42 protein-coding genes and 1 tRNA gene are annotated in these 45,840 nt (G+C 50.4%); 21 read left to right on the top strand and 22 right to left on the bottom strand.

Annotation, left to right across the window (positions count from 1 at the left end):
• A partial coding sequence (gene hyaA, locus QZF50_RS06655) for a hydrogenase 1 small subunit (protein ID WP_290388836.1) occupies positions 1–752 on the bottom strand: 752 nt, incomplete at its 3' end.
• A 426-nt stretch (positions 753–1,178) separates the two neighbouring features.
• Here hyaA and QZF50_RS06650 point away from each other — a divergent pair.
• The 3 genes from QZF50_RS06650 (at position 1,179) to tusE (ending at position 2,552) form a co-directional block, all read left to right on the top strand.
• Positions 1,179–1,266: transfer RNA gene (locus QZF50_RS06650), tRNA-Ser, on the top strand.
• Between the two features lie 206 nt (positions 1,267–1,472).
• Positions 1,473–2,132 (top strand): FtsH protease modulator YccA, encoded by a 660-nt coding sequence (gene yccA / locus QZF50_RS06645; protein ID WP_000375136.1) that lies wholly within the window; start codon positions 1,473–1,475, stop codon positions 2,130–2,132.
• Positions 2,133–2,222: 90 nt separating this feature from the next.
• Positions 2,223–2,552 carry a sulfurtransferase TusE gene (tusE, locus tag QZF50_RS06640; RefSeq protein ID WP_000904442.1) on the top strand — a complete coding sequence of 110 codons (330 nt, stop codon included), beginning with the start codon at positions 2,223–2,225 and terminating at the stop codon, positions 2,550–2,552.
• Here the strand turns inward: tusE and yccX are convergent.
• Positions 2,549–2,827: an acylphosphatase gene (gene yccX / locus QZF50_RS06635; protein WP_000048249.1), complete on the bottom strand. Its 279-nt coding sequence runs from the start codon at positions 2,825–2,827 to the stop codon at positions 2,549–2,551. The genes tusE and yccX overlap by 4 nt on opposite strands.
• 94 nt (positions 2,828–2,921) lie before the next feature.
• Between yccX and rlmI the strand changes: the two genes are divergently transcribed.
• Positions 2,922–4,112, top strand: coding sequence for a 23S rRNA (cytosine(1962)-C(5))-methyltransferase RlmI (gene rlmI / locus QZF50_RS06630; RefSeq protein WP_000116297.1), 1,191 nt, complete (start codon positions 2,922–2,924; stop codon positions 4,110–4,112).
• A gap of 57 nt (positions 4,113–4,169) precedes the next feature.
• Positions 4,170–4,487, top strand: a complete 318-nt coding sequence (hspQ, locus tag QZF50_RS06625; protein ID WP_000561986.1) for a heat shock protein HspQ — start codon at positions 4,170–4,172, stop codon at positions 4,485–4,487.
• Positions 4,488–4,531: 44 nt separating this feature from the next.
• Here the strand turns inward: hspQ and QZF50_RS06620 are convergent, their stop codons facing one another.
• Positions 4,532–4,945: a CoA-binding protein gene (locus QZF50_RS06620; protein WP_061892239.1), complete on the bottom strand. Its 414-nt coding sequence runs from the start codon at positions 4,943–4,945 to the stop codon at positions 4,532–4,534.
• 172 nt (positions 4,946–5,117) lie between these two features.
• On the opposite strand from QZF50_RS06620, the gene QZF50_RS06615 reads away from it, so the two are divergent.
• Both QZF50_RS06615 and mgsA read left to right on the top strand, forming a co-directional pair.
• On the top strand, positions 5,118–5,780 hold the full coding sequence (locus QZF50_RS06615; RefSeq protein WP_000847791.1) for a DUF2057 family protein: 663 nt from the start codon (positions 5,118–5,120) through the stop codon (positions 5,778–5,780).
• Between the two features lie 95 nt (positions 5,781–5,875).
• Entirely contained in the window at positions 5,876–6,334 is a 459-nt protein-coding gene (gene mgsA / locus QZF50_RS06610) for a methylglyoxal synthase (RefSeq protein WP_000424181.1), read from the top strand.
• A gap of 31 nt (positions 6,335–6,365) precedes the next feature.
• Here the strand turns inward: mgsA and helD are convergent, their stop codons facing one another.
• Complete coding sequence (helD, locus tag QZF50_RS06605) at positions 6,366–8,420, bottom strand: DNA helicase IV (protein ID WP_000420533.1); 2,055 nt, start codon at positions 8,418–8,420, stop codon at positions 6,366–6,368.
• 122 nt (positions 8,421–8,542) lie between these two features.
• Between helD and QZF50_RS06600 the strand changes: the two genes are divergently transcribed.
• Both QZF50_RS06600 and yccS read left to right on the top strand, forming a co-directional pair.
• Positions 8,543–8,989: a YccF domain-containing protein gene (locus QZF50_RS06600; protein WP_001261231.1), complete on the top strand. Its 447-nt coding sequence runs from the start codon at positions 8,543–8,545 to the stop codon at positions 8,987–8,989.
• A gap of 9 nt (positions 8,990–8,998) precedes the next feature.
• Complete coding sequence (yccS, locus tag QZF50_RS06595; RefSeq protein WP_000875020.1) at positions 8,999–11,161, top strand: YccS family putative transporter; 2,163 nt, start codon at positions 8,999–9,001, stop codon at positions 11,159–11,161.
• On the opposite strand, the gene sxy is transcribed toward yccS, so the two are convergent.
• Positions 11,124–11,753, bottom strand: a complete 630-nt coding sequence (gene sxy, locus QZF50_RS06590) for a CRP-S regulon transcriptional coactivator Sxy (RefSeq protein ID WP_000839153.1) — start codon at positions 11,751–11,753, stop codon at positions 11,124–11,126. The genes yccS and sxy overlap by 38 nt on opposite strands.
• Positions 11,754–11,971: 218 nt before the next feature.
• On the opposite strand from sxy, the gene sulA reads away from it, so the two are divergent.
• Both sulA and ompA read left to right on the top strand, forming a co-directional pair.
• A complete protein-coding gene (gene sulA / locus QZF50_RS06585; protein ID WP_000288710.1) occupies positions 11,972–12,481 on the top strand; it encodes an SOS-induced cell division inhibitor SulA in 510 nt (169 codons plus the stop codon).
• A gap of 356 nt (positions 12,482–12,837) precedes the next feature.
• Positions 12,838–13,878 (top strand): porin OmpA, encoded by a 1,041-nt coding sequence (ompA, locus tag QZF50_RS06580; RefSeq protein WP_000750416.1) that lies wholly within the window; start codon positions 12,838–12,840, stop codon positions 13,876–13,878.
• 75 nt (positions 13,879–13,953) lie between these two features.
• Here ompA and matP read toward each other — a convergent pair whose 3' ends face one another.
• Positions 13,954–14,406, bottom strand: a complete 453-nt coding sequence (gene matP, locus QZF50_RS06575) for a macrodomain Ter protein MatP (protein ID WP_000877161.1) — start codon at positions 14,404–14,406, stop codon at positions 13,954–13,956.
• Between the two features lie 185 nt (positions 14,407–14,591).
• Between matP and QZF50_RS06570 the strand changes: the two genes are divergently transcribed.
• On the top strand, positions 14,592–16,352 hold the full coding sequence (locus QZF50_RS06570; RefSeq protein ID WP_000156526.1) for a Lon protease family protein: 1,761 nt from the start codon (positions 14,592–14,594) through the stop codon (positions 16,350–16,352).
• 68 nt (positions 16,353–16,420) lie between these two features.
• Complete coding sequence (gene fabA, locus QZF50_RS06565; protein WP_000227927.1) at positions 16,421–16,939, top strand: bifunctional 3-hydroxydecanoyl-ACP dehydratase/trans-2-decenoyl-ACP isomerase; 519 nt, start codon at positions 16,421–16,423, stop codon at positions 16,937–16,939.
• Positions 16,940–17,008: 69 nt separating this feature from the next.
• On the opposite strand, the gene rmf is transcribed toward fabA, so the two are convergent.
• The 6 genes from rmf to rlmKL all read right to left on the bottom strand — a co-directional run bounded on the left by rmf (position 17,009) and on the right by rlmKL (position 25,047).
• Positions 17,009–17,176 (bottom strand): ribosome modulation factor, encoded by a 168-nt coding sequence (gene rmf / locus QZF50_RS06560; RefSeq protein WP_000828648.1) that lies wholly within the window; start codon positions 17,174–17,176, stop codon positions 17,009–17,011.
• A gap of 255 nt (positions 17,177–17,431) precedes the next feature.
• The gene (gene pqiC, locus QZF50_RS06555) at positions 17,432–17,995 is read right to left on the bottom strand and encodes a membrane integrity-associated transporter subunit PqiC (RefSeq protein WP_000759120.1); all 564 of its coding nucleotides are present in this window, start codon (positions 17,993–17,995) and stop codon (positions 17,432–17,434) included.
• A complete protein-coding gene (pqiB, locus tag QZF50_RS06550) occupies positions 17,992–19,632 on the bottom strand; it encodes an intermembrane transport protein PqiB (protein ID WP_061892238.1) in 1,641 nt (546 codons plus the stop codon). The genes pqiC and pqiB overlap by 4 nt, the downstream gene beginning before the upstream one ends.
• A 4-nt stretch (positions 19,633–19,636) precedes the next feature.
• On the bottom strand, positions 19,637–20,890 hold the full coding sequence (pqiA, locus tag QZF50_RS06545) for a membrane integrity-associated transporter subunit PqiA (protein WP_000333176.1): 1,254 nt from the start codon (positions 20,888–20,890) through the stop codon (positions 19,637–19,639).
• Positions 20,891–21,019: 129 nt separating this feature from the next.
• Positions 21,020–22,927 carry an ABC transporter ATP-binding protein gene (locus QZF50_RS06540; RefSeq protein WP_000053099.1) on the bottom strand — a complete coding sequence of 636 codons (1,908 nt, stop codon included), beginning with the start codon at positions 22,925–22,927 and terminating at the stop codon, positions 21,020–21,022.
• An 11-nt stretch (positions 22,928–22,938) separates the two neighbouring features.
• Positions 22,939–25,047, bottom strand: coding sequence for a bifunctional 23S rRNA (guanine(2069)-N(7))-methyltransferase RlmK/23S rRNA (guanine(2445)-N(2))-methyltransferase RlmL (gene rlmKL / locus QZF50_RS06535; RefSeq protein ID WP_001086549.1), 2,109 nt, complete (start codon positions 25,045–25,047; stop codon positions 22,939–22,941).
• Between the two features lie 243 nt (positions 25,048–25,290).
• Here rlmKL and ycbX point away from each other — a divergent pair, with 243 nt between their 5' ends.
• Positions 25,291–26,400, top strand: coding sequence for a 6-N-hydroxylaminopurine resistance protein YcbX (gene ycbX / locus QZF50_RS06530; RefSeq protein ID WP_000224273.1), 1,110 nt, complete (start codon positions 25,291–25,293; stop codon positions 26,398–26,400).
• On the opposite strand, the gene zapC is transcribed toward ycbX, so the two are convergent.
• From zapC to QZF50_RS06485, 9 genes are all read right to left on the bottom strand, one after another.
• Positions 26,397–26,939, bottom strand: coding sequence for a cell division protein ZapC (gene zapC / locus QZF50_RS06525; RefSeq protein ID WP_001295353.1), 543 nt, complete (start codon positions 26,937–26,939; stop codon positions 26,397–26,399). The genes ycbX and zapC overlap by 4 nt on opposite strands.
• A 173-nt stretch (positions 26,940–27,112) precedes the next feature.
• The gene (gene pyrD / locus QZF50_RS06520) at positions 27,113–28,123 is read right to left on the bottom strand and encodes a quinone-dependent dihydroorotate dehydrogenase (RefSeq protein ID WP_001295352.1); all 1,011 of its coding nucleotides are present in this window, start codon (positions 28,121–28,123) and stop codon (positions 27,113–27,115) included.
• 110 nt (positions 28,124–28,233) lie between these two features.
• Positions 28,234–28,971 carry a fimbrial chaperone gene (locus tag QZF50_RS06515; RefSeq protein WP_001111470.1) on the bottom strand — a complete coding sequence of 246 codons (738 nt, stop codon included), beginning with the start codon at positions 28,969–28,971 and terminating at the stop codon, positions 28,234–28,236.
• A complete protein-coding gene (locus QZF50_RS06510) occupies positions 28,937–29,452 on the bottom strand; it encodes a fimbrial protein (RefSeq protein ID WP_000919489.1) in 516 nt (171 codons plus the stop codon). Before QZF50_RS06510 ends, QZF50_RS06515 begins: the two co-directional genes overlap by 35 nt.
• A gap of 7 nt (positions 29,453–29,459) precedes the next feature.
• Positions 29,460–30,002, bottom strand: a complete 543-nt coding sequence (locus QZF50_RS06505) for a fimbrial protein (RefSeq protein ID WP_000730612.1) — start codon at positions 30,000–30,002, stop codon at positions 29,460–29,462.
• A gap of 11 nt (positions 30,003–30,013) precedes the next feature.
• The gene (locus QZF50_RS06500; RefSeq protein ID WP_001165655.1) at positions 30,014–31,084 is read right to left on the bottom strand and encodes a fimbrial protein; all 1,071 of its coding nucleotides are present in this window, start codon (positions 31,082–31,084) and stop codon (positions 30,014–30,016) included.
• On the bottom strand, positions 31,075–33,672 hold the full coding sequence (locus QZF50_RS06495; protein WP_061892237.1) for a fimbrial biogenesis usher protein: 2,598 nt from the start codon (positions 33,670–33,672) through the stop codon (positions 31,075–31,077). Before QZF50_RS06495 ends, QZF50_RS06500 begins: the two co-directional genes overlap by 10 nt.
• A gap of 24 nt (positions 33,673–33,696) precedes the next feature.
• Positions 33,697–34,398, bottom strand: coding sequence for a molecular chaperone (locus QZF50_RS06490; RefSeq protein ID WP_000845152.1), 702 nt, complete (start codon positions 34,396–34,398; stop codon positions 33,697–33,699).
• An 82-nt stretch (positions 34,399–34,480) separates the two neighbouring features.
• Positions 34,481–35,023, bottom strand: coding sequence for a fimbrial protein (locus tag QZF50_RS06485; protein ID WP_000750284.1), 543 nt, complete (start codon positions 35,021–35,023; stop codon positions 34,481–34,483).
• A gap of 355 nt (positions 35,024–35,378) precedes the next feature.
• On the opposite strand from QZF50_RS06485, the gene ssuE reads away from it, so the two are divergent.
• From ssuE to ssuB, 5 genes are read left to right on the top strand one after another with little or no spacing between them, the layout of a single operon-like run.
• A complete protein-coding gene (gene ssuE, locus QZF50_RS06480; RefSeq protein ID WP_001263934.1) occupies positions 35,379–35,954 on the top strand; it encodes an NADPH-dependent FMN reductase in 576 nt (191 codons plus the stop codon).
• Positions 35,947–36,906: an aliphatic sulfonate ABC transporter substrate-binding protein SsuA gene (gene ssuA / locus QZF50_RS06475; RefSeq protein WP_001244318.1), complete on the top strand. Its 960-nt coding sequence runs from the start codon at positions 35,947–35,949 to the stop codon at positions 36,904–36,906. The genes ssuE and ssuA overlap by 8 nt, the downstream gene beginning before the upstream one ends.
• The gene (gene ssuD, locus QZF50_RS06470) at positions 36,903–38,048 is read left to right on the top strand and encodes an FMNH2-dependent alkanesulfonate monooxygenase (protein WP_000055996.1); all 1,146 of its coding nucleotides are present in this window, start codon (positions 36,903–36,905) and stop codon (positions 38,046–38,048) included. The genes ssuA and ssuD overlap by 4 nt, the downstream gene beginning before the upstream one ends.
• 10 nt (positions 38,049–38,058) lie before the next feature.
• Entirely contained in the window at positions 38,059–38,850 is a 792-nt protein-coding gene (ssuC, locus tag QZF50_RS06465; protein WP_000235203.1) for an aliphatic sulfonate ABC transporter permease SsuC, read from the top strand.
• Positions 38,847–39,614 carry an aliphatic sulfonates ABC transporter ATP-binding protein gene (gene ssuB / locus QZF50_RS06460; RefSeq protein WP_001090514.1) on the top strand — a complete coding sequence of 256 codons (768 nt, stop codon included), beginning with the start codon at positions 38,847–38,849 and terminating at the stop codon, positions 39,612–39,614. Before ssuC ends, ssuB begins: the two co-directional genes overlap by 4 nt.
• Positions 39,615–39,820: 206 nt before the next feature.
• Here ssuB and pepN read toward each other — a convergent pair whose 3' ends face one another.
• Complete coding sequence (pepN, locus tag QZF50_RS06455) at positions 39,821–42,433, bottom strand: aminopeptidase N (RefSeq protein WP_290388835.1); 2,613 nt, start codon at positions 42,431–42,433, stop codon at positions 39,821–39,823.
• 265 nt (positions 42,434–42,698) lie between these two features.
• Here pepN and pncB point away from each other — a divergent pair, with 265 nt between their 5' ends.
• Both pncB and asnS read left to right on the top strand, forming a co-directional pair.
• The gene (pncB, locus tag QZF50_RS06450; protein WP_001297200.1) at positions 42,699–43,901 is read left to right on the top strand and encodes a nicotinate phosphoribosyltransferase; all 1,203 of its coding nucleotides are present in this window, start codon (positions 42,699–42,701) and stop codon (positions 43,899–43,901) included.
• Positions 43,902–44,069: 168 nt separating this feature from the next.
• On the top strand, positions 44,070–45,470 hold the full coding sequence (asnS, locus tag QZF50_RS06445) for an asparagine--tRNA ligase (RefSeq protein ID WP_000117881.1): 1,401 nt from the start codon (positions 44,070–44,072) through the stop codon (positions 45,468–45,470).
• Positions 45,471–45,840 lie beyond the last annotated feature (370 nt).

The following is a 45,840-nucleotide window of genomic DNA, read 5'->3' as shown; positions in this document are numbered from 1 at the left end:
TCCCAACTCTGGACGAACTCTCCGGCGTCGAAGTGGGCGCGGCGATAGCATTTATCGTGGATTCGCTGACCATAGAACATCAATGGACGGCCCATTCTGTCGACATCTGGCAAGCGATCAAAGGTCACCATGTAAGTAATGATGGCGCTCATCACATCCGGGATCGGCGGGCAGCCAGGTACTTTGATAATGGGTTTGTCGGTGATGACTTTGTCGATAGGCGTTGCCTGCGTCGGATTGGGCCGCGCGGCCTGCACGCAGCCCCAGGACGCGCAGGTTCCCCAGGCGATAATCGCGCTGGCTCCGGCAGCGGCACGTTTGAGTTTCTCAATAAACGGTCGACCGCTGCTGATACAGAACATCCCCTGCTCGCCCAGCGGCGGATTACCTTCTACTGCGAGGATATATTTGCCATTGTATTGCGCGATGATGTCTTCAAAGACTTCTTCCGCCTGGGTTCCGGCGGCAGCCATCAAAGTATCGTCGTAATCGAGGGAAATCAGGGAAAGGATGACGTCCTTCGCCAGTGGGTGAGCGGAGCGGATAAAAGATTCGGTACAGCAGGTGCATTCCAGACCGTGGATCCATACCACCGGAATGCGGGGTTTGTTCTCCAGCGCCCAGGCAAACTTTGGTGCCATTCCCGCGCCTAATCCCAGCGACGTGGCAGCCAGACTACAATATTTGAGAAAGCTGCGCCGGGTAACGCCCTGACGCCGCATGGCCTGGTAAAATGTTTCCTCGTTATTCATATCGCACGTCTCTTCTCCTTGCGACACCGGCAGGACACCGGGCGCACATGGTCGGCAAGCGACGTCCCTGTAGCAAGGCAAACCATCGCTTCACGTGAGATGCTGAAAACGAAAGCTCATCCTTCTGCACTGGCACACGTCGCCAGAAAGTATTGTTAATAAAGCGTAGTGAAACTTTTGCACAAAACAATACAAACTGTGTGGATTTATCTTTTAGCGATAAAAATGGACCTATTTTTCTTTTGGCCGGGCGGTGGGGATGTTTAGCCGGTTGCTAAACGAGTAAAAGAGAAGGAATTCATGGTGATGAAATGATCAATCTGCTGTTATTTCACGCTATCAATGCACTTTTGGCTGTTTTTCAGGCAAACAAACAAATTAGGGGTTTACACGCCGCATCGGGATGTTTATAGTGCGCGTCATTCCGGAAGTGTGGCCGAGCGGTTGAAGGCACCGGTCTTGAAAACCGGCGACCCGAAAGGGTTCCAGAGTTCGAATCTCTGCGCTTCCGCCAAATAAGATAAGGGGTTAGCTAAATGCTAACCCCTTTTTCTTTTGCCTGTCGAAATTCTCAGGGCGTTATATTTGCTTAATGACCTGATAATCCGCTGTTAAACCTGTTCCAGATCAAATGCGTAAAGATGGGTAAAACTTCTGGGTGCCCTTACGCATTATCATTATGCTGCTTAATTAATTACATCTGTCATAGAGAGTGACTCAATGGATCGTATTGTTAGTTCTTCACATGACCGTACATCACTGCTTAGCACCCATAAGGTGCTGCGTAATACCTATTTTCTGCTGAGCCTGACGCTGGCCTTTTCGGCGATTACCGCAACTGCCAGTACGGTGCTGATGCTGCCATCTCCGGGTCTGATTCTGACGCTGGTGGGTATGTATGGTTTGATGTTCCTGACCTATAAAACGGCGAATAAGCCGACCGGGATTATCTCCGCATTCGCCTTTACCGGTTTTCTGGGTTATATCCTCGGACCAATTCTGAACACCTATCTGTCTGCCGGAATGGGTGACGTAATCGCTATGGCACTGGGCGGAACGGCGTTAGTGTTCTTCTGCTGCTCTGCATATGTGCTGACCACCCGCAAAGATATGTCGTTCCTCGGCGGTATGCTGATGGCGGGTATTGTGGTGGTGCTGATTGGTATGGTTGCTAATATCTTCCTGCAACTGCCTGCTCTGCATCTGGCGATCAGCGCGGTCTTCATTTTGATCTCCTCTGGCGCTATTTTGTTTGAAACCAGCAACATCATTCATGGCGGTGAAACGAACTATATTCGTGCCACGGTTAGCCTGTATGTTTCGCTGTACAACATCTTCGTCAGCCTGCTGAGCATTCTGGGCTTCGCCAGCCGCGATTAATCTCACCCGCTAACACTTTCATAGCCTCGCTTTATGCGGGGCTTTGTTTTTTGTTACACTGCCGCCAGTCTGATTAAGGTAGTAATAATTATGCTGATCTTCGAAGGTAAAGAGATAGAAACGGATACCGAAGGCTATCTCAAAGAAAGCAGCCAGTGGAGTGAGCCGCTGGCTGTGGTGATTGCAGAGAACGAAGGGATTTCGCTGTCGCCAGAACACTGGGAAGTGGTGCGTTTTGTGCGTGATTTCTATCTGGAATTCAATACTTCTCCGGCGATTCGTATGCTGGTAAAAGCGATGGCGAATAAATTTGGCGAAGAAAAAGGTAACAGCCGCTATTTATATCGACTGTTTCCGAAAGGTCCGGCTAAGCAAGCCACCAAAATTGCTGGCCTGCCAAAACCGGTAAAATGTATTTAATGGATACGAAAATCGGCTAATTCCCCCGAGGGATGATGCGGCTCGCTAAGCACCCGTTCCACACGCGCAGAACGCGGGCCGCCACTCTTTAACCACTGCATTAATTTTTCCACCTGCCCTTCTTCACCGCAAGCAACCACTTCCACGCTGCCATCGTCAAGATTTTTGGCGTACCCGGTTAAACCCAGTCTTTTCGCTTCGTACTGTGTGGTGTAGCGAAATCCTACGCCCTGAACTCGCCCGTAAACCCAGGCAATTATGCAGACTTTCGACATTGCTGCTCTCCTTATCCTTAATGGACGCGTTGCAAATCCATGGAAAACTCCGGACAATGACGCCCATTTCTTTGCATCGACAGAAAAGTAAATTATGAGTGTACGTTTAGTGTTAGCCAAAGGGCGCGAAAAATCATTACTTCGTCGCCATCCGTGGGTCTTTTCCGGGGCCGTTGCCCGCATGGAAGGTAAAGCCAGCCTCGGTGAAACCATCGATATTGTTGATCATCAGGGAAAATGGTTAGCACGCGGCGCTTATTCGCCAGCTTCGCAAATCCGGGCGCGCGTCTGGACGTTTGACCCGTCTGAGTCTATCGACATTGCTTTTTTTTCCCGCCGTTTGCAACAAGCACAAAAATGGCGTGACTGGCTGGCGCAAAAAGATGGCCTCGACAGCTATCGTTTAATCGCCGGAGAATCTGATGGCCTGCCGGGTATTACTATCGATCGTTTCGGTAATTTTCTGGTGCTGCAACTGCTGAGTGCTGGGGCAGAATATCAGCGCGCGGCATTAATTAGTGCCCTGCAAACGCTGTACCCGGAATGTTCGATTTACGATCGCAGCGATGTTGCGGTACGTAAAAAAGAAGGAATGGAGCTGACCCAGGGCCCCGTCACCGGCGAGTTGCCACCTGCCCTGCTGCCGATTGAAGAACACGGAATGAAACTGCTGGTGGATATTCAGCACGGACACAAAACGGGCTACTACCTGGACCAGCGTGATAGCCGCCTGGCTACCCGCCGCTACGTTGAAAATAAACGTGTGCTGAACTGTTTCTCCTATACCGGTGGTTTCGCCGTATCGGCACTGATGGGCGGTTGCAGCCAGGTTGTCAGCGTTGATACCTCCCAGGAAGCGCTGGATATTGCACGGCAGAACGTTGAGCTGAACAAACTGGATCTGAGCAAGGCTGAGTTTGTCCGTGATGATGTCTTTAAATTGCTGCGTACTTATCGCGATCGCGGTGAAAAATTTGACGTTATCGTGATGGACCCGCCGAAGTTTGTTGAGAATAAAAGCCAGTTGATGGGCGCGTGTCGTGGCTATAAAGATATCAACATGCTGGCGATTCAGTTGCTGAATGAAGGCGGTATTCTCCTGACTTTCTCCTGTTCCGGTCTGATGACCAGCGATTTATTTCAGAAAATCATCGCGGATGCCGCAATTGATGCCGGCCGTGATGTACAATTTATAGAGCAGTTCCGTCAGGCAGCCGATCATCCGGTGATCGCTACCTATCCGGAAGGGCTATATCTGAAAGGGTTTGCCTGTCGCGTCATGTAACTTGAAATGTGGAATTTTACCCTTATATCAAAGGTAAAGATTTCCCGGGAGGTGACTATGATTGCCAGCAAATTCGGTATCGGCCAGCAGGTCCGCCATTCCCTGTTAGGTTATCTCGGAGTGGTCGTGGATATCGACCCGGTTTATTCGCTCTCTGAACCGTCGCCTGATGAGCTGGCGGTAAATGACGAGCTTCGCGCCGCTCCGTGGTATCACGTAGTGATGGAGGACGATAACGGCCTACCGGTTCATACCTACCTGGCTGAAGCCCAGCTAAGTAGCGAATTGCAGAATGAACATCCTGAACAGCCATCCATGGATGAGCTGGCGCAGACCATCCGCAAACAACTCCAGGCCCCGCGTCTGCGTAACTGATCCCTGAACGAATCCCCGGAAGGTTTTTGCCTTCCGGGGATTTTTTATTTGGCCAGGCCCAGGCGAGGGATCTCAATAGCCGGGCAGCGATCCATCACCACATTCAACCCGGCATCCCGTGCCAGTACTGCCGCTTGCTCATTAATCACCCCCAGTTGCATCCAGAGGGTTTTCGCGCCAATGGCAATAGCTTCCTGTGCCACGCCCCACTCCGCTTCTGAATTACGGAAAACATCGACCATATCGACCTTTTCCGGAACGTCTGCCAGCGTGCCATACCCCTGCTGGCCCAGCAGCGTTTTGCCGGCAACTTTTGGCGAAACCGGAATGACGTGATACCCCTGGTCGAGTAGATATTTCATCACGCGATAGCTGGGACGATCGGGTTTGTCGCTTGCCCCCACCAGCGCAATGGTGTGAGTGGACGTTAAAATGCCTGCAATATCGGTTTCTTTCATTATTTCCTCCAGACTGTTTAACAAAGTGTACGACAAAGCCGACATGCCAACCATGCAGCTAATACGAATGAATGAGAGCAAAAGCGGGAAATATGTCTATATGTTAGTAAGTATGATTAAAGAAAAATTTTGACACATTATTATTCGGGCGGTCTTTTGACAGGAGCTACCTATGAAAACCGGCATCGTGACCACCTTGATTGCATTATGTTTGCCGGTATCCGTTTTTGCCACCACGCTGCGGCTTTCAACCGATGTCGATCTTCTGGTACTCGACGGCAAGAAGGTTTCCAGCTCTCTGCTGCGCGGTGCGGACAGCATTGAACTGGATAATGGACCGCATCAGTTAGTGTTTCGCGTTGAGAAGACGATTCATCTTTCCAATAGTGAAGAACGGCTGTATATCTCCCCACCGCTGGTGGTCAGTTTTAATACCCAGCTCATCAACCAGGTCAATTTTCGCCTGCCTCGCCTGGAGAATGAGCGGGAAGCTAACCATTTTGATGCCGCGCCGCGCCTTGAATTGTTGGATGGCGATGCGACGCCGATTCCGGTAAAGCTGGATATTCTCGCCATTACCTCAACGGCAAAAACGATTGATTATGAGGTCGAGGTTGAACGCTATAACAAATCCGCGAAACGCGCTTCACTACCGCAATTTGCCACGATGATGGCAGATGACAGTACGCTGCTTTCGGGTGTTTCCGAGCTGGATGCTATTCCACCGCAGTCTCAGGTGCTCACAGAACAACGGCTGAAGTATTGGTTTAAACTGGCTGACCCACAAACGCGAAATACTTTCCTACAGTGGGCGGAAAAACAACCATCTTCCTGAGATTTTTGTGCCTGTGCGCAGGCTTTTTCGGTCTTTATCTTGCAGCGATAAGTGCTTACAGTAATCTGTAGGAAAGTTAACTACGGATGTACATTATGGAACTGACGACTCGCACTTTACCTGCGCGGAAACATATTGCGCTGGTGGCACACGATCACTGCAAACAAATGCTGATGAGCTGGGTGGAACGGCATCAACCGTTACTGGAACAACACGTACTGTATGCAACAGGCACTACCGGTAACTTAATTTCCCGCGCGACCGGCATGAACGTCAACGCGATGTTGAGTGGCCCAATGGGGGGTGACCAGCAGGTTGGCGCATTGATCTCAGAAGGGAAAATTGATGTATTGATTTTCTTCTGGGACCCACTAAATGCCGTGCCGCACGATCCTGACGTGAAAGCCTTGTTGCGTCTGGCGACGGTATGGAACATTCCGGTCGCCACCAACGTGGCAACGGCAGACTTCATAATCCAGTCGCCGCATTTCAACGACGCGGTCGATATTCTGATCCCCGATTATCAGCGTTATCTCGCGGACCGTCTGAAGTAATATTGCACAGGTGGCAAACGCCACCTGTTTCTTACGGTTTTCTCGCTACCGGCACATCCAGATTTTTCAGTATTTCCACAAAGGGAGAGGGATTCTCTTTGTTAAACAGTGCCCATACCCGATGGCGTGCCCGGGTCAGCGCCACGTACATTAACCGCCGTTCTTCAGCGTCCGGGAAATCCTCAACCGGTGGCAGTAGCGCCTCTTCCATAATCGACTCCCGCGCCGCAGCCGGAAAACCATCACTTCCCTCCTGCAAGCCAACGATGATGACGTAATCCGCCTGTTGCCCTTTGCTGGCATGAATGGTCATAAAGTCGATTTGCAACTTCGGCCAGCGTGTTGCCGCTTTTTCCAGGCTGGCAGGCCTCATGTGATGGTAACGCGCCAGGATAAGAATGCGCTCTTCCGGTTTGGCATAACCAGAGAGCTTATCCAGCAAAGCGTCAAGTTGACTCTCATCCAATAACGTGACGGCTTTTTCGTCTCCATTGGTTAAGCTGTTTAGCGGCTTTTTCAACTGGCCTGGGTTCTGCTGAATAAACCGGTTTGCCACCTCACCGATACGACTGTTAAAACGGTAAGTCGTGTCTAAATCACAGCGATCGCCTTCACCAAAGTTTTCATGGAAAGCGGTGGTGAGCGACATTTGCGCACCGCTGAATCGGTAAATCGCCTGCCAGTCATCACCAACGGCGAACAACGTCGTCTGACTGTTTTGCTTGCGTAATGCCGCTAACAACGCTGCCCGCTGCGGCGAGATATCCTGAAATTCATCAACCAGAATATGCTTCCACGGGCTGATAAAGCGACCTTTCTCCAGAATCACAATCGCCTGATGAATAAGGCCCGAAAAATCGACAGCGTTTTCTGCCTTCAGCGCACCTTTCCAGGCTTTTAATAACGGGGCCATCAACTTGATACGTTTACTGAACAGATCGCGAATCTCTTCGGGTGCACTGGCAATCATTTCTGCCTGTGCACCACCGTGCATCCGCATCAGACTTACCCAACGATCGAGGCGTGAGGCAAGACGACGCTGTAATTTTTCATCATCCCAGAAGTTACCTTCTGGCACTGACCACTGCATTTCTTCCGTCAGCCATTGCCGCCAGCCCTTCGCCTGCGCTTTCTTTTCGCTGCATTGCTTGCGCCACTCAGCAATAAAGAGTTCATGACGGGCAGCGGTATCATTTTCCAGTTTGCTGACTATCGGAACTTTTTTGCTGCCCTGCTGAATAATATGCAGCGCCAGCGCATGAAACGTGCGTGCGGTAATGTCTTCGGTATGTAGCCGTTCGCGAATCCGCTCGTCCATCTCTTCAGCGGCTTTGCGACCAAACGCCAGCAATAAAATTTGCTCAGGGGACGCTTCACCACGCGCCAGCAACCAGCCTGCACGGGCCACCAGCACCGACGTTTTTCCGCTTCCTGCACCTGCCAGCACTAACAGAGAATGCTCGCCATTAACGACTGCCCGGGCCTGCGCCGGATTCAGCGGTGAAGACTCGACCTGGCGGAAAAAATCCGCATACTCGGTAAGCATGGCTTCGGTATACGCCTGGTTATGCTGCAACCGAGCGCTTTCAATATCTTTCAACCAGGCCTGACATTTACGCCACGCCTCACGGCAGTTATCGAATTCTTCCAGTCGGTTAACCGGCAACGGCAACGCCGACATAGCCTGGCGGATTTGTTGCTGAACGCCAGAGGTTTGCTCACGCGTCAGCCATTTATTTTCTCCAGTGCGCGTGGCAATCAAATCCAGTTGCTGGCGTAAAACACCAGACGCAATTTCGCTCATCTCGCCACTCCACCGCTGCCAGTGAGCATCAAGATGATGGTAAAAACGCTGCGTCTCGCCCCATTCGGTGCCGTGCAGACGCACCACTTTTTCGTCCGGCAGTACAAATTCCAGCTCGCCCCATACCAGACCGCGCTTACAGTGAATCGCCAGTAATTGATTGAAAGGAATAAGGTATTCGTGGCGATCGCCGGAGACTTTAATCCCGGCATTGAGGATCACCGCCCGATCGTAAGGGTGCTGTGCCAGACGTTTTCCAAGCGTTGTCGCTTTCAGTTCCATGACTCTGTAGATCCACACGAAATTATTTCTTATCAGTGTAACCGTCAGAGAAAACGTGCTCCAGCCCAAAAAAACGTTACAATTGCCGCCCATTACTGAAAACCACAGTAAAGCGAGGTTTTATGCGTACCGTTTTGAACATTCTGAACTTTGTGCTTGGCGGATTTGCCACCACTCTGGGCTGGCTGTTGGCGACTCTGGTCAGTATTATGCTGATTTTTACCTTACCGCTGACACGATCCTGCTGGGAGATCACTAAACTGTCTCTGGTGCCTTATGGCAATGAAGCTATTCATGTCGATGAACTGAACCCGGCTGGCAAAAATGTGCTGCTGAATACTGGCGGTACGGTATTGAATATTTTCTGGCTGATTTTCTTTGGCTGGTGGTTATGCCTGATGCACATTGCAACGGGCATCGCACAATGTATTTCAATCATTGGCATTCCTGTCGGCATTGCGAACTTTAAAATTGCCGCTATTGCACTATGGCCGGTTGGTCGTCGCGTGGTATCGGTAGAAACGGCGCAAGCTGCGCGTGAAGCCAATGCACGTCGTCGTTTTGAATAATCCACTAATATGGCCTTTATGCTAAGTCCTTTGCTCAAACGCTATACCTGGAACAGCGCCTGGCTGTATTACGCGCGTATTTTTATTGCGCTTTGTGGAACCACAGCGTTTCCGTGGTGGCTGGGTGATGTAAAACTGACGATTCCGCTAACGCTGGGGATGGTGGCAGCGGCGCTGACCGATCTCGATGACCGACTGGCGGGACGTTTGCGTAACCTCATCATTACGCTGTTCTGCTTTTTTATCGCCTCGGCCTCAGTAGAATTGCTGTTTCCCTGGCCCTGGCTATTTGCGATTGGCTTAACGCTCTCTACCAGCGGCTTCATTTTGCTCGGCGGTCTGGGTCAACGCTATGCAACAATTGCCTTCGGTGCATTGCTGATCGCCATTTACACTATGTTGGGAACATCACTGTATGAGCACTGGTATCAGCAGCCGATGTATCTGCTGGCCGGTGCCGTCTGGTACAACGTCCTGACACTTATTGGTCATCTGCTGTTCCCGGTCCGCCCGCTGCAGGACAACCTGGCGCGTTGCTATGAACAACTGGCGCGTTATCTTGAGCTCAAGTCGCGCATGTTTGATCCTGATATTGAAGATGAAAGCCAGGCACCGCTGTACGATTTGGCTCTCGCCAACGGTCTGCTGATGGCGACATTGAATCAGACGAAACTCTCGCTGCTGACCCGCTTACGTGGCGATCGTGGTCAACGGGGAACGCGTCGCACGCTGCATTATTACTTTGTCGCACAGGATATTCACGAGCGTGCCAGCTCTTCTCATATTCAGTATCAAACATTGCGTGAACATTTTCGCCACAGCGACGTGCTGTTCCGTTTTCAGCGGCTGATGTCGATGCAGGGCCAGGCGTGCCAGCAACTGTCACGCTGTATTTTGTTGCGTCAGCCTTATCAACATGATCCGCATTTTGAGCGCGCTTTTACGCATATTGATGCTGCGCTGGAGCGGATGCGCGATAACGGCGCACCCGCCGATTTACTCAAAACACTGGGATTTTTGCTGAACAATTTACGCGCCATTGATGCCCAACTGGCAACAATTGAATCAGAACAGGCCCAGGCACTACCCCATAATAATGACGAAAATGAGCTCGCTGATGACAGCCCGCACGGGTTGAGTGATATCTGGCTGCGTCTTAGCCGTCACTTCACGCCGGAATCCGCCCTCTTCCGTCATGCGATAAGAATGTCGCTGGTGTTGTGCTTCGGCTACGCCATCATTCAAATAACCGGAATGCATCACGGGTATTGGATCTTGCTGACAAGTTTGTTTGTCTGCCAGCCAAACTATAACGCCACGCGCCACCGCCTGAAGTTAAGGATTATTGGTACGCTGGTCGGTATCGCCATTGGCATTCCTGTGCTGTGGTTTGTACCGTCACTGGAAGGGCAGCTGGTGCTACTGGTTATTACCGGCGTGCTCTTTTTTGCCTTCCGTAACGTGCAATATGCCCATGCAACGATGTTCATCACACTTTTGGTGCTACTGTGTTTTAACTTGCTGGGTGAAGGTTTTGAAGTAGCGTTACCTCGCGTAATCGATACGCTGATTGGTTGTGCCATTGCGTGGGCGGCAGTGAGCTACATCTGGCCTGACTGGCAGTTTCGCAATCTGCCGCGAATGCTCGAACGCGCCACAGAGGCCAACTGCCGGTATCTCGATGCCATACTGGAGCAATACCATCAGGGGCGTGATAACCGTCTGGCGTATCGTATTGCCCGCCGCGATGCACACAACCGTGATGCTGAACTGGCGTCGGTGGTATCAAATATGTCCAGCGAACCGAACGTTACCCCGCAAATTCGCGAAGCCGCGTTTCGGTTGCTGTGCCTTAACCATACGTTTACCAGCTATATCTCAGCCCTCGGTGCTCACCGGGAGCAGTTAACTAATCCTGAAATTCTGGCGTTTCTTGATGAGGCAGTTTGCTATGTTGATGACGCGTTACATCATCAACCTGCTGATGAAGAACGCGTCAATGAGGCATTAGCTAGCCTGAAACAGCGGATGCAGCAACTTGAACCACGGGCAGACAGCAAAGAACCTCTGGTCGTACAACAAGTTGGATTATTGATTGCATTACTGCCTGAGATTGGTCGTCTGCAACGCCAGATTACTCAAGTTCCGCAGGAAACTCCTGTTTCGGCGTAAGAGAGTCAGCCCATTCTGCAAGCTCCTGGCGGCGTGCCACCGGGAGCGCAGCTTCATGAATGCCGATAATGGCACCTTCAAGCATAAACAGAATCTTTTCTGTCACCAGACTGTTTTGCTGCCGCAGTCGCAACCAACACATTTTTGCCCCAAGTATACGTAACGCCCGTACATCCTTAATCCCCACCTCCCCGAGAATCGCTTCCAGATGAAAAGACATATTGGGCAAATCTTTCAGTCTTTCCCGGGTATTGCGCGTGCTTTTCTCTTTCAGCGCTGCATCGAGAGAATATTTCGACAGACGCACCAGCTTCAGTTGATTTCGCCATAGACTTTCATCAACCCGATAGTAATTGAGGGTAACGGATCGGCCACACTTTTTATATGTCAGCCAGACAGGCGGATGTTTTACACAGTACTGTGCACTTTGCTCACAAGCCCGAAGATACAACTCACCATCAGAAACCATCGCAAACACCGTGTCGTCAACGGTCAGGCTGTAACTGCCAAACAATGATCGGTATTCAATTGTGCCCAACGTTGCCAGGTATTCTTGTGATTTATAGATCCGCTTATAGGAGAGGCTTTTCATAAAATTCCTTTTAAAATCATAACATAAAAGAATGATTCACATTAACGGATCCGTTAACTACGAAAATAGGCAACTTATTCTTAAGGGGCAAGATTAATTTATGTTTTCCCGTCACCAACGACAAAATTTGCGAGGCTCTTTCCGAAAATAGGGTTGATCTTTGTTGTCACTGGATGTACTGTACATCCATACAGTAACTCACAGGGGCTGGATTGATTATGTACACTTCAGGCTATGCACATCGTTCTTCGTCGTTCTCATCCGCAGCAAGTAAAATTGCGCGTGTCTCTACGGAAAACACTACAGCCGGGCTTATCAGTGAAGTTGTCTATCGCGAAGATCAGCCCATGATGACGCAACTTCTACTGTTGCCATTGTTACAGCAACTCGGTCAGCAATCGCGCTGGCAACTCTGGTTAACACCGCAACAAAAACTGAGTCGGGAATGGGTTCAGGCATCTGGGCTACCCTTAACGAAAGTAATGCAGATTAGCCAGCTCTCCCCTTGCCACACTGTGGAGTCAATGGTTCGCGCTTTACGCACGGGCAATTACAGTGTGGTGATCGGTTGGTTGGCAGATGATTTGACTGAAGAAGAGCATGCTGAACTTGTTGATGCGGCAAATGAAGGTAACGCTATGGGGTTTATTATGCGTCCGGTAAGCGCATCCTCTCACGCCACGAGACAACTTTCCGGGCTAAAAATTCACTCTAATTTGTATCATTAAGTAAATTTAGGATTAATCCTGGAACTTTTTTTGTCGCCCAGCCAATGCTTTCAGTCGTGACTAATTTTCCTTGCGGAGGCTTGTCTGAAGCGGTTTCCGCGATTTTCTTCTGTAAATTGTCGCTGACAAAAAAGATTAAACATACCTTATACAAGACTTTTTTTTCATATGCCTGACGGAGTTCACACTTGTAAGTTTTCAACTACGTTGTAGACTTTACATCGCCAGGGGTGCTCGGCATAAGCCGAAGATATCGGTAGAGTTAATATTGAGCAGATCCCCCGGTGAAGGATTTAACCGTGTTATCTCGTTGGAGATATTCATGGCGTATTTTGGATGATAACGAGGCGCAAAAAATGAAAAAGACAGCTATCGCGATTGCAGTGGCACTGGCTGGTTTCGCTACCGTAGCGCAGGCCGCTCCGAAAGATAACACCTGGTACACTGGTGCTAAACTGGGCTGGTCCCAGTACCATGACACTGGTTTCATCAACAACAATGGCCCGACCCATGAAAACCAACTGGGCGCTGGTGCTTTTGGTGGTTACCAGGTTAACCCGTATGTTGGCTTTGAAATGGGTTACGACTGGTTAGGTCGTATGCCGTACAAAGGCAGCGTTGAAAACGGTGCATACAAAGCTCAGGGCGTTCAACTGACCGCTAAACTGGGTTACCCAATCACTGACGACCTGGACATCTACACTCGTCTGGGTGGTATGGTATGGCGTGCAGACACTAAATCCAACGTTTATGGTAAAAACCACGACACCGGCGTTTCTCCGGTCTTCGCTGGCGGTGTTGAGTACGCGATCACTCCTGAAATCGCTACCCGTCTGGAATACCAGTGGACCAACAACATCGGTGACGCACACACCATCGGCACTCGTCCGGACAACGGCATGCTGAGCCTGGGTGTTTCCTACCGTTTCGGTCAGGGCGAAGCAGCTCCAGTAGTTGCTCCGGCTCCAGCTCCGGCACCGGAAGTACAGACCAAGCACTTCACTCTGAAGTCTGACGTTCTGTTCAACTTCAACAAAGCAACCCTGAAACCGGAAGGTCAGGCTGCTCTGGATCAGCTGTACAGCCAGCTGAGCAACCTGGATCCGAAAGACGGTTCCGTAGTTGTTCTGGGTTACACCGACCGCATCGGTTCTGACGCTTACAACCAGGGTCTGTCCGAGCGCCGTGCTCAGTCTGTTGTTGATTACCTGATCTCCAAAGGTATCCCGGCAGACAAGATCTCCGCACGTGGTATGGGCGAATCCAACCCGGTTACTGGCAACACCTGTGACAACGTGAAACAGCGTGCTGCACTGATCGACTGCCTGGCTCCGGATCGTCGCGTAGAGATCGAAGTTAAAGGTATCAAAGACGTTGTAACTCAGCCGCAAGCTTAAGTTCTCGTCTGGTAGAAAAACCCCGCTGCTGCGGGGTTTTTTTTGCCTTTAGTAAATTGAACTGACTTTCGTCAGTTATTCCTTACCCAGCAATGCCTGCAGATCCTGCTTCAGAGAAGACATTTTATTCGCGTATTTCTCTTTGTTTTCCGCATCTTCAATCAGCTGAACAATCGTTTCAGAAAGCGTTTTACCGCGACGCTGCGCAAGACCAGCCAGACGTTGCCAGACAATAAATTCCAGATCGATCGATTTTTTGCGCGTATGCTGGTGTTCCGCATTAAAATGGCGCTTTCGTCTTGCCCGAATGGTTTGCTTCATGCGATTGACCAGTTCCGGATTCATATGCTTGTCAATCCAGCCATTTACCAGCACGGGTTCATTTTCCAGCGAGAGCAACACATCGACGGCTTCCTGGGCGGCACTGGCTTCTATGTAACGGGTGATTAACTCCCCTTCGCGATGCTTCTTCACCAGATACTTCCATTTCCAACCGCTTTCAAGATTTTCAAGTTGTTGATATTTCATAGCGATCTCAATGTTACCGTGTAACTCTTTACAGAATATCAGCTTTTTAGGCCAGTGAAGAAAAGAATCTCCATCCTGTGAGCTTTAACGCCCATGCCAGGAGTATTGTCGGTGCTTTCTACGTGTGCTGTAGTGCCGGTTACGGTATAATCGCGGCTTTGACAACAGACTAAAAAACATCAACTTTGACCATTACGAAACTTGCATGGCGTGACCTGGTTCCTGATACCGATAGCTATCAGGAAATATTTGCTCAGCCACATTTGATTGACGAAAACGATCCTTTATTCAGTGATACTCAACCGCGACTGCAATTCGCACTGGAGCAGTTGCTGCATACGCGAGCATCCTCCTCTTTTATGCTGGCGAAGGCCCCGGAAGAGTCTGAGTATCTGAATCTTATTGCCAATGCCGCGCGTACGCTACAAAGCGATGCAGGCCAACTGGTGGGCGGTCACTATGAGGTTTCCGGCCACTCCATCCGCTTACGTCACGCAGTGAGTGCAGATGATAATTTTGCGACTTTGACGCAAGTTGTCGCTGCCGACTGGGTAGAAGCGGAGCAACTCTTTGGCTGCCTGCGCCAGTTTAATGGCGACATTACCCTGCAGCCTGGTCTGGTGCATCAGGCAAATGGCGGTATTCTCATCATCTCTTTGCGTACACTGCTGGCGCAACCTCTGCTGTGGATGCGGCTGAAAAATATCGTTAACCGCGAGCGTTTTGACTGGGTTGCGTTTGATGAGTCGCGCCCTCTCCCCGTCTCTGTGCCTTCGATGCCATTGAAGCTGAAAGTCATTCTGGTAGGCGAACGCGAATCATTGGCTGATTTCCAGGAGATGGAGCCAGAGCTTTCAGAGCAGGCTATTTATAGCGAATTTGAAGATACTCTGCAGATTGTCGATGCGGAGTCAGTAACCCAGTGGTGTCGCTGGGTGACATTTACCGCCAGACATAATCACTTACCTGCACCGGGAGCGGATGCCTGGCCGGTACTTATCCGCGAAGCAGCACGCTACACCGGTGAACAAGAAACACTTCCGCTTAGCCCGCAGTGGATCCTCCGCCAGTGTAAAGAGGTCGCCTCCCTGTGTGATGGCGACACCTTCTCCGGCGAGCAGCTAAACTTAATGCTGCAGCAGCGTGAATGGCGCGAAGGTTTCCTCGCTGAACGTATGCAGGATGAGATCCTTCAGGAGCAAATCCTGATTGAAACCGAAGGCGAACGCATCGGGCAAATTAACGCCCTTTCGGTCATTGAATTTCCGGGTCATCCACGCGCTTTTGGCGAACCTTCTCGCATTAGCTGCGTTGTGCATATTGGCGATGGTGAATTCACCGACATCGAACGCAAAGCGGAGCTTGGCGGCAATATCCATGCGAAAGGGATGATGATCATGCAAGCGTTCCTGATGTCGGAACTACAGCTTGAGCAACAGATCCCCTTCTCAGCATCGCTGACATTTGAGCAGTCATACAGTGAAGTTGATGGAGATAGTGCCTCGATGGCTGAACTCTGCGCCCTGATAAGCGCCCTCGCCGATGTGCCGGTGAATCAGAGTATCGCTATCACAGGTTCAGTCGATCAGTTCGGTCGCGCCCAGCCGGTCGGTGGTTTAAATGAGAAAATCGAAGGCTTCTTTGCTATTTGCCAGCAACGTGAGTTAACCGGGAAACAAGGTGTCATTATCCCCACAGCTAACGTTCGCCATTTAAGTCTTCACAGTGAACTGGTGAAAGCGGTAGAAGAAGGCAAATTCACCATCTGGGCAGTAGACGATGTGACTGACGCACTGCCGTTATTATTAAATCTGGTGTGGGATGGCGAAGGCCAAACGACGCTGATGCAAACCATCCAGGAACGTATCGCGCAAGCATCGCAACAGGAAGGACGTCACCGTTTTCCATGGCCATTACGTTGGCTGAACTGGTTTATTCCGAACTGATCGGACTTGTTCAGCGTACACGTGTTAGCTATCCTGCGTGCTTCAATAAAATAAGGCTTACAGAGAACATGGTAGATAAACGCGAATCCTATACAAAAGAAGACCTTCTTGCCTCTGGTCGCGGTGAACTGTTTGGCGCTAAAGGCCCGCAATTGCCAGCACCGAACATGCTGATGATGGACCGTGTGGTCAAAATGACCGAAACGGGTGGTAACTTCGACAAAGGGTATGTTGAAGCAGAACTGGATATCAATCCGGATCTGTGGTTCTTCGGATGCCACTTTATTGGCGATCCGGTTATGCCGGGATGCCTGGGCCTGGACGCAATGTGGCAGCTGGTAGGGTTCTACCTCGGCTGGCTGGGCGGCGAAGGTAAAGGCCGCGCGTTGGGCGTTGGCGAAGTGAAATTCACTGGTCAGGTACTGCCGACAGCGAAAAAAGTGACCTACCGTATTCACTTTAAACGCATTGTTAACCGTCGTCTGATTATGGGCCTGGCGGATGGCGAAGTGCTGGTTGATGGTCGTCTGATCTATACCGCCAGCGACCTGAAAGTCGGTCTGTTCCAGGATACGTCTGCCTTCTGATTATAATCAGACAGAGTATCAAAAGGCGAAACCTCCGCAATGCGGAGGTTTCTTTTTAAAGAGACAGAATCAGGCCATTACTACCCTGTCCGCCATGGCTTCTCGCCAGCCTCCCAGCCATTGTGACCTTTGATTCAGCGTCTGATAGGGACACATTTCTTTTGAGCGTCCGGCGATGCCGGCCTGATAACCACGTTGATGTGCCCGTTCCAGGCGATCTCGTTTTTGTCTCTTCATGCCTCGTTTCCCTCATACTGGTTTCTGGTGGAAAAGAAAACAGTGATTACTAAATGTGCAATCACAGTTAAGCAATACCGCGAATCATAACTGCCGTCAATGCGCAAAATTCACGCCACTGTCATATTTGTGAGCTACACGGGCATGTCGGTTGTACAAAAAATGTGAAGAGGAACAAATTTTTCCGCACGTTAGAGACAAAAAAACCGCCTCAGGCAACATACCGGAGACGGTTATATTTACAAATCTTTATAATTAAGGTAGACGCTTTATCTCTTGTGCAATAGAAGCGGCTTCCTGACTCCAGACACCGGCCAGCACTTTAACCATCTCATCGTAACCATCCTGAGTTTGCACTCCTTCCAGACGGAACGGACGTTTGATCAGTTGTCCCTGGTGGTTCAACAGCCACTCACCACTGACAATGACCTTGCCATCATAGCGACCGTTAAACTCCGTTACGGTAACATTGAGCGTGTCCTGGGCGCTTCCCAGAGGCTGGGAGGCAACCACCCAGCCGGGCAGTTGCGTACTCAGGTTGGCAACCAGGGTGTTGCGCAACTGTTGATCCAACGGGCTGGCCCACAAGTTGTTGTTGGCAATCACATACTTCACATCACTGGTTTGATAAACCACACCATTCCCCGCCAGATAGTCAGGAACAGTGACCTGCTCTACCCATAACAGACGATTGCCCTGGCTGGCGGTACTTTGTGTACCGCTCTGCACCACAGGTAACTGGTAATAGTTTTTATTAATTTCGCCGGAGCTGCATCCGGCCAGCCACAGTGCTGCAATCGTCACTAGCCACTTTTTCATTGTTTCGCCCTCTTCGGCTCTGGATCTTTTTTGTCCTTCGCTTCAAATACCAGCGCGTTACTCTTCTCATTGAGCGTTTTCAGCACCGGTTGCAGTTCTCGCAACACCTGATCAAGGCGCTGCATATCCGCCACCATCTTGTTGTAGGCTGCGGAGCCAGGCTGGAAGCCCTGCATGCTGCGATTCAATTCACGCAACGTTGACTGCATATCCGTCGGCAACTGCTGCATCGACTGGCTAGCGAGGATCTTGTTCATGCTATCCAGCGTCGTTTGCAGGTTTTTCATTGTGAGCTGACTTTCAGAAAGCGTACTGGTTGCCTGTTCAATCATCGGATTCAATGGCAGTTTGTTGATCTTATCCAACGCTTCCATCAGTCGTTGCTGGATTTGCGCCAGGCCGCCGCTAACGGTCGGGATAATCTGATAACCATTAAATTCACGAATACCGGTTATTGCAGGCGTATTTGGATAGAAATCGAGATCAACATACAGTGCACCAGTGACCAGGTTTCCGGTTTTCAGCGATCCGCGTAAACCACGTTTCAACAATTCGCCAAGGTGCTCAACAACATCCGCATTTTCGCCAAGCTGCATTTTCAGCCGCTCTGGCTCGATACGAATCAGTACCGGAATACGGTAATCATCGTTAAATGTCTGACGCATATTCGGCGCAAAGAATGGCACTTTGCTTACGGTACCCAGGCGAATACCCCGGAACTCTACCGGAGCTCCCGGTTGCAGACCGCGTACCGAATCTTTAAAGAACATCAGATAATCAATGTGATCGGTGTACAACGAATCCTGAATGCTCTTCTGATCATCATACAAAACGAAAGCTGTTTTCGGTGCCACTGGCTGCCCTAAATCCAGACCTTCCGGCACATCAAAGCTGACACCGCCACTCAGCAGCGTTGTCAATGAGCCCATCTCCACACGCATCCCTGCTGACGTCAGATCAACCGCAATGCCACTATCTTTCCAGAAGCGAACATTGTTGGTCACCAGTCGGTCATAAGGTGCATTGATGAACAGTTGATAGCTGATATTGCGTTTTTGTGTATCGAAGGTGCTGGTTTCAACCGAACCTACCCGATAGCCACGGAACAGCACCGGATCTCCTGGCGAGAGCTGCCCGGCTTTTTTGCTATCGAGAATCACACGGATACCTTTCGCATCAGGCGGGGCCAACGGTGGCGAGTCCAGCAAATCGTATTTATCCATTTTGCTGCCTTTCGCGCCTGGCTGCAGTTCGATATAAACTCCAGACAGCAGCGTTCCCAGGCCGCTAATCCCTTCGCGACCAATCTGCGGTTTCACCACCCAAAAGACGGTGTCTTTATGCAGCAATTTTTCCATACCGGAATTCAGCCGCGCTTTGATTTCAACGTGCGTCAAATCATCAGCCAGTGTGGCGCTTTCAACCACGCCGACGTCAACGCTACGGCTTTTAATGGTGGTTTTGCCACCTTCAATTCCTTCCGCATTCGCGGTGATCAGGGTCACTTCCGGTCCCTGATGGCTGTAATGATAAAAAAGAACCCAGGCCCCAATGAGCGCCGTGACGATAGGAAATATCCACACGGGAGACCAGTTCTTCACTTTCTGGATTTTGGCTTCCCCATTATTAGATTCCATACTGTCAGGACTCCTCATGCTCTGATTCAGGTTGACGATCCCACGACAAACGCGGGTCAAACGTCATAGCAGAAAACATTGTCATTATGACGACTAAAGCAAACATTAATGCACCCATTGCCGGATAAATACTCATTAAACCTCCCATACGCACCAGCGCCGAGAGCACCGCGATAACGAAAACGTCAATCATCGACCAGCGGCCTACAAACTCAACAACTTCATAAATCAAATGCATTCTTTCACTGTCGCGCTTGCCATGCCCTTTGGCATCCCAACACAGCCACGCGATGGCGATCATCTTTAACGTTGGCACCATAATACTGGCCAGAAAGATCACCGCAGCGACGGGATAAGAGCCTTCGCTCCATAACAGAATGACCCCAGCGAGAATCGTCGACGGCATCTTCGAGCCTAATAAATCCGTCACCATGATGGGCAAAATATTAGCCGGAAGATACAGCATGATGGACGTTACAAGCAGCGCGAGTGTCCACTGCAGGCTGTTTCTACGCCGAACGTACCCTTTGGTACTACAACGCGGGCACACGGGTTCATCAGCAGGAAGGATTGCCGTACAACAGGAGCACGAACGCAGCCCCTGACGTATCCCCGTGACGCCTGGTTTTAGCGGCTGGCGCAGTTCTGGCATCGGGGCGATGTCGTCCCATAACCAGCGACGATCAACGCACTGAAAAGCGCGCAGTTGCAGGACACAAAATAAACACCAGGGGAGAAAGCTGCTGCCTACCCCAATGCTGCCGTAAGCCATCAGTTTAACGAAACTGACCAGCACACCAGCGAGGAAAATCTCCGCCATTCCCCAGGTTTTGAGTTGAAAAAGCACCCGTGCCAGTTGCTCTTTTAAACGGACCGGTAATTCCGCGCGATTCACCAGTAACAGAATGGTTATCAGACAAAACGCGGGAACCAGTTGCACAAACAACAGGAAAAAGGTGCCGAGGCTGGCGTAGTCCTCAGAAAAAAGCACGCCGGGAATTTCCAGTAATGTAATTTCACTGGTAACTCCTGCAACGTTCATATTCACAAAAGGAAACAAGTTGGACAGCAACAGCATGAACAGTGCAGCCAACGCATAGGCGGTGGGACGCTGCCGAGGGGCATCCCACGCCACGGTTAACGTTGTGCCACACCGGGGACATGCCGCTTTCTGACCATGCTCAAGGCGCGGTAACGCCACCAGCATGTCACACTGCGAGCACAGGATGTGCTTCGCGGCATGATGATGTTCGCACATTGGTACTCCTTAATGATGCGCTATTTTACAGATGACTAACAAAGTGTTGGTTTTCATGCCTGATAAACCCAGTTCATCAGGCAATTTTACCGTTGTCAGCTGTCTCTGTTTAAATCGACTATTTTGCGATCAGCCACCATTTTTTAACGCTTCAAGATACTCCCAGCGTTCAAAGGCTTGCTCCAGCTCCTGCTCTGCAGCAGCCATATCAGCAAGCACTTTTTGCGTCTGCTCATGCGGCTGACTGAAGAAGGAAGCATCCGCCACTTGCGTCTGTAGGGCTTCCAGCTTCGCCTCCAGATCTTCGAGCAATTGCGGTAGCTGCTCCAGTTCGCGCTGCAATTTATAGCTTAGTTTGCTACTGCTGCGTTTTACAGTTTCTGCTTTTGCCGCGGCGGCTTCTTCGGTTTTTTTCACCGCAGGCTGTTTGAGCGCCACATACTGCTCTTGCTGACCACGGGCATCATGATAACCGCCGACATAACGACCAATTTTACCGCCGCCTTCGAAGATCCAACATTCTGTAACGGTGTTATCGACAAACTGACGATCGTGGCTAACCAGCAATACCGTGCCCTGATAGCTGTCGATCAGTTCTTCCAGCAGTTCCAGCGTTTCGACATCAAGATCGTTGGTCGGTTCGTCAAGAATCAATAAGTTGCTTGGTTTGAGGAACAAACGCGCCAGCAGCAAGCGGTTCCGCTCACCGCCAGAAAGCGCACGTACCGGCGTCATCGCCCGTTTCGGATGGAACAGAAAGTCCTGCAAATAGCCCAATACGTGGCGTGGCTTGCCGTTAACCATCACCTCTTGCTTACCTTCGGCAAGGTTATCCATCACCGTTTTATCGGGATCCAGTTCCGCGCGGTGCTGATCGAAATAAGCCACTTCCAGTTTGGTGCCAACGTGAATACGCCCGCTGTCCGCTTGAAGCTGACCGAGCATCAGTTTTAGCAGCGTGGTTTTGCCGCACCCATTCGGACCAATCAGGGCAATTTTGTCGCCACGTAGAACCTGGGCAGAAAAATCTTTCACCAGTTGCTTACCGTTAACCTGGTAGCAAACGTCTTCCATTTCGAAAACGATCTTACCGGAGCGGCTGGCCTCTTCCACCTGCATCTTTGCGGTACCCATCACTTCGCGACGTTCACCACGTTCGCGCCGCATCGCTTTCAGGGCGCGTACGCGGCCTTCATTACGGGTACGGCGTGCTTTGATCCCCTGGCGGATCCACACCTCTTCCTGCGCCAGTTTGCGATCGAACTCGGCATTTTGTAATTCTTCCACGCGCAGGGCTTCTTCTTTTTCCAGCAGGTACTGGTCGTAATTCCCTGGATAGGTCACCAGCTTGCCGCGATCGAGATCAACAATGCGCGTCGCCATATTGCGGATAAACGAACGGTCGTGGGAGATGAAAATAATCGTCCCGTTGAAAGTTTTCAAAAACCCTTCCAGCCAGTCGATGGTTTCAATATCCAGGTGGTTTGTCGGTTCATCAAGCAACAGCACGCGCGGATTACTCACCAGCGCGCGTCCTAATGCCGCTTTACGCAACCAGCCGCCGGAAAGCGACGACAGCGCAACGTTAGGATCTAACCCCAGTTGCGCCAGCACTTCGTTGATGCGGTTTTCCAGCTGCCACAGGTTGTGGTGATCCAGCTGTTCCTGAACCTTCGCCAGTTCGTTGAGATTTTTCTCGCTCGGGTCGTTCATCACCAGGCGCGAAATATCGTGATAGCGTTTCAGATATTCCGCTTGTTCTTCAATGCCTTCGGCAACGAAATCATAAACGCTACCCTCAACGTTACGCGGCGGATCCTGTTGCAGACGAGCTACAATCAAATCTTGCTCGTAAATAATGCGACCGTCATCCAGCCCTTGTTCACGGTTGAGGATTTTCATTAACGTCGATTTGCCTGCGCCGTTGCGGCCCACCAGACAAACACGTTCGTTATCTTCGATATGCAGTTCTGCGTTATCGAGAAGCGGCGCGTCGCTGAACGACAGCCATGCGCCATGCATACTGATTAATGACATTACTATTCCTTTCAGGCTGCGGTAATCAGCCAGCAGTTGTGGATCTGGCGGTTACGGGCGAAATCCTGGGAGAGCGTTTTTTGCGTAATTTCTTGTGCTTTCAGTCCCAGTTTTGCCAGGCCGTCGAGATCCATACGGAAGCCACGTTTATTGTTCGAGAACATGATCGTCCCACCTGCACGCAGCAGACGTTTCAAATCTTTCATCAGCGCCAGATGATCGCGCTGAACATCAAACGCATCTTCCATTCGTTTTGAGTTAGAGAAGGTTGGCGGATCGATAAAGATCAGATCGAACTGTTCATTTGCCTCACGCAGCCACGCCAGGCAATCGGCCTGAATCAGGCGATGCGCACGCCCGGTCAGGCCATTCAAACGCAGGTTGCGTTCTGCCCACTCCAGATAAGTACGCGACATATCCACGGTGGTGGTGCTGCGTGCACCGCCTAATCCCGCATGCACGGTGGCGCTGCCGGTATAAGAGAACAGGTTGAGGAAATCTTTGCCTTTGCTCATCTGACCGAGCATACGACGGGCGATACGGTGATCGAGAAACAGACCGGTATCGAGGTAATCCGTCAGGTTCACCAACAAGTGAGCGTTATATTCGGTAACTTCAAGAAACTCGCCCTTCTCGCCCAGTTTCTGGTACTGATTTTTGCCCTTCTGGCGTTCACGGGTTTTCAGCACCAGTTTGTTTGGCGCAATCCCCAGTACCGAAATGGTTGCAGCGATAATATCGAACAGACGCTGACGCGCTTTGTGAGCATCAATAGTTTTTGGCGGCGCATACTCCTGCACCACCACCCAGTCGGCATAACGGTCAACGGCAACGTTATATTCCGGTAGATCGGCGTCATACAGGCGGTAACATTCAATTCCTTCCTGGCGAGCCCACTTCTCGAATTTTTTGAGGTTCTTACGCAGGCGGTTGGCGTAGTCTTCCGCTACCATCGCCGGTTTGCTGTCTGGAGTGCTTTCGGCAACGTGGTAATTTTTCTGTACGCAGTCCAGCGGGCCGTTTTTCGCCTTGTACTGTTTGTCTGCACGCAGCTGCAAGCAGCTTAGCAGATCCGGCGAGGCACTAAACAAAGAGAGATTCCAGCCACCAAACTGGTTTTTCATGATCCGACCCAGCAGGCTATGCAGCGCAATCAGCGCCGGTTCGCTGTCCAGACGTTCCCCGTATGGCGGGTTGCTCAACACTGTGCCGTACGGCCCTTTCGGCAGCGGATTGGTCAGTTGCGCGACATCTTTCACCTCAAAGGTGATCAGTTCACCAATCCCCGCAAGACGGGCGTTAGTGCGCGCACGTTGAATCACCCGTGCGTCGCTGTCCGAACCGTAAAAATGAGAGCTATACTCAGCCAGGCCTTTACGGGCACGAGTTTGCGCTTCCGCTTTCACTTCCTGCCAGATATCTTCATCATGCTGCACCCAGCCGCTAAAGCCCCAACGCCCACGGTGCAAGCCTGGTGCGCGATCGGTCGCTAGCATCGCCGCTTCAATCAGCAACGTACCGGAACCACACATCGGATCGAGCAGCGGTGTTCCTGGCTGCCAGCCGGATCGCATCACAATAGCGGCTGCCAGGGTTTCTTTGATCGGCGCAATACCAGCACGATCGCGATAGCCACGCAGATGTAAACCATCACCACTCAGATCAAGAGCGATACTGGCGGTTTCTTTATGCAGCCAGACGTTAACGCGGATATCCGGCGCATCGCGATCAACATTTGGACGCGGCAGATTTTTCCGCGTGAAAGCATCGACGATCGCGTCTTTCACTTTCATCGCGCCGTACTGACTGTTGCGGATGGTGTCATTCAAACCACTGAAGTGGACAGCGAAGGTCGCGCCAGGATTAAACATCTCTGTCCAGTTGATCGCCTGAACACCGAGATAGAGGTCTAAATCGCTGTAAACCTTACACTCGCCCAGCGGCAACATAATACGCGAGGCCAGGCGGCTCCACATCAGGCTCTGGTAAACAAGCCGTGTGTCGCCCTTGAAATGGACCCCACCCTGAACCACCTGGCATTCAACGGCCCCCAGGTTTTCCAGTTCAGTTTTTAACAGCTCTTCCAGCCCACGGGCCGTACTGGCAAACAGAGAATTCATATCGTCACTTTTACTCTAAGAGCCTACCGCAGTAGGCGTAATTGTTGCAGTCAGTCTGGACATGGACAGCGCGGAGAAACCGGAGCGTACACAAGTACGTGAGGATTTCGAGCACAACCCAGGGCCAAACTGACAAATAAAATAGCCTAATGGGACAGGCGCTAAGAAAATTGTTGCGCATTATAGCTAATAAGCGCGTCATGTCATAAAGTTGAGGGCTTATTTTCATTTGAGGACCGCACCGTGGCGACATTAACCCGGCTTTTTATTCATCCTGTTAAATCGATGCGCGGCATTGGTCTTACACATGCTCTGGCTGATGTCAGTGGTCTGGCCTTCGATCGCATCTTTATGATCACGGAACCTGACGGTACGTTTATTACCGCTCGCCAGTTTCCCCAGATGGTACGGTTTACTCCTTCACCTGTGCATGATGGCTTGCATCTCACCGCACCAGATGGCAGTAGCGCATATGTTCGTTTTGCTGATTTCGCCACACAAGACGCACCAACCGAAGTTTGGGGCACACATTTTACCGCGCGAATTGCGCCAGACGCGATCAACAAATGGCTAAGTGGATTTTTCTCCCGCGAAGTGCAATTACGCTGGGTGGGGCCACAAATGACCCGGCGCGTGAAACGCCACAACACTGTACCCCTGTCATTTGCTGATGGCTATCCTTACCTTCTTGCTAACGAAGCCTCGTTACGTGATCTCCAACAACGTTGTCCGGCCAGTGTAAAAATGGAGCAATTCCGCCCCAATCTGGTGGTTTCCGGCGCGTCAGCCTGGGAAGAAGATAGCTGGAAAGTGATTCGCATTGGTGATGTGGTGTTTGATGTGGTTAAACCTTGTAGCCGCTGTATTTTCACCACCGTCAGCCCAGAAAAAGGGCAAAAACATCCGGCAGGCGAACCATTAAAAACATTGCAATCTTTCCGCACTGCCCAGGATAACGGCGATGTCGATTTTGGTCAGAATTTAATTGCCCGTAATAGCGGCGTGATTCGCGTTGGCGATGAGGTGGAAATTCTGGCAACGGCTCCGGCAAAAATTTACGGCGCAGCTGCCGCTGATGATACCGCCAACATCACGCAACAACCGGACGCAAATGTAGATATTGACTGGCAGGGACAGGCATTTCGTGGAAATAACCAACAGGTGTTGCTGGAGCAATTAGAAAATCAGGGAATTCGTATCCCTTATTCTTGCCGCGCGGGCATTTGTGGAAGTTGCCGTGTTCAGCTTTTAGAAGGCGAAGTCACGCCGCTGAAAAAATCAGCAATGGGCGATGATGGCACCATTCTTTGCTGTAGCTGTGTACCGAAGACTGCACTTAAGTTGGCGCGTTAGACAGCCTGTTCGAGGCTGAAGCTGTCAACATTAACCTGCGGTTTCAGCCTGTCGTTCATGATTTTAATGGCGTCGCCCAACTGCATCGCGCGACCCGCAATAACAACGCAGGGTTGTGCCAGCAGGCATAGTGCGGCATTTTCGCCAGATTCAACGACCAGCAAATTGACCTGCTCGTGAGTATCGCTCAACCAAACGCAGGCCGCATCGCCCGGCATGGGCACCCACATTTCACCATGGGAAACAAAATGCCAGCTTTTCGGCATTTGCGGTTTGAGATAGCGAATTGCTACCAGTGCATTCAGCACCAGTTCGGCTTTTTGTTCTTTAGATAAATTAAAATCGCGGCACTTTTCTTCAAAAGAGAAATAGAGCGCGGCGTCGTCAACGCAAAAGCCTGCGGGAGAAAAGGCATCTGGAGTCAACATCTTGCGCGCAAAACGTGAGCGAAATAGCATACCATTGGCTAAATCGAGCATCATTCGATCGTGCTCTTCATCGTAATACCAACGCCAGTTATCGTCTGGTTTAATTCGCATCTGCCTCTCCCCTACCCTATAAAACCGCAGCAACACAATCCATTGTCGCTTCGCTTAATAACCTCAACAATAAAAGTACAAAATGTCTAAATAAGCAACAGCGATGAATATAAAACAACCAGGGCTGAAAATAAAGCCCTGATTATCTTATAAAGAGGAATTCGAAGAAATAATTAGATATGGGTAACGATTTCTTTAATCAGCGGCGGACCTTTAAAAATAAAACCAGAATAAATTTGCACCAGTGAGGCACCCGCAGCAATCTTTTCACGCGCAGCGATAACCGAGTCGATGCCGCCAACACCGATGATCGGTAAGCGACCGTTTAATTCCAGTGACAAGCGGCGAATAATTTCGGTGCTTTTTAACTGAAGCGGACGACCACTTAAGCCACCGGTTTGATCGCAATTTTTCATTCCCTGAACAAGAGAACGATCGAGTGTGGTATTGGTTGCAATAACGCCATCAATATTATGGCGAACTAAACTATCGGCAACCTGGATCAATTCTTCTTCAGAAAGATCCGGCGCGATCTTCACTGCGATCGGCACATATTTATGGTGCATCGCTTGCAAATCATTTTGCTTATTTTTAATCGCGGTTAAGAGATCATCCAGCGCTTCACCATATTGCAGCGTGCGTAATCCTGGGGTATTCGGCGATGAAATATTGATGGCGATATATCCCGCATAGGCATAGATTTTTTCCATACAAATCAGATAGTCATCTTTGCCCTGCTCCACTGGCGTATCTTTATTTTTGCCGATGTTAATACCCAGGACGCCGTCATAATGGGCCTTTTTTACGTTCTCTACGAGGTTATCAACGCCAAGATTATTAAAGCCCATACGGTTGATCAAACCTTCGGCATCTACCAGACGAAAGAGACGCGGCTTGTCATTACCTGGCTGTGGACGTGGCGTGACGGTACCGATCTCGATCGATCCAAATCCCATCGCGCCTAACGCGTCAATGCACTCCCCGTCTTTATCAAGACCGGCTGCCAGACCAAGCGGATTTTTAAACGTCAGGCCCATGCAGTTAACAGGTTTCGCAGGCACTTTCTGCCGCACCAGTGCTTCAAACGGCGTTCCTGTAATACGGCGTAATTGCTGAAAAGTAAACTCATGAGCGCGCTCTGGATCGAGCTGGAAAAGGGCTTTACGAACGAAGGGGTAGTACATGAACTCTCCTGGATTCCCGGTGTGCAAACCGGGGGCGTATTATGTGCGAGTTCGGACCAAAAGGGAATTGACCTGCGGCAAAAAAAACGCAAACGTTTTCCGAACCTGTTTCAGGGCAGATTTTGCTCCTTCTTTGCACTCAACCCGCCGTAATCATTTATCGCCCGCCAGGCGACATGACACGGTGCGATTGCCTGACACCAGCTTGTCTGACGCTGGCTTTTAGGCGGCACAACTCCCGCATTACTTAACGCTTTACCATTTACGCTCAACTGAATCAGGTTAATGTAGTAAGGCGTTGGGTTAGTGAGTTGTACACCCTGCGAATTCCGTGTCCAGCGTAATTGTTGATAAGCTTCCAGCGGGTCGCCCGGCAAACCTTCGGGTCGCCAGAACAGTTTAAATACCGAGCGCATCGCCACTTTTACGCTCTGATTTTCAACTTTGCCGGATGGCACGCTGGCAATGCTTAACTCAAATAGCGTTTCGCGATCCACAGGCAAGATGTCGCTTTCCGTTCTCAGCAAGCGCAACGTGCCTGTAGTACCGGGCTTCAGGAGAATAAGTGGCGGAGCGGCCAGTAATGGTGCTGGCACTGTCGACGCTTCCCCCCCGGCCCAACGCGTTGGGCGGTTGATTTTACTGTTAATAAGCCAGGATTCCTGACTGGTATTAGTCAGTAAAATAGATATCGATTCTCTGTCTGCCGGAAAGATAAATCGCGTTCCGCCGACCACCACTCCTGCCCGCAATTCACCCGCCACCAGCAGCGATAAAACGGCGAAAATCAAGAGCGCCAATCTGTTCCACGTATTAGTCATAATGAAGTACAAATGTCGCGCTGGCATTCACTTTACCCGACTGCACATCGCTATTGACAGGTCGCAATTGCGCATAAAAAGTTAATGGCACCTTACCGCTATGTAGGCTGTAGTCTTTACTCGCCTGGTTAAGCGGAATCAATATCTTCGCATCATCCAGAATCGCAATTGCCAGCCCGCTGGCTGCATCCGTACCACTTTCAATGGACAGCATTTCGCTCTGCACTCCGTCGGGGGTTCCTGAAAAGGTGACGTCAACCGTGCTGACATCTGTTCCGCAATCCTGCAAATTAATGATGAAAGATTTCTCCGGGCCATAATTCCCATGAAAAAAACGTGTCAGCGAGACATCGCCTAACTGCACATTGATTTGCTTGCTATCCTGTGCCAGCACGCATGTATTACGGCGAAACGATCCGCTAATGTTGACTGTGCCATCATGGGCAAATAGCTCACAGCCCCCCGTTAATCCCAGTAAGAACAGAATCCAGATTATCCGTTTCAACATCACTCCTTCACTGGTAAACCAGATCAAAATAGAGAACCGCCGTCGCATTACCGCCCGTTGCTCCCGCCTTTGTGGACTTATAACGAAGTTGATATTTGAGTGTGTTATCCCCGGCTTTTAAGGGCGTAAGAGGCTGGATCTGATTGAGCGGGATTTCTTGCTGACTTTGCGCATCAAGAATTTGCACGGCAATCCCCGTTGCCATACCACCGCTTCCGCCTGTGTCAGTTAGTTTGAGCAGTGTCGGCGCAAGGGTGTCAGCCTCGCCGCTAAAAAGGACGTCCGCGCCAGTAATACCAGCGGCACAACCGGTGATATCGATATTCAAATCAGCAGCAGTGCTTACGGTATTCGCGGCCTGAAAATCACTGATATTAAAATCACCAATATGAATATTTTGTAATGCACTTTTGGTGGCGACATCACAGCCCTGATCGACCACATTCCCATAAATATGCATACTAACTTGTTCAGGCCCAGCCATCCCGACATGGATGTTAAGAATGCTAAAGAACAAGATAACGCACTGAAATATCGTTTTTTTCTTCATACGTTCACGCGTTAATCAAAATTTATTCTCACCGTTGCCGTGGCTTCAAATCGCCCGGTTTCTGGTGGTACACCTGTCGTGCTGACTGGATAGACATTCATTCGCGCGATACTGTCTGCATCATCAGGAATAGAGAGCGGTAATGTTCCACCAGCAGGGGAAATAATGTTGTTCTGGCTATCGGTCACCACCACGCCCACGCCAGGACGTGACGTCTTAATCGCCTGGGGATAGCTGGGGTCTGTGGTTGCCGTCAGACTCAGGTTGACGTTAACTAACCCCGCGTTTCCCGTGTTACACCTGACTGGAATTGCGAGTTCTGCCGTTCTGGCCCCAAGGGGTTTATGCCCTACAACACGAAAGTTAGCCGCAAATACGTCGCCCAGATCGACCTCGATAGTCTCTCCGGCATTGACGGAACATGAGCCAAGTGAATTGATCGTACCAGACAGGTAATACACTAAAACCGGTGTACCTGTAGTCGTGCAGGAATCACCTGCGGGTATGTTGTAGCATTCAAATAATCGCGCCAGCGCCATAGGAGGAATGACGACCGAACCAACGAACGGCTGCAATATTTTCAGGGAAAAGCTACCGCTATTACCGCTAGCCCCCTGGCCACCTAAACGTTGACCGCCGGGATCGCAAATATGCCATCGTGTATCTGCCCCTGTGCCCACGTTTTCGAAAGGAACCGCAGTAGGAGAACTGCCTTTAACCTGCAATAAAACTTTGGCGGCAAGATAGTCATTAATTTTGTACCAGTTGTCGCCTAAATAGACTAACGGTGAATCCGCGGCGAATGCCCATCGGCCACTTCTGACATTGTCTTTATCGCAATCACAGGAAACATAATAATCATTCGATTCGTTCCACTGATAAAATTTGTCTTTAACTACTCCAGCCGTATTTTCTTCTTCCTCCAGGGTTTTAACGCCAAAATTGACGCCAATATACGGATTCCCCTGAGTGGTATGACACTGCCCGCTATAAGCAGCAGTTTGAGCGCACCATAGCATTAAGACGGCGGCAAAAAATAGTCGTAGTAATAACACGCATTTTTCTCCAAAGATTATCTGCATATGGCATCCATTCGCGTAATCGCAGAGTTAATTTGTTGTTCGGTAAGCTGGTAACTGATATGACAAATTTGATCGGGAGCTTCGCCCCAGCGTACAGTTATCGCTCCCTGAGCGGGCAAACCGGACATATAGAGCGAGCCATCATCAATAATGCCGCTATTAGTCTGTATGCCGTCCAGCGTCGCTATCGCGCCAAAACGCAGCGGTATACCCTGCTTTGATGTTTTCATTAATACCCTTGCTCCCGCATGGGCATTGAACTCCGCCAGAACCAACGCCCCTTTGGTGGGAACCACGTTGACTACTGCATTTTCAAGATCCACGTTACGTTTTAACGATGCCGCATCAAGTGCGATTCGATTTTCCCGATAAGAAGTGGCATAGGGGACAACGGTATATCCGCGCCAGTCAGTTTTCAGCCCGGTGCTGTTCGCCACACGAGTATTCTCTGCGCCTGGTGCTGCAATCAGGACGTTAGTTTCCCCCAGCGATTGCCCCAGGGTAATGCCCTGTGAATGGGCAACTAAACTGCCTGAAAGAGCGTAGTTCAGTTGTTGTTGACTGCCGTTATCGCTGTAGTTGTAGCCCACTCGGGCATCTGCAAACGCCCCTTTGTAGTCCATGCTGGCGCTACCATTAGCCGTTTTCCCCTCGCTGTTATATCCCTGTTGCACGCTGTAGCTCAGGTTACCGTCATCGAGTAGTGTCTCCGTTAAACCCAGGTTTTGTGTAATGTGCCCTTCGTTATCGATACTGGTGTTAGAGGTCATCCATGCGTAATTTTTTTTCCTGGTATAGCTATCATTACTTCTGGGGAGCAACAGATTGAGCGGCAGGGAAAAATTTAGTGCAAACACCTGATCAGCATCAGGTTGACCACGGGACTTACTGTAGTTCCAGGAAACCCCCAGCGAGAGATCTTTAATTTGCGTGTTGTAGCCAAACTGTAATAGCCGATCCTGTTGATCGGTATGCCAGTAAGTTTGCTGGCTACCACTTAAATAAAACGAACCGTACTCGCCTAATTGCTGGGAGATATTGACCTGCAGTTTGCCACGTTTGGTGTAAAACAAATTGTAATAACGCGACCACATCGGCGTATCTTCATCATCACCGTCATTAAATTCGTAGCCATCCATATGTTTATACATGGTGTCGGAAAGGGTGTAGAAACCCGACGTCGAATAGCGATAGCCCATCAATTGAAAATTAGTGCCCAATTGGTTGAGCGTTTTGGCATACAGAAAACGATATGACTGACCTTTATGTTCGCTTTGGTCTGCCAGCGTACTCTTCGCCTGGGTCACATCGAACGAAATTGCTCCGAAATCGCCAAGGTTAAATCCCAGACCAAACATGGCGGCACGGTAATATTCAGCATATTGTCCACCACCATACCATGTCGTTCCCCACGGTCCGCCCCACTGCAACGTGGCCTGGGCAAATTTGCTCTCCTGCTGTTCATTACTATTGGTTCTGTATTTCGCCAGTGTCACCGCGTATTTGATTCGCCCCTGACGCTGGAGTAATGGCACGCTGGAAAACGGTACGCTGTAGCTATTGACGCTGCCGTCCGCTTCTTTGATTTCAACTAACAAATCACCGCTCGACGACGTGGAATAGAGATCACTAATTTCAAAAGCACCAGGCGATACATAAGTTTGGTAAATGGTGTAACCATTTTGCTTAATCGTTATCTGGGCATTGCTTTTGGCGATACCACGCACCACAGGCGCAAACCCTTTCAGGCTGTCTGGCAGCATGTTGTCATCTGACGCCAGCTGCACACCACGAAAGCTGACACTATCGAAAAAATCGCCTGCAGTATAATCATCACCTACGGTCAGTTCGCCTTTTAGTGGAATAACCGCCCGCTGCAAATAGCTGCTGAGATTCTTCCATTCTGCGGTTTGGCCACTACTGCGACTCCATGTTGAATTGTTGCGCAATCTCCATGGGCCTAAATTAACGCCACTGTTTAAATTCAGAAAATAGCTGTCGCCAGAATCACTGTCTGCGCTGCTATGAATACTGTTAGCCCCGCTAAACGAATATCCCAGTAATAGCGCGTTGATCCCTTCATCCCAACGTTCAGGGGGGACATAACCACGGGCATTACTTTTGATGGCGATTTGCGGTACTGAAATTTCCAGACGGAGTTTATTCACATTAAACGTTACGCTGGCATCCGGAATAATCTCCGCCAATGGCACACACGCTTGTTTGTCCAGTTGTTTAAAAGCCGGAAACGCATCAGTATTAACACCCATTGCATCCAGGCTTTCAGTCGTCAAACAGGCGGCAATCCCCTTCTCTGGCGTTATCTCAACAAAATTGACGTTGCGCGTATCTACAATTGTCTGATTCAGAACAATATCGACACGATAAACCCCTGGCGTTATTTTTTGTCCTTTTTCGAAACGAGACAAATCGGCCACCATTGAGGGATCATCTTTGAAAAAAGCAGGATCGAACCAGGTTTCAGCTTGTGCATTGAACGCTGCCGACACAAACACCACCAGCCCACCAATAAACGATGGCACTCCACCAGAGCTTAACAGGCTGTGTTGTCGATGAGTTCTATACATCTCGCTCTCTTAACTGAAGACGGCTTACGATTTACAGTTGAGTTGCGGCGTTTCCGCCCCGTAGTCATTGATGGTTCGATACGTTACGCTGCTATTTTTGGCCCCCTTTGGCAGAGAAAATTGGTATTTATCAAAGGGGGAAATCATTTGATTTTTAACTACTTTTCCACCTATTTTCAGGTCTGTCAGGGTAATGAAATAAGGTGTTGGGTTACTGACCGTAACCATGTCAGCTGACGAAGTGCAACGCAGTTTCGCCGGAGCCTCGCCTAAGGGATACGCTAAACCTTTTGGTCGCCAGAAAAGTTTGATGACGCTTTGTGTGGCAATCTTCAGGGTATTTCCCTCTTCCCGCTTCGTTGTTGAAGGGACTGCCCGTACACTAGTGAAGAAAAGGGTTTCTCTGTCTTTCGCCAACGGCGCACCAATGTACATAATGCGTAACAGATTCTCATTAGCCGGATTCAGCACAAATAGCGGTGGTGTAATAATAAAATCTGCTGATTTTTTATTATCTGGGGTCATCACCCATGACTGAATAAGATAAGGAACATCCGGACTGGTGTTACGTACACCCAGTGAAATTTGCTCTTCACCTTCTGAATAAACAAGACGTGTTGCTGCAAGTCCAATCCCGCCTTTACCTGCCGCCCATGCGGATGAGCAGCTGAGTAATATTGCCGTTAAACTTACGGTCACAATTCCCTTTGTTATGCAAGTTTTCATAAATAGTCACTCTTAAAAAATATGAATATCTCCTCCAGAACACTAGAGGGGTACTAATTAATAAAACAATTAATGAGTTCTATTAATAATAGTTAATATGGAAATTTGTTACCGCATTCACATTACCAGAAGTCGCTTTCCCCGTAGCGATATAATCAACTTTAAAGGTCACTGTTTGCTCAGCAGAATCCGCTAACTGAATATTCGACGTTTCGGTACCGGGAGTTACCGATGTAGAACCATCTGGCAGATACATTTGTAGAGCAACATTCGTCGCTGCATCGGTGGTAGCCTGGTTGGCAAATGCTGTAGGTTGCACGCCGTCAGCCGTACCACTAAAGGTAAACGTCGCATTTTTAGTTACAGTAACATCACAGCCTTCTAAGGCAATTGGTACATCAGTTTTAACGCCAGAGACTGCTCCATTAGTTTGCAACTTGGTGGCGCTGACATTTGGCAATGTGACTACTGAATCTTTCGTCGCAGCTACCAGGGTACAAGCTGGAGCAATAACTTTACCATTAAATGTTACTTTGCCATCCGTGATAGCATTATCATCAGCTGCCATAACGCTGGACGTTGCACATACCACAGTTATAAACGCCGTCAATACACTTTTTTTCATCGTCATCATCCTGATCTCTTCGTAAATATGATAATGCCTTTAAATGACATTAGACTTAATAATAACAATAATTGACCGCCATTTAAATCAAGCATACTAAATCCAATAAGTGACAAATCTTTAATTTATAGATTTCATGAATATTTAAATATTAACTGAACGAGTAATTCATTGATTCAACATCTAATGACTATCCAACAAATAAATATGCGTGATATATAAAGCCCTTTCTTTAGTTTATTTTCAGAAAAAGATACACAAAATTTATATTTGGCATTTTCTTGTCTCTCCGACAGACTGACCGAATTGTTATCAATGTTAACAAAAAAAGAACAATTGGTTATAAGGAGAGAGTATGCGTGTCATCACCCTGGCGGGTAGTCCTCGCTTTCCTTCTCGCTCCAGCTCCTTGCTGGAATATGCGCGGGAAAAACTAAATGGCCTCGATGTAGAGGTTTATCACTGGAATCTGCAAAACTTCGCCCCGGAAGATCTGCTTTATGCTCGTTTCGATAGTCCGGCACTCAAGACCTTCACCGAACAGCTGCAACAGGCTGATGGACTGATAGTCGCTACACCTGTGTATAAAGCCGCCTATTCCGGCGCGCTGAAAACCCTGCTCGACCTGCTGCCAGAGCGCGCTTTGCAAGGCAAAGTGGTGCTACCGCTGGCGACGGGCGGTACCGTGGCCCATCTGCTGGCGGTCGATTATGCCCTTAAACCAGTTTTAAGCGCACTGAAAGCCCAGGAGATCCTGCACGGCGTGTTTGCCGATGACTCACAAGTCATTGATTACCATCACAGACCCCAGTTCACGCCAAATCTGCAAACCCGTCTTGATACCGCGCTAGAAACTTTCTGGCAGGCATTGCACCGCCGCGATGTTCAGGTTCCTGACCTTCTGTCTCTGCGAGGTAATGTCCATGCGTAACATCATTAAACTGGCGCTGGCGGGATTGCTTAGCGTCTCTACTTTTGCGGTTGCTGCAGAATCCTCGCCTGAAGCGTTACGTATAGGCTATCAGAAAGGCAGTATTGGTATGGTGCTGGCAAAAAGCCACCAGTTACTGGAAAAACGCTATCCGCAATCAAAAATCTCCTGGGTGGAGTTCCCCGCGGGTCCGCAAATGTTGGAAGCGTTAAACGTTGGCAGTATTGATCTCGGCAGTACCGGGGATATTCCGCCAATCTTTGCCCAGGCTGCCGGGGCTGATTTGGTATATGTGGGCGTCGAGCCACCGAAGCCCAAAGCCGAAGTGATTCTGGTGGCAGAAAACAGCCCGATCAAAACCGTAGCCGATCTTAAAGGTCACAAAGTTGCCTTTCAGAAAGGTTCCAGTTCACACAACCTTTTACTGCGTGCACTGCGTCAGGCCGGACTTAAGTTTACCGATATACAACCCACTTACCTGACACCTGCCGATGCCCGCGCCGCGTTCCAGCAAGGTAACGTTGACGCCTGGGCTATCTGGGATCCCTACTACTCCGCTGCGTTATTACAGGGCGGCGTGCGGGTGTTGAAAGACGGCACCGATCTCAATCAAACCGGATCGTTTTATCTGGCAGCTCGCCCCTATGCAGAAAAAAACGGCGCTTTTATTCAGGGCGTACTGGCAACCTTTAGTGAGGCCGATGCGTTAACCCGCAGCCAGCGCGAGCAAAGCATCGCTTTACTGGCAAAAACGATGGGCTTACCGGCACCGGTGATTGCCTCTTACTTAGATCATCGCCCTCCTACCACCATCAAACCGGTTAACGCCGAGATTGCCGCCTTACAGCAGCAAACGGCAGATCTGTTTTATGAAAATCGTCTGGTGCCGAAAAAAGTCGATATTCGCCAGCGCATCTGGCAGCCCACTCAACTGGAAGGAAAACAATTATGAGTCTGAATATGTTCTGGTTTTTACCGACCCACGGTGACGGGCACTATCTGGGAACGGAAGAAGGTTCACGCCCGGTTGATCACGGTTATCTGCAACAAATTGCGCAAGCGGCGGATCGTCTGGGCTATACCGGTGTGCTGATCCCAACGGGGCGATCGTGTGAAGATGCGTGGCTGGTGGCGGCGTCGATGATCCCGGTGACGCAGCGGCTGAAGTTTCTTGTCGCCCTGCGCCCCAGCGTAACCTCACCTACCGTTGCCGCTCGCCAGGCCGCCACGCTTGACCGTCTCTCAAATGGTCGTGCGTTGTTTAATCTGGTCACAGGCAGCGATCCACAAGAGCTGGCAGGCGACGGCGTGTTCCTTGATCATAGCGAGCGCTACGAAGCCTCGGCGGAATTTACCCAGGTCTGGCGGCGCTTATTGCTGGGGGAAACCGTCAATTTCAACGGTAAACATATTCATGTGCGCGGAGCAAAACTGCTCTTCCCGCCGATTCAACAGCCTTATCCTCCGCTTTACTTTGGCGGATCGTCAGACGTCGCCCAGGAGCTGGCGGCAGAACAAGTTGATCTCTACCTCACCTGGGGCGAACCGCCAGAACTAGTAAAAGAGAAGATCGAACAAGTGCGGGCGAAAGCTGCCGCGCATGGACGCAAAATTCGTTTCGGTATTCGTCTGCATGTGATTGTTCGTGAAACTAACGACGAAGCGTGGCAGGCCGCCGAGCGGTTAATCTCGCATCTTGATGATGAAACTATCGCCAAAGCACAGGCCGCATTCGCCCGGACGGATTCCGTAGGACAACAGCGAATGGCGGCGTTACATAACGGCAAGCGCGACAATCTGGAGATCAGCCCTAATTTATGGGCGGGCGTTGGCTTAGTGCGCGGCGGTGCCGGAACGGCGCTGGTGGGCGATGGTCCTACGGTCGCTGCGCGAATCAACGAATACGCCGCGCTTGGCATCGACAGCTTTGTGCTTTCGGGCTATCCGCATCTGGAAGAAGCGTATCGGGTCGGCGAGTTGCTGTTCCCACATCTGGATGTCGCCATTCCGGAAATTCCCCAGCCGCAGCCGCTGAATCCGCAAGGCGAAGCGGTGGCGAATGATTTTATCCCCCGTAAAGTCGCGCAAAGTTAAGGAAGAAATAATGGCAACGCCAGTGAAGAAGTGGTTATTGCGCGTTGCCCCCTGGTTTTTACCGGTGGGCATCGTGGCGGTGTGGCAACTGGCCTCCTCAGTTGGCTGGCTGTCGACGCGTATTTTGCCCTCACCGGAAGGGGTGGTGACGGCGTTCTGGACGCTCTCCGCCAGCGGCGAACTGTGGCAGCATCTGGCGATCAGTTCCTGGCGGGCGCTGATTGGCTTTTCAATTGGCGGATCGCTGGGGTTGATTTTGGGACTGATTAGCGGGCTATCTCGCTGGGGAGAACGGCTGCTGGATACCTCAATTCAGATGTTGCGCAACGTACCGCATCTGGCGCTGATCCCGCTGGTGATTTTGTGGTTTGGCATTGATGAATCCGCAAAAATCTTTCTGGTGGCGCTCGGCACGCTATTCCCCATTTATATCAACACCTGGCATGGCATCCGTAATATCGATCGCGGTCTGGTGGAAATGGCGCGTAGCTATGGATTATCCGGCATACCGCTGTTTATCCATGTGATCCTGCCTGGTGCCCTGCCCTCAATTATGGTCGGCGTGCGTTTTGCGTTGGGCCTGATGTGGCTGACGCTGATTGTTGCCGAAACCATTTCTGCCAATTCAGGCATTGGTTATCTGGCGATGAATGCGCGGGAGTTTTTGCAAACGGACGTGGTGGTAGTCGCTATTATTCTTTACGCCCTGCTCGGCAAACTTGCTGACGTCAGCGCGCAGCTGTTAGAGCGCCTCTGGTTGCGCTGGAACCCGGCTTATCATTTGAAGGAGGCCACGGTATGAATACTGCTCGTCTGAACCAGGGCACACCATTGTTGCTCAATGCAGTAAGCAAACATTACGCGGAAAATATCGTCCTGAACCAACTGGATTTACATATTCCGGCAGGTCAGTTTGTGGCGGTGGTGGGCCGCAGCGGTGGTGGCAAAAGTACCCTGCTGCGCCTGCTGGCAGGTCTGGAAACGCCAACCGCAGGCGATGTGTTAGCGGGCACCACACCGCTGGCTGAGATTCAGGAAGACACGCGAATGATGTTTCAGGATGCGCGTCTGCTGCCGTGGAAATCGGTGATTGATAACGTTGGGTTAGGCCTTAAAGGCCAGTGGCGCGATGCCGCGCGTCGGGCGTTGGCTGCAGTAGGACTGGAGAATCGCGCCGGGGAATGGCCTGCCGCACTTTCTGGCGGGCAGAAACAGCGTGTGGCGCTGGCAAGAGCGTTGATTCATCGACCGGGTTTATTGTTGCTTGATGAACCGCTCGGGGCGCTGGACGCCTTAACGCGACTCGAGATGCAGGATTTGATTGTGTCACTTTGGCAGCAGCACGGCTTTACCGTACTGTTGGTGACGCATGATGTGAGCGAAGCGGTAGCAATGGCTGACCGGGTGCTGTTAATTGAAGAGGGAAAAATTGGTCTGGATTTGACGGTGGATATCCCTCGTCCGCGCCGGTTAGGGTCGGTGCGATTAGCGGAGCTGGAAGCGGAAGTATTGCAACGGGTAATGCGGCGTGGGCATTCTGAACAACTGATTCGGCGTCATGGTTAATATGCCGGATGTGGCGCACAAAACCAGCATTTTCAACGGACTAGTAGGCCTGATAAGACACGTCAAGCATCGCATCAGGCAGTTGGGCACGGCTGCCGGATGCGGCGTGAACGCCTTATCCAGCCTACAAAACCAGCAATTTCAACGGAGTTGTAGGCCTGATAAGACGCGTCAAGCGTCGCATCAGGCATTTTGGCTCAAAAGTATCAAGCCAGTGCTTTGGTGATCTTCTCGTACAGATCGCCAGAGAGATTTTCCAGCCCTTTCAACTGTTCCAGCGCCGCGCGCATTTTCTCCTGACGTTTGGCATCATAACGTTTCAGGCGAATCAGCGGTTCAATCAGACGTGAAGCTACCTGCGGGTTACGGCTGTTGAGGTCGGTAAGCATTTCCACCAGGAACTGGTAACCGCTGCCATCTTCGGCATGGAACGCTGCCGGGTTGCTGCCCGCAAACGCACCAATCAACGAACGAATACGGTTCGGGTTGCTCATGGTAAATGAGCGATGCTGCAACAGACCACGCACCGTCTCCAGCACATTCGCCGCCGGGCTGGTGGCTTGCAGGATAAACCATTTATCCATCACCAGACCGTCCTGATGCCACTTATCGTCGTACTCCTGCATCAGCGCGTCACGGCAAGGCAGCTGTGCAGCAACCGCCGCAGAAAGCGCTGCCAGCGCATCGGTCATATTGTTTGCTTCATGGTATTGCTTGCTCACCAGCACGTCAGCCAGATGCGTTTCACCAAAAGCAAGGAAGCGCAGGCAGGCATTACGCAGAGTGCGTTTTGCAATATCTTCATGCTCAACACGGTACTCGCTCTGGTAATTCGCGTTGTAAATAGCCAGCAGCTCATCCGCCAGTTCAGTCGCCAGAGTACGAGTGAGTGCTTCGCGTACTTCGGCAATAGCAATCGGGTCGATGATATCGCACAGTTCAGCCATTTCATTGACAGAAGGCAGCGTCAGGATTTCTGCCGCCAGCGCCGGATCAATCTTCTCATCGAGCAGCACCGCGCGGAAAGCGTCAGCCACATGTACCGGCAGAGACAGCGGCTGCCCTTGCTGATGACGGGCGACGTTCAGCTTGATGTAGGTTGCCAGCAAACTTTGCGCCGCATCCCAACGGGAGAAATCATTACGCGCATGACGCATCAGGAAGGTCAGTTGCTGATCGCTCCACTTATATTCCAGTTTCACTGGCGCAGAGAATTCGCACAGCAGCGCAGGCACCGGCTGGAAGTAGACATTATCAAAAACAAAGGTCTGTTCCGCCTGGGTGACGTTCAGCACGGAATTCACCGGATGACCGCCTTTCTGCAACGGGATCACTTTGCCTTCGTTGTCATACAATTCGATGGCAAATGGAATATGCAGCGGCTGTTTTTCTGCCTGATCCGGCGTGGCTGGCGTGCGCTGGCTGATGGTCAGGGTGTACTGCTCGGTTTCCGGATTGTAGTCGTCTTTGACGGTCACAATCGGCGTGCCGGACTGGCTGTACCAACGGCGGAAATGGGAGAGATCGACATTCGACGCATCTTCCATCGCCTGCACAAAGTCGTCGCAGGTTGCCGCGCTGCCATCATGGCGCTCGAAATAGAGTTGCATCCCTTTCTGGAAGTTTTCTTCGCCCAGCAGGGTGTGGATCATGCGAATCACTTCCGCGCCCTTCTCGTAAACGGTCAGGGTGTAGAAGTTGTTCATCTCAATGACCATATCCGGGCGGATCGGGTGCGCCATCGGGCTGGCGTCTTCCGCAAACTGCAATCCGCGCATGGTGCGCACATTATTGATACGGTTTACCGCGCGGGAACCAAGGTCAGAGCTGAATTCCTGATCGCGGAAGACGGTTAAACCTTCTTTCAGGCTGAGCTGGAACCAGTCGCGGCAGGTCACTCGGTTACCGGTCCAGTTATGGAAATATTCATGGCCGATAACGCGTTCAATATCGAGATAATCTTTGTCGGTGGCGGTGTCGGTGCGGGCCAACACATATTTGGAGTTAAAGATATTCAGCCCCTTATTCTCCATTGCGCCCATATTGAAGAAATCCACCGCGACGATCATATAGATGTCGAGGTCATACTCCAGGCCAAAGCGTTCTTCATCCCATTTCATGGAGTTTTTCAGCGAGGTCATCGCCCACGGCGCGCGATCAAGGTTGCCGCGATCGACGTACAGCTCCAGTGCTACTTCGCGACCAGAACGCGTGGTAAAGGTATCGCGCAGTACATCAAAGTCGCCTGCCACCAGCGCAAACAGGTAGCACGGTTTCGGGAACGGGTCCTGCCACTGTACCCAATGGCGTCCGTTTTCGAGTTCGCCTTGCGCAACGCGGTTACCATTGGAAAGCAGGAAGGGATATTTGATTTTATCGGCAATAATTTTGGTGGTAAAACGCGCCAGCACGTCCGGGCGGTCGAGATAATACGTAATATGGCGGAAACCTTCGGCTTCACACTGGGTGCAAAGCGCATCGCCTGACTGATAAAGCCCTTCCAGCGCCGTATTCGCCGCCGGGCTTATTTCATTAATGATCTTAAGCGTAAAACGCTCCGGCAAATTACTGATGACCAGTGCGCCCTCTTCTTCTTTCCAGGCGGTCCACGGCTCATCATTAATATGAACAGAAACCAGTTTGAGGTCTTCGCCGTTGAGACGAAGCGGAGCATCTGATGCACCATGACGGACAGCCTGGCTGACCGCGGTAACGACCGTCTTTTGCGCGTCGAGGTCAAAGGTCAAGTCAATATCAGTAATCTGGTAATCCGGCGCACGATAATCGTGACGGTATTTGGCTTGTGGCTGTTGAGTCATAAATAACCTTTAGCATCTTTTATAGAGTCTGGTGTTCAGTCTATTCCTGTTGCGTAAATCGCGCTATGCAGAATCTTCATCTTTTCAGGTACAAACGCCTTTATTGCTACATTTTTATAACATACACCGCGTAATGCCATCGACCAGAAAGGTGGCATATGGTGTGATCGGGGTTCAATAAATTGCGAAACAAGGTATACTCCAGCAGTTCCTGAAGATGTTTATTGTACTAAACGCTCCTGTACGAGGACGCTACTGCGCACCTATGACACAATTCGCTTCTCCTGTTCTGCACTCGTTGCTGGATACAGATGCTTATAAGTTGCATATGCAGCAAGCCGTGTTTCATCACTATTACGATGTGCATGTCGCGGCGGAGTTTCGTTGCCGAGGTGACGATCTGCTGGGTATTTATGCCGATGCTATTCGTGAACAGATTCAGGCGATGCAGCACCTGCGCCTGCAGGATGATGAATATCAGTGGCTCTCTGCTCTGCCTTTCTTTAAGGCCGACTATCTTAACTGGTTACGCGAGTTCCGCTTTAACCCGGAACAAGTCACCGTATCCAACGATAATGGCAAGCTGGATATTCGTTTAAGCGGCCCGTGGCGTGAAGTCATCCTCTGGGAAGTTCCTTTGCTGGCGGTTATCAGTGAAATGGTACATCGCTATCGCTCACCGCAGGCCGACGTTGCGCAAGCCCTCGACACGCTGGAAAGCAAATTAGTCGACTTCTCGGCGTTAACCGCCGGCCTTGATATGTCGCGCTTCCATCTTATGGATTTTGGCACCCGTCGCCGTTTTTCTCGCGAAGTACAAGAAACCATCGTTAAGCGTCTGCAACAGGAATCCTGGTTCGTGGGCACCAGCAACTACGATCTGGCGCGTCGGCTTTCCCTCACGCCGATGGGAACACAGGCACACGAATGGTTCCAGGCACATCAGCAAATCAGCCCGGATCTAGCCAACAGCCAGCGAGCTGCACTTGCTGCCTGGCTGGAAGAATATCCCGACCAACTTGGCATTGCATTAACCGACTGCATCACTATGGATGCTTTCCTGCGTGATTTCGGTGTCGAGTTCGCCAGTCGCTATCAGGGCCTGCGTCATGACTCTGGCGACCCGGTTGAATGGGGTGAAAAAGCCATTGCACATTATGAAAAGCTGGGAATTGATCCACAGAGTAAAACTCTGGTTTTCTCTGACAATCTGGATTTACGCAAAGCGGTTGAGCTATACCGCCACTTCTCTTCCCGCGTGCAATTAAGTTTTGGTATTGGGACTCGCCTGACCTGCGATATCCCCCAGGTAAAACCCCTGAATATTGTGATTAAGTTGGTTGAGTGTAACGGTAAACCGGTGGCGAAACTTTCTGACAGCCCTGGCAAAACTATCTGCCACGATAAAGCGTTTGTTCGGGCGCTGCGCAAAGCGTTCGACCTTCCGCATATTAAAAAAGCCAGTTAATATCATCAGGGAGCTAATCGGCTCCCTTTTTTTACCTTTAATTCCGAAATCTTTCGCTGCATTTGCGAATTCTGCTTGTCTGATTGCAGATGCCAGGTAACATAGGTATCCCCCCATTTACGGGTGGACAAGTGTTTATTTTTTCCGACTATTAACAGAGAGAATATTATGAGCGTTGTGCCTGTAGCCGACGTACTCCAGGGCCGCGTAGCCGTTGACAGCGAAGTCACCGTACGCGGATGGGTACGTACCCGCCGAGATTCAAAAGCTGGCATCTCCTTCCTCGCCGTTTATGACGGTTCCTGCTTTGATCCTGTACAGGCTGTCATCAATAATTCTCTGCCCAATTACAATGAAGACGTCCTGCGTCTGACCACCGGCTGCTCGGTCATTGTGACGGGTAAAGTCGTGGCGTCGCCGGGCCAGGGGCAACAATTTGAAATTCAGGCCAGCAAAGTTGAAGTTGCTGGTTGGGTTGAAGATCCAGACACTTACCCGATGGCGGCAAAACGCCACAGCATTGAGTATCTGCGTGAAGTCGCTCACCTGCGTCCGCGCACAAACCTGATTGGTGCCGTCGCGCGCGTTCGCCATACGCTGGCGCAGGCGCTGCATCGCTTCTTTAACGAGCAGGGATTCTTCTGGGTTTCAACGCCACTGATTACCGCATCTGATACCGAAGGTGCAGGCGAAATGTTCCGCGTTTCTACGCTGGATCTGGAAAACCTGCCGCGTAACGATCAGGGCAAAGTGGATTTCGACAAAGACTTCTTTGGTAAAGAGTCTTTCCTGACCGTATCTGGCCAGTTGAACGGCGAAACCTACGCTTGCGCATTATCCAAAATTTATACCTTCGGCCCGACTTTCCGTGCTGAAAACTCCAACACCAGCCGTCACCTGGCGGAATTCTGGATGCTGGAGCCGGAAGTGGCGTTTGCTAACCTGAACGATATCGCGGGTCTGGCTGAAGCCATGCTGAAATATGTCTTCAAAGCGGTTCTCGAAGAACGCGCAGACGACATGAAATTCTTCGCTGAACGCGTAGATAAAGATGCCGTTTCACGTCTGGAACGCTTCATTGAGGCCGATTTCGCGCAGGTGGATTACACCGACGCAGTGACCATTCTCGAAAACTGCGGCAGGAAGTTTGAAAACCCGGTTTACTGGGGCGTCGATCTCTCTTCTGAGCATGAGCGTTATCTGGCGGAAGAACACTTTAAAGCACCGGTAGTGGTTAAAAACTATCCGAAAGATATTAAAGCGTTCTATATGCGCCTCAACGAAGACGGTAAAACCGTTGCGGCTATGGACGTTCTGGCTCCGGGCATCGGTGAGATCATTGGTGGCTCCCAGCGTGAAGAACGTCTGGACGTTCTGGACGAGCGTATGCTGGAAATGGGCCTGAATAAAGAAGATTACTGGTGGTATCGCGATCTGCGTCGCTACGGTACTGTTCCGCATTCAGGTTTCGGTCTTGGTTTTGAACGCCTGATTGCTTACGTAACTGGCGTGCAAAACGTGCGTGATGTGATTCCGTTCCCACGTACTCCGCGCAACGCCAGCTTCTGATTTTCTTCCTCAAAGAGCCAGCGCCTGCTGGCTCTTTTTTATCCTTTCTGTCAAGTTATCTGTTTGTTAAGTCAAGCAATCTATTTGCAACCCCGCCATAACGATCATCCTGTTACGGAATATTACATTGCAACATTTACGCACAAAAAATAACCCGCATTCTTATTGCGGATTAGTTTTTTCTTAGCTGATAGCACAATTTTCATACTATTTTTTGGCATTCTGGATGTCTGAAAGAGGATTTTGTGCCAGGTCGATAAAGTTTCCATCAGAAACAAAATTTCCGTTTAGTTAATTTAAATATAAGTAAATCATATAAATAGATAAAAATTGCTGTAAATATCATCACGTTTCTATGGAAATATGACGG

The organism is uncultured Escherichia sp. (assembly GCF_948475835.1).
Lineage (GTDB): Bacteria > Pseudomonadota > Gammaproteobacteria > Enterobacterales > Enterobacteriaceae > ECMA0423.
Note: the sequence above shows the minus strand (reverse complement) of the source record. Positions and strands in the feature narration are given on the sequence as shown.

Excerpts from the sequence above, each read along its gene's own strand:
- zapC (WP_001295353.1), bottom strand. The coding sequence starts at position 26,939 with ATGCGAATTAAACCAGACGATAACTGGCGTTGGTATTACGATGAAGAG.
- rlmI (WP_000116297.1), top strand. The coding sequence starts at position 2,922 with ATGAGTGTACGTTTAGTGTTAGCCAAAGGGCGCGAAAAATCATTACTT.
- yccS (WP_000875020.1), top strand. The coding sequence starts at position 8,999 with ATGGCCTTTATGCTAAGTCCTTTGCTCAAACGCTATACCTGGAACAGC.
- asnS (WP_000117881.1), top strand. The coding sequence starts at position 44,070 with ATGAGCGTTGTGCCTGTAGCCGACGTACTCCAGGGCCGCGTAGCCGTT.
- matP (WP_000877161.1), bottom strand. The coding sequence starts at position 14,406 with ATGAAATATCAACAACTTGAAAATCTTGAAAGCGGTTGGAAATGGAAG.
- QZF50_RS06540 (WP_000053099.1), bottom strand. The coding sequence starts at position 22,927 with ATGTCATTAATCAGTATGCATGGCGCATGGCTGTCGTTCAGCGACGCG.
- tusE (WP_000904442.1), top strand. The coding sequence starts at position 2,223 with ATGCTGATCTTCGAAGGTAAAGAGATAGAAACGGATACCGAAGGCTAT.
- hspQ (WP_000561986.1), top strand. The coding sequence starts at position 4,170 with ATGATTGCCAGCAAATTCGGTATCGGCCAGCAGGTCCGCCATTCCCTG.
- sulA (WP_000288710.1), top strand. The coding sequence starts at position 11,972 with ATGTACACTTCAGGCTATGCACATCGTTCTTCGTCGTTCTCATCCGCA.
- QZF50_RS06615 (WP_000847791.1), top strand. The coding sequence starts at position 5,118 with ATGAAAACCGGCATCGTGACCACCTTGATTGCATTATGTTTGCCGGTA.
- ssuA (WP_001244318.1), top strand. The coding sequence starts at position 35,947 with ATGCGTAACATCATTAAACTGGCGCTGGCGGGATTGCTTAGCGTCTCT.
- pncB (WP_001297200.1), top strand. The coding sequence starts at position 42,699 with ATGACACAATTCGCTTCTCCTGTTCTGCACTCGTTGCTGGATACAGAT.
- ompA (WP_000750416.1), top strand. The coding sequence starts at position 12,838 with ATGAAAAAGACAGCTATCGCGATTGCAGTGGCACTGGCTGGTTTCGCT.
- yccA (WP_000375136.1), top strand. The coding sequence starts at position 1,473 with ATGGATCGTATTGTTAGTTCTTCACATGACCGTACATCACTGCTTAGC.
- QZF50_RS06495 (WP_061892237.1), bottom strand. The coding sequence starts at position 33,672 with ATGTATAGAACTCATCGACAACACAGCCTGTTAAGCTCTGGTGGAGTG.
- QZF50_RS06505 (WP_000730612.1), bottom strand. The coding sequence starts at position 30,002 with ATGAAGAAAAAAACGATATTTCAGTGCGTTATCTTGTTCTTTAGCATT.
- yccX (WP_000048249.1), bottom strand. The coding sequence starts at position 2,827 with ATGTCGAAAGTCTGCATAATTGCCTGGGTTTACGGGCGAGTTCAGGGC.
- ssuE (WP_001263934.1), top strand. The coding sequence starts at position 35,379 with ATGCGTGTCATCACCCTGGCGGGTAGTCCTCGCTTTCCTTCTCGCTCC.
- QZF50_RS06490 (WP_000845152.1), bottom strand. The coding sequence starts at position 34,398 with ATGAAAACTTGCATAACAAAGGGAATTGTGACCGTAAGTTTAACGGCA.
- QZF50_RS06515 (WP_001111470.1), bottom strand. The coding sequence starts at position 28,971 with ATGCCAGCGCGACATTTGTACTTCATTATGACTAATACGTGGAACAGA.
- QZF50_RS06510 (WP_000919489.1), bottom strand. The coding sequence starts at position 29,452 with ATGTTGAAACGGATAATCTGGATTCTGTTCTTACTGGGATTAACGGGG.
- fabA (WP_000227927.1), top strand. The coding sequence starts at position 16,421 with ATGGTAGATAAACGCGAATCCTATACAAAAGAAGACCTTCTTGCCTCT.
- helD (WP_000420533.1), bottom strand. The coding sequence starts at position 8,420 with ATGGAACTGAAAGCGACAACGCTTGGAAAACGTCTGGCACAGCACCCT.
- pqiA (WP_000333176.1), bottom strand. The coding sequence starts at position 20,890 with ATGTGCGAACATCATCATGCCGCGAAGCACATCCTGTGCTCGCAGTGT.
- mgsA (WP_000424181.1), top strand. The coding sequence starts at position 5,876 with ATGGAACTGACGACTCGCACTTTACCTGCGCGGAAACATATTGCGCTG.
- ssuB (WP_001090514.1), top strand. The coding sequence starts at position 38,847 with ATGAATACTGCTCGTCTGAACCAGGGCACACCATTGTTGCTCAATGCA.
- sxy (WP_000839153.1), bottom strand. The coding sequence starts at position 11,753 with ATGAAAAGCCTCTCCTATAAGCGGATCTATAAATCACAAGAATACCTG.
- rlmKL (WP_001086549.1), bottom strand. The coding sequence starts at position 25,047 with ATGAATTCTCTGTTTGCCAGTACGGCCCGTGGGCTGGAAGAGCTGTTA.
- QZF50_RS06500 (WP_001165655.1), bottom strand. The coding sequence starts at position 31,084 with ATGCAGATAATCTTTGGAGAAAAATGCGTGTTATTACTACGACTATTT.
- pyrD (WP_001295352.1), bottom strand. The coding sequence starts at position 28,123 with ATGTACTACCCCTTCGTTCGTAAAGCCCTTTTCCAGCTCGATCCAGAG.
- ssuD (WP_000055996.1), top strand. The coding sequence starts at position 36,903 with ATGAGTCTGAATATGTTCTGGTTTTTACCGACCCACGGTGACGGGCAC.
- pqiB (WP_061892238.1), bottom strand. The coding sequence starts at position 19,632 with ATGGAATCTAATAATGGGGAAGCCAAAATCCAGAAAGTGAAGAACTGG.
- QZF50_RS06600 (WP_001261231.1), top strand. The coding sequence starts at position 8,543 with ATGCGTACCGTTTTGAACATTCTGAACTTTGTGCTTGGCGGATTTGCC.
- ssuC (WP_000235203.1), top strand. The coding sequence starts at position 38,059 with ATGGCAACGCCAGTGAAGAAGTGGTTATTGCGCGTTGCCCCCTGGTTT.
- QZF50_RS06485 (WP_000750284.1), bottom strand. The coding sequence starts at position 35,023 with ATGAAAAAAAGTGTATTGACGGCGTTTATAACTGTGGTATGTGCAACG.
- QZF50_RS06620 (WP_061892239.1), bottom strand. The coding sequence starts at position 4,945 with ATGAAAGAAACCGATATTGCAGGCATTTTAACGTCCACTCACACCATT.
- rmf (WP_000828648.1), bottom strand. The coding sequence starts at position 17,176 with ATGAAGAGACAAAAACGAGATCGCCTGGAACGGGCACATCAACGTGGT.
- pepN (WP_290388835.1), bottom strand. The coding sequence starts at position 42,433 with ATGACTCAACAGCCACAAGCCAAATACCGTCACGATTATCGTGCGCCG.
- pqiC (WP_000759120.1), bottom strand. The coding sequence starts at position 17,995 with ATGAAAAAGTGGCTAGTGACGATTGCAGCACTGTGGCTGGCCGGATGC.